We start from the raw sequence: 57,127 nt of genomic DNA, 5'->3' as shown, positions 1-57,127 counted from the left end.
CGCTTGCGGTAGTTCCCGCATCACGCTTGCGTTAGGAACGCCAAAGCGCCAGCACTCAGCGCCCCAGCAACCCCAGCAGGTACTTCCCGTAAGCGTTCCCCTTCATGGGCGCGGCCAGCCGCTCGAGTTGCGCCGCGCTTATCCACCCGCTCTGGAACGCTATCTCCTCCGGGCAGGCGATCTTGAGCCCCTGCCTGGCTTCCAGTGTCTCCACGAAGTTGGACGCCTGCAGGTAGCTCTCGTGCGTGCCCGTGTCGAGCCACGCCATGCCGCGGCCCATCAGCTCGACCCTCAGCAGCCCCTGGTCAAGGTAACGACTGTTGAGGTCCGTGATCTCGAGCTCGCCGCGTTGCGATGGGCGTATCTGGCGTGCCTCGGCGGCCACCCCGGTCGGGTAGAAGTAGAGGCCGGTGACCGCGTAGTGGCTTAGCGGCTTGGCGGGTTTCTCCTCGATGGCCGTCACCCTTCCGGCCTCGTCGAACGTCACCACGCCGTAGCGTTCCGGGTCGCTCACCTGGTAGCCGAACACGGTGGCCTCGGCCCGGCGCGCGTCGGCCGCCTTCAGCAGGCCGCTGAGGCCGTAACCGTGGAACAGGTTGTCGCCCAAGACCAACGCCGCTGGTTGGTCGCCCAGGAACTCCTCGCCGAGGATGAAGGCCTGCGCGATGCCCTCTGGCCGTTCCTGCACGGCGTAATCGAAACGCATGCCCCAGCTCTCGCCGCTGCCGAGGAGCTCGCGGAAGGCCGGTAGGTCGCGTGGCGTGGAGATGACGAGCACCTCGCGCACGCCGGCGAGCATGAGGGTAGACAAGGGGTAATAGACCATGGGCTTGTCGTACACGGGCAACAGTTGCTTGCTCACCGCCAGGGTGGCGGGGTAGAGCCGGGTGCCCGCGCCGCCGGCCAGCACGATGCCGCGCCGGGCGCTGGCCGCACTCCTCGCAGTGTCGACTTCCGAAGTAGCACCCGCACTCACGGCAGAGTCGGTGCCCACGGCACTGCCCGCGCTAGAGGCAGTGTCGGCGGCAGCGCCCGCACTCACGACCGCGCCCCCGAGGCGCCGGCCGCGCCCAGGCCGAGGCGGCCCAGGTCGTAGCGCTCCACCACCGACCTCACCCACGCCTGGTTAGCCACGTACCAGCGCACCGTCTCCAGCAGCCCTTCCTCGAATGGCACCTGCCGGCGCCAACCGAGCTCGCTCTCGGCGCGGCCCGAGTCGACGGCGTAACGCCGGTCGTGCCCCGGCCGGTCGGCCACGCTGGTGATCAAGCGGCGGTAATCGCCCGCTCCCGGCGCCACCTCGTTGAGGCAGCCTAGTAACTGCTCCAACAACTCCCGATTGGGCAGCTCGTGAGCGCCGCCCATGAGGTAGGTGGCGCCGGGCTCGCCCCGCTGCGCCGCCGCTACCAGGCCGCGCGCGTGGTCGTCAACGTGCAGCCAGTCGCGCACCTGCATGCCGTCGCCGTACATGGGCACGCTCTCACCGGCCAACGCCCTGCTCAGCGCCAGCGGCACGAGCTTCTCCGGGAACTGGAACGGCCCGTAGTTGTTGGAGGCGTGGGTGGTGATGACCGGGAGGCCGAAGGTATGGAAGTAGGCGGCCGCGAAGTGGTCGGCGCCGGCCTTGCTGGCGCTGTAAGGCGAGCGCGGGTCGTAGGGGCTGTCCTCGTCGAACATGCCCGTCGGCCCGAGGGCGCCGTAGACCTCGTCTGTGCTCACGTTGACCATGCGGAACTTCTGGTTAGCGGCGAGAGGCAGGTCCAGCCAGTAGTGCCTCACCGCCTCGAGAAGGTTGAACGTGCCCAACGTGTTGGCGACCACGAACTGCCGGGGCCCGTCAATCGAGCGGTCGACGTGCGTTTCGGCCGCTAAGTGGATGACCGCCGTGGGCTGCTCCTCGCGCAGCAGCTCGAGCATGGCGCCCTGGTCGTTCACGTCGAGCTTCACGAAGCGGTGGCGCGGGCCGTCGCCCGCCTCTCGCAGGCGCTCCAGGTCGGCGGCGTAGGTGAGGGCGTCGACGCTCACCACGCGCGCGTCGCCGCCGCCGACCAGCAGGCGCACCAGCGCCGAGCCGATGAACCCGGCGGCGCCGGTGACTAAGTAGGTGATCACGGTCTGGCCCCCGGGAAACGGTCTAGATCGGTGAGGAGCGGCAGCGCGGCGTCGCGCTCCGAGACCAACGGCGTTGCGCCCTCGAGCTGCCAGGCCACCGCGATGGTGGGGTCGTTCCAGCGCACCCCGGCGTCGGCCGCGGTGGTGTACGGGTAGTCGGTCTTGTAGATCACGTCAGCTACCTCCGAAAGAACGGCGAAGCCGTGAGCGAAACCCGCCGGCACCCATAACTGCTGCAACTCCACGTCGCTCAACACGGCGCTCACCCAGCGCCCGAACGTGGGCGAGCCGACGCGTAGGTCGACGGCCACGTCGAGGATGCGGCCCCGGGTCACTCCCACCAACTTGCCTTGCGCATGGGATCCGGCCTGGAAGTGCAGGCCGCGCACCACGCCCCGCATCGAGCGCGAGTGGTTGTCCTGCACGAACGTCACGTCGAGGCCGGCGGCAGCGAACGCGGCGGCGTTCCAGCGTTCGAGGAAGAAGCCGCGGCTGTCCGGGCGCACCACCGGGGTAACCAACTTGACGTCCGGGAGCGCGAGCGGCGTGACCTGCATGGACGCCGTCACTCGCCGCCCGCCCAAGTGGCGCGCAACCGCGCGAAGCGGGAAACGTCCAGCGACACGTCGTCGGGCAGCGAGACCCCGGCCTCGACCTTGCTCGCGCGGCGCACGCGCGGCGCCCGTCTGGCCGCCAGCTCGTACACGCTCTTGCGCTCGGTGGCCACGTGGACAGTGTCGTACGCGACCTCGCCCAGGTGAGTGACCAGTTCGGCAAGCAGGGGCGCTATCACGTCGACGTAGTCCTGCGACGTGTACAGGTCGTCGTACGCGGCTGCGTACTGCCACTCGCGTGGCCTAAAGCTCGTGCGCACGACGAGCGCGCCGGGGGCCGAGCGCGCCGCCTCCTCGGCCACGAGTTTGGTGAGCGCGTAGTAGTTGCGCACCGGCCCCGGGGTGTCTTCTTCCCCGTAGTTCCCGCGGTCGCCGTAGAACACGTAATCCGTCGAGATGTGCACCAGGCGCGCCCCAAGGTCGCGAGCAGCGCGCGCGACGTTGCGCGTACCGCCGACGTTGACGAGCCAGCAACGGTCGCGGTCCGCCTCGGCGCCCTTCACGTCGGTGTAGGCGGCGGCATGTACGACCACGCCGGGGCGAAGCCGTTTCAGCACCGTTCGTGTCATCGAGGGGTCGGTGACGTCGAGCTCGTTGGAGCTCGGCGCCACCGCGTCGGGCAGGAGCGCCAACAGTTCCTGGCCCAACCGCCCGCTGCCGCCCGTCAGGACGAGCCCGGCGCTGGAGGACGCGGTCAAGCCGCCCACCGCCACGCTGTCCACTCAAAGGCGAAGGGTCTGCTCACGACTGGCCGCCAGGGCGCACGGGCGCTTACCGGCGGCTCTCGCCCACGCTCAGAAGGTCCTCGTCGTGGTGGGTGAGCGTGCCGCTCTTCTCGTCGATCTCGGTCGCCCTTCTAGCGAAGCCCTTCGGCGGCGAGGTGTCGGCAACGGCGGCCCGAAGGAACACGAGGATGGTGGCCAGGAGCCCGGCGACCAACGCGGCGGCGACGGTGATGGTCAGCCGGTTCGTGGGCTTGGGGCTAAGGGGGGGTGCGGCCGCGATGATCACGGTGGCCGCGTCCGCCACCATGCTCTGCTGCAGGGCGAGTAACGGCATCACCGAGGCCACGCGGTCGTACGCGACGCGTGCGACGTTCAGCGCCGTCTGTGGCGTGGAGGCGCGCTGGTCGAGGTCGGCCAGGCGGGCTCGGAGAGTCGCGCCCTCGGCCTCCGCCTGGTCGGCGCCGGCGTGCAGTTGGGCGCGTTCGGCCACCTGGCCGGCCAGCTCCGCCGTGACCGTCTCCAGCCGGGCGCGGCTGACGAGGTTGACGAGGTCCTGCCCGCCGGAGGTGGCGCCTGGCGGGAGTTGACTGAGGGCCTCGCGTAGGCCCGTGGCCGCGTCCTCGGGCAGCGCGCCCGCATCGACCAGCGCGCGAACCTGGGTGGCTAGGGACGAGCTGGAAGTGCCGCCTCGGGCCGCAGCGGCCGCCGTGAGCAGCGCCTGTTGAGCGGTGTTGGCGGCGATCTTGCCGTCCAGCTCAGTAATGCGGGCCCTGGTGGCGGCTTGTTGCAGCGCCAGCTGATCCAGCCGGCTCCGCAGCGCCGCGCGGGCGTCTTCCTTCGAGAACTCGGCCCAGTCGGCCTGGGCCCGGTCGAGTTCGGCCTTGCGGACCTCCACCTGCCTGGTACTGCTCGCCACGGCCGCGTCGACGGTCTCGCGCATGGCGCCAACGGCTGCAGCCGCGCTCGCCGATGCCCAGGCGTTGGCGCGGCGGGCGGCCTCCTCGGCCGTATCGGCCGTGGCCTTGTGCTCGAGGGTCAGCTGGCCGCGCGCCTGGTTCGACGTGTCGATGGCCTTGAGTTCGAGGGAGTCGCTCAGGCGCCTCAGCTCGTCGGGGTCGTTGGAGGTCTTCGGGAACGCCGAGAGCAGCACGGAACTGCTGTTAGCGAGGGACGTGTACGCCTGCGCGCCCAAACCCACCTGCGGGATCAGATTGGCGAGGTCGCCGGTGGTACTTGGCTGTGGGGCGACCACCTGCACCGTTGCCGCCGCCTCGTAGCGGGCCGGCTTGGATGACAAGTAAACGAACGCGGCCCCACCGACGATGATCGTGACGATGACGATGGCAGCGAAGCCGCCGCGCAAGATGAGGTAGAGCTCCCTTAGCGAGATCTCGTCACGGGTGTCGTACATGTCGCTCTCCAAGGCCCGACCAGAATACGCCACCGGCCGCCCTCGCGCCGAGGGGCGTCACCCGCTCAGTTCACGCAGCGTGCCGGCCCGCTCGAGGCGTTCGATCCACGGCTTTATCTCGCCCAACTCCAGGTCGAGGGCCTGGGCGGTGCGGCCTATCGTGTTCCCCTCGCCTAGCGCGGCCAACACCCGTTGGCCCAGTTCGCCATGGTCGGTGCGGAAGCTCATGTAGCGGTCGGTCATGGGGTTGAGGGCGTCGCGGCCGCGGAGGGTGAGCGCGAAGCGGCGGTCCTCCCACCCGGGGGGTTCGTCGGGCAGCTCGATCTCGGGGGTGCGCTCGGCCGCGCGTTCGCCCAACGAGTAACGCCTGGTGGGGCCCTCCGTGGCGCCCGGGACTTCGAGGAACGCCTGGCCGTGGCTGTAGAAGCGGTAGCCACCCGCGAAGACCTCCAGCCCGTCGAAATCGGGATCGTCGGCCCGCGCCGGCTGCGCCAAGGCCAACGCGGCTAGCGGCACCACCACGGACGGCTCGAGGGCGTCCAGCTCCAGCAGCCCCGTGGCCCTGGCCTGCCCCGCCTTCTGGAGCGCGCGCATGGCCTCGGCGCGGTCGTGGGTGCCGCCCGCCGCCTCGTGAGCCGCGGCGCGCACGCTCCCGCCCACGAGGAGGGCCACGGAACGCTCACGGTCCGTGGCGTAGCTGAGCGAGCCGTTGAAGCGGGCCTCGTGAAGGCGTTCCAACAGGTCGGCCAGGTCGACGGCGCCCGGGGTAAGGCGGTGCGGTGGCGCCAAGCGCGGCAGCGCCCGCAGGAGCGCCGACTTGCTGCCCGGGAAGCGGGCGGGGAGCTGCGGGGTGAGGGTCGGCTCGTGCGTGTGCAGGTGAAAGCGCTGGCCGGAAGCGTCGAGCCGGGAGTACGGGCCGAGCCGGAAGCTGGCCTCCACCTGTCCGCGTGCGAGCAACAGGAGCGTGGTACCTGCTCCGTCCGTGAGCGCCAGCGTGCCCGAGTGCCGGATGGCTCGCAGGGTCTCGAGCAGCCACTCGGCGCTGTGCTGGCCGGTGTCGCCGAGCATGCCCTGGGCGCCCGTCGGTTCCTGGTCAGGGGCCAGGCCCGCGCCGCGGGCGGCGTCCTCGATCCGCGTTCGGGCGCCGTCCGTCACGAGCCACGCTCGCCGTCGCTCAGGACGCGCCTGAGCAGGTCGCGATCCGTCCGGTGCGTTAGCAGCTCGAGGGCCTCGGCGGGCGGGTAGAAACCACCGCCTATGAAGGAGTCCTCGGTGACGTGGCTTTCGGTGTCGTCCGTGGAGCAACGGTACCAGGTGATGAGGCGCTGCACGCCGTGGGGGTTCCGGTAGAAGGTGGTCCAGGTGCGTTGAGGGTCATCGCAGCGGGCGGTGACGCCCGCCTCCTCGGCGATCTCGCGCAGGGCGGCCTGCAACTGAGTCTCGCCTGCTTCCACGTGCCCCTTCGGGAAGACCCAATGGCCACTCACGTGCTGGAGGAGCAACGTTCGGCCATCGGGGCCGAACACCACGCCTCCGGCCCCCGCGACGGTGGACAGCGTCCCGCTGGGCGTAGCGTGCCTCGGGTCGCCGGACTGAGGGTGCTGAGGGCGGCGTGTCATGCCTGACCATGCTAGCACCGGCCCCCGGGGGCCTCGCGGACGGAAGCTGCTCCGCTGGGTCAGCGGCGCGCAACCATGCCGCCGCCGCGGAGGAACTCCAGCAGCCCGTCGGCCAACGCCTGGGCGAGTTTCTGCTGGTAGGCCGTCGTGCCGAGCTTTCGACCTTCTTCGGGGTTGCTGGTGAAGCCGATCTCGACGAGGATCGCCGGGATGCGCGCGTTGCGGATCACGTAGAAGAGGTTGGCCCGCACGCCGCGGTCGCGGGCCCCGGTCGCGCTGACCAGGTTGCGCTGCACGGTCTCGGCCAGCGTCAGGGAGTAGTTGAGCTGGGCCTCGCGCAGGATGTCCGCGGCCAGGTCACGCGCGCTGCGCAGGGCCTCGTCCGTCAGCGCCTGGCCCTCCGCCCCGCCACCGTTCTCCTCGATGGCGCGGTCGATGTTGGACGGGTCCAGGGGCTCGCCGAACACCCAGGTCTCGATGCCCGACGCCGAGGTCTTGGCGGCCGAGTTCGCGTGGATGGAAACGAAGATGTTGCGCTCCGGAGTGGCGAAGAGGGAGCGCTGCTGCAGTGTGAGGAAGGTGTCGGAATCGCGGGTCAGGATTACCTGCACGCCCTCGGCCTCGAGGATGCGCTTGAGCTCGAGGGCCACCGCCAGCACGACCTGCTTCTCGACGGCCTGGCCGGTGGCGCCAGGGTCGTGGCCGCCATGGCCGGCGTCGATGACGACCACTTGGCGGTGCTCGGGCACGCTGAGTAGGGCCGGAGCGGCCGCCTCGGCCGCCTGCGCCGGCGGCGTCAGCGCGGTCACGGCGTTGCCGGCCAGGTCTGGCGCGAAATCGACGTATAGGGTGCGGCCGGCGTCCTTCTCGATCACTCCGACCCTATAGCCCTTGCCCGCCGGATCGACGGGGTACTTCAGCTGGGCAGCCACCGTCACCTGGGCGCCCGAGCTGGTGACCGACAGGTGACTCAGGTTCGGGTCGTCGAGGTCCTGCTCGAACGCCTCGGCGCGCGCGCCCGGCAGGACGATCAGGAGTGCGCCCTCACCCGCGGCCACCTCGTATTCGGCGCTGCTGGGGATGTCGATCGCCACGCGAGACACTCCCTCGGTTATTCCCGTGCGGGGCCTGGACACCAGGTAACCCAGGCGTTCCGCCGTGTCGATGGTGATCACGTGGCGCTCGGAGTTCCAGGAGCTGACGCCCTCGAAGGCCGTGACGATAGGCGTGATCGCGACGTACGCCACCCCGTCGACCAGGATGGCCTTGGGGCTCGCCAAAGTGGTCCGACCGCTGACGGCGGGGGAGACCGAAACGGTACCCGGGGCCTTGACGAGGCCCGCGGTGATATCGGACGTAGCCTGGAAGCGCGCGGTCCTGAAACCGTCGCTGAACACGAGGACTTTCTCGCTGGGAACGTACTGAACGGTGAGGCTCATGGCCTCGGCGAGGGGTTGCGCCTTGGCGTAGGCGTTGGAGCTGTCGCCTTGCCGGATGAAGTAGTAAGGACCCGCCGGGTCGACTATCGTGCCGTTCACCGCTAGGTAGTTGTGGCGCTCCTGAGCGGCGACGGTGACGCAAGAAGCCAGAAACAGGAGGATGGGCAGTAGCCGCTTCACGTGCCGCGAAGTGTATCACGGGTCCCGGGCCCCTAAACATGAGGAATGTCGCGACTGGAGGGCATCCGCGCGCTTCGCCGAGACGCTCGGGCGAGCGAAAGGTCGGACCACCCAGGGGTGCGCAGGGCGGAGGCCCGCCTCAGTGATCGAGGTCGGCGTCGGCGGAGGGCGGCAACTCCTCGAGTTGCCGCAGGCGAGCCTGGACGGCGTCCTCCGTCGTGAGCTTGGACGCCCCGTCCTCGAGGTGGCGGTAGAGCGACTCGACGTCCGCGCGCAGCCGGGTGATGAGCTCGCCCGACTCCTGGAAGTGCTGCGCGACCTCCCCCTGGAAGCGGTCGAGGACGAGCTGCATCTGCCGCAGCCGCTGCTCGCTGGGGTTCCGGCGCCGCAGGGCGTTGGCCAGGAACCACCCGGCTACCACGCCGACCAGCGCCGCGATCACCACCCAGACCCAGACGTTCACGCCGGTGAGCATAGCAACTGGCAAGCTTCCTTCCTCTACACTGCCGCCAGATGCCGCCACGCCAACCGAACGAACCACCGCCGCCGCCCAACCCCAAGGCCGCCCTCGCGGGCGTGTACCTGCGGCCGCTACCGGGCGAGGTGCTGCCGGCCCGCCACTCGGCGGGCGCGCGGGTCAGGGCCGCGCAGATGCAGGCGTTCCTTCAGCCACTGCACGCCAGCGCACTCAGGGCCCTGGACTCGAACGCCGCGGTTACCCTCCTCGTGCTCGGGCCCGGCGACTGGCGCAAGGTCTGCCGCTACCCCTACGGCCTGCCGTTCACGCGCACCGGGGTGGGCGGTGGCAACGCCGCCGTCATCGCGGCCGCCGACTACCAGCCGCGCCTCCTGCGGCGCTTCGAAGAGGTCATGCTGGCCGCGGCGCGTGCGGGCGTGAGCGCACCCGCTCAACCCGGCGAGTTCATCGACCTCCTCGTCGGTCACGAGTGGGGCCACGCCGTGGCCAACCTGAGCGGCCTGCGAACGCGGCTGAAGTGGCTCGACGAGCTGAACGCCACCTACATCTTCGCGCAGGCGCTCCGCGCCACCGGTCAGGTGGCCCTGATCGAGCGGCTGGAGGCGTGGTCACGCTGGCAAGTGGCCGGCACCGAGCACGAGGCGAGCGACCTCGCCTCGTTCGAGTACCCGCGCACCCGCGCCGGCTGGGTGCGGCTCCTCTGGTACCAGGGTGTTTTTGCCGAGAGGGCGCTCGAGATGTCCAAGGACGGAGGTTGGGGCTACCTGCGCCGCCTGAAGGGGGCGTTGCCGCCGGCGGACCGGGGCGAACTTGCGCGGAAGCTCGTAGAGATAGAGCCGAGCTTCAGGCCGTGGTTCGCGGTGTTCGGCCGGACCCAGCGCCCGGCGGGCGAGCCCGGGTAACCGGACCTCACACCACCATGGCCAGGTCTCGGCGCAGCTGCTGTAACACCAAGCCGAGGTTGGCCCGGGCGTCGGCGGGGCACTCCGACAGCAACTGCTCGGCCCGCGCCAGCGCGGCCTCGGCCCGGGCGTCGTCGCCGAGGCTCATGGCCGCCTGGGCCAGCGCGAGCGCGCCCTCCGCGGCGAGCGCCGGGGGGAGCGAGAGCGCGGCGATCTTCTCGTAGAGGTCGAAGGCGGTGGCTCCGTCGTCTTGCGACGTGGCCAGGTCGGCGGCCGCCAGGTAGTGCGCGTACGCCGCCTCGTGGGCGCCGCCCAACTCGAAGTGCTCGGCGGTCAACGCCGAGAACGCCAGGGGAGCGTGCTGCTCGAGCCAGGTGGCGATGCGCAGGTGGAGCACCGGCCGTTCACCGTAAGGGATCATCCTGAGTACCCCGTTACGTAGCAGCTCGCTCTGGAAGCGGTACTCGATGTCGCCAGGCACGGAGGAGACGGCCTGGGCCACCAGCATGTTCTCGCGCACCAGCGCCAGCACGTCGTTGGCCGCCGACGGACCACCGAGTTCTCGCAGCAGTCCCTCCCATACCGCCTCGCCCGCCAACGCCGCGTTCGCCAAGAGCCGGCGATGGTGGACCTCGATCATGTCGAGGCGGGCCTGCAGCAACGAAGCGAGGGAGCCGGAGAACGACTCCTCCGACGCCACCGACAGCGCCCGGCCGAGCTCTAGAACGTAAGCGGGGACGCCGCCGACCTGCTCGACGAGCCCGGCGGCCGCCACGCGCATGGCCGGGCCGGCGACCTCGGCGAGCAGCCGCAGGCTGTCCTCCAGCTTCAGTGGCGGCAGGTGCAAGGCCGCGGGGTGGGAATCGTCGTTGAACCTGCGCGCCGTGCGCAGGAGGAGCAGCGGCGCCTGCGCCTGCGCCAGCAGGACCAGGAACTCGTGGAGCGCCGGGTCGCGCGGCTCGTTCTCGACGACCAGCACGAGCGGCTCGACTTGGCCGTCGGCCCCGGCGGCAGGCCGCTTGCTAAGCGCCAACAGCAGGTCGCGCCAGGCGAGGCTGGTGCGGTCTACGCTGCGTCGCTCGATCCGCTTCCAGGTGGTGCGCGGCTCGAGGTCGAGGCTGGCCAGGATCAGGCTGTGCCAGCGGCGCTCACCCGGCAGCAGCTCGTCGAGCTGGTGCTGAACCCGCGGGGCAGCGCTGCGCGTGTCCTCACCGACGCGGATGCCGAACACCTGGCTGCCCAGTGCAGCGAACCCGAACTCCTCACCGGGCGACGGCTCGAACCACAAAGAGCGCGGCGCCGGGTTCGAGCTGCCGAGGAACTCCTTGATGAGCCGGGTCTTGCCGTGACCGGCCTCTCCCACCACCCACACTTCACGCGCCGTGCCCGTGGTGCCGACCTCGTCATGTAGGGCCCGGAGCCGCGCCAGCTCGGCTGCCCGCCCGACGAACGCGACGTGAGCGTACGGGTCGGCTTCGTACTCCGTTTGTGCGACCAACACCTTCGCGGACGTCACGTTCGGGAAGCCGTGCAACACGATCGGCCCGCTGGGGCGGTACCTGAGGCGGTTCCGCGTGGAGCGGAACGTCTCGGGGCCGACCCACACCTCGCCAGGCTCGGCGGCCTCCTCGAGCCTCGCGGCCATGTTGACGGCGCTTCCCATGACCGTGTAAGAGCGCACGCGCCCCGACCCGACGGCGCCCGCGATGACGATGCCAGTGTTCACGCCCGCGCGCCCCTTGAGCGGCAGATTGCGTGCCCTACCCACTTCCTCGATGGCCGAGAGGCTGGCCGAGCCCGCCAGAACGGCCCTGAGCGCGTCGTCGGGGTGGGAGTGCGGGGCGCCGAAAAGCGCCAGCAGGCCGTCTCCCTTCAAGGCGTCGACGTACCCGTCGTACGACTCGACCACGCTCGTCACCACGGTCAGCACCTCGTCCGCCAGGTCGCGCATGTCCTCCGGGTCGAGGTCCCTCGTCAGCCCACTGAAGCCCGACATGTCGACGAAGAGCATGCTGACGCGCCGCCGCTCACGCGCCACGCTCTGCCGGCCCAGGCGCACGCCGCACATGCCGCAGTAACGCATGCCACTGGGGTTGGCGGCACCACAGGCTGAACAGATCATGAGCTGGCCTCGCGCTTTCTCGGGCGGCGTGCGGGGTTGACGTAGGTGACCATGAGATTACCAGCCCAGGAGCGGCGCGGGGTCTATGAACGGGTTGCCCGCGCTGGTCTCGCGTTGGGCGTAGAACTGCAGCACGTCGGGCCGTGTGAGGGTGCCCCCACCCAGGTAGCCCAGGACCGTGCCCTGCGCCACCGTGTCGTAGAGGCCCACCAGCGGTTGGCGCAGGTTGACGTACACGCTGACTATGCCGTTGGCGTGCTGCAACGCCACCATGTAGCCGAAGTTCGCCCCGAGGTACGTGACCGCCTTGACGCGGCCCGCCTGAACCGCACGCACGGCGGCGTTGTTCATGGGCGCCTGGATGCCGAGGTAGGAGTTGTTGCCCTCGCCGAAGCGGCTGATCAGCTTGGCGCCGTCGAACGGCCGCACGAACCCCGACGTCAGCGGCGCCAGTGGCGCCGCGAGCGCGTCCGCGCGGCTGCGCGCCAAGTCGGCCTGCCGTTCCAGCTCCAACTGTTTGTCGCGGTCCTGGGCGTACTCGGCGGCGGCGGCACGAGCCCGTTCCTCCTCCGCCCGCAGGCGCGCGATCTCGTTGGCCCGTTGTTGGCCTAGATCACCGAGGCTCTGCTCGAGGCGGTTCTGCTCCTCGAGCAGCGCCTGTTGCTGGACGAGCTGGCCGGCTCGCGTCGCGTTGAGCTCCGCCACCACGCTCTCGAGCCGCTGCCGGGTGGCCTCCAACTCGGCCTCGGCCTTGGCAAGTTCGGCTTCGGCCGCGGTGAGTTCGGTGATCTGGCTCTCCAGTTGGGCCTTGGCCGCGCGCTGCTCGTTCAGGACGGCGTCGAGTTCGTTGATCACGTTGGCGTCCTGCTCCGCCAACAGCCCCAGGTAATGGTTGCGCACCCGCAGGTCGTGAAACGAGTTGCTGGTGGTGAAGGCCGCCGTGAGCCTCTGCCCCCGCTGCTTGAAGTGGCTAAGCAACAGCGCCTGCACGCGCTCGCCGATCTGCGCCAGGCGCGTATCGAGCGCGGCGATCTGCGCCTCGGTGCCGGCCTTCTCCGTTTCGAGGGCAGCGATCCGGCCGAGCAGTTCCTCACGCTCCCGGCGCTTGGCCGCGAGGTCGTTGCTCACCTTGTCCCTCTCCGCCAGGCGCTTCTCGAGCTGCGAGGCTGTCTGGCCGAGGGCCGCCTTGATGGCTTCGAGTTCCTGGTTCCGCTTGGCGAGGAGCGCCTGGTAGCTCTGCAGGTCCTGCTCGATGGCCTCCAGCCCGGGGCTGGTGAGCGCCACCTGAGCGGACGCCCGCGGCGCCAGCGTGAGCGCGGCAGCCACCAGGGCGGTAAGTAACAGCAGGATGACGGGGCGCCGCACGGGCCAAGTGTAACCGTGGTCGGTAAGTGGCCCGTGGTCGCCGGAGTACGTGCGGACCATGGCGGTGTGCGGCCTAGTGCTCCTCGCGCAGGTGTTGGCTCACGGCTATCGCGCTACCCACCAAGCCCACCAGCATCGCCAGGAGGGCGAGTAGCCCGGCGATCCAGCCGAGCAGCGCGGCGTCGCGAACGAACGGCACGAACGCGAACTGTTCGGAGAGCCGCATGACCGCCACCTGGTAGGCGGGAATGGCCAGGCCGAGGGCCAAAACGGCGCTGATGAGCCCCAGCAGGAACCCCTCGAAGAGGAACGGCAGCCGGATGAACCCACGCTTCGCGCCCACGAGTCGCATGACGTCGATCTCTTCCTTGCGCGCCGTTATCGCCGCGCGGATGGAGTTGACGATGGCGAACAGCGCGGCGCTGAGCAGCACCACGATGAGGATGGAGCCGCCGATGCGCAAGACGTCGTTGAGGGCGAGGAACGTGGCGACCGCGCCGCTCGAATCGTCGACTTCCTGGACCCCCGGCAACTGCTCGAGCCGGAGCCTGACGAGCGAGGTCTGCGCCGGGTCGTAGAGGCGCAGGTGCAGGGTGTCGGGGAGGGGGTTCTCGACGAGGCCGGCAGCTCTCTCGAGCGAAGGGAGGTCGGCCACCATCTCCGCCAGGGCCTGGCCCTTGCTCACGAAGTCGAGGCGTTCGACCTCCGGCCAGGCGCGTATCGTCTCCGTCAACTGCTGGACGTTGGCGCCGTCTTGCAAGTAGGCGGCCACTTCGAGCTCGCCCTGCAGGCTTGCTAGGGCGTTGTTGAGGTTCACGGACAGCAGGCTGAACCCCACCAGGATGGTGAGCGACAGCGTCATGGTCGTGATGGTCGAGACGCTGGCCACCCAGTTGCCGCGGATGGCGCGCATGGCCTGCAAGAAGGCGTACATCATGCGCGCGACCTCCCTGCCGCTGAACTGGCCACGCCCTGTCGGGTCACGGGAGCAATATTACCTTCGACGGTGCCGGGTCGGGTCAGAGCGCCGCGATGACGGCATCGGTGAAGCTCGCCGTGGTAGCGGCCCCGCCCAGGTCGGGGGTCAGTTCGCCGCCCTTGAGGACTGCGTCGACCGCGGCATTGACCCTGCGCGCGGCGGCCTGCTCACCCAAGTGGTCCAGCAGCATCGCGGCCGTGAGGAACGTGGCCGTAGGGTTGGCGATGCCGCGTCCGGCGATGTCGGGCGCGCTGCCGTGGACGGGCTCGAAGATGGCGTACTTCTCGCCCACGTTGGCGCTCGGAGCAATGCCCAAGCCGCCGGTGAGGCCCGCCATGAGGTCGGAGAGGATGTCGCCGAAGAGGTTGGTGGAGACGAGCACGTCGAACGTTGTCGGTGCGCGTACTAGCTTCATCGCGGCCGCGTCCACGATGATGTCGTACGTGTCGACCTCCGGGTACTCCTTCGCGACCTCCATGACCGTGTCAAGGAAGAGCCCCGACGTCAGGGGTAGGACGTTGGCCTTGTGCACGACGGCCAGGTTCTTGCGCCGGCGCATGGCCTGGTCGAGCGCCACGCGGGCAATGCGCTCGCTTGCCCGGCGGGTGACGACGGCGTCCGCGATGGCAACGTCGCCGTAGCGCCGCTCCTTCTCCACGTAGAGGCCCTCGGTGTTCTCGCGCACCATGAGCATGTCGATGCCGCGAACGGCGCCCGGCACCGGCCGGGAGCGCGCGGGCCTGAGGTTGGAGAACAGGTCGAGGGTACGGCGCATGTAGCGGATGGCGCCCTGATGCCCCTCCACTCGTTTCGACGGGCTGGTGAAGGCGCCGGCGAGGGTGGCGTCGGCGGCGCGTACGGTCTCCAGGGTGGCGGGGGGTACGCTCGTGCCGCGCGCCTGGAACGTTTCCCAGCCCGCCTCGGCGACGCTGAACTCGAGCGGCAGACCCGTGGCTTCCAGTAAGCGGCGGGCGGCCGGGATTACTTCCTGACCGATGCCGTCACCGGGTATCAAACAGATGCTGTACATGGAGTGTCTCCTCAGGATGCGCCAGCTGGCGGGTGGCGGGCCGGCACCTGAGGTGGCCCTGGGAAGTCACTGCTGAGGTCGGGCCAGGCGCACGTGCCGCCGGTCGTCCGGCGAAGCGGCTACAAGCTAACACGGCGCGCGGCGGGCGCGGCGCGTTGGTAACATGCAAGGCGATCGAGGTGTGGGAGTGACGACCTTGAACGGCCGTTTGGGAGATGGCGTGGTTGCCAACGTGTTGCAGTACTTGCAGCTCAGCCAGGGCACGGGCTGCCTGTCGCTCGTGCACCCGGCGCGCCGCCATGGTCAGATCTACCTCGAGGGCGGCAAGGTCGTCTGCGTCGAGGCGCGCCCCCTCCACGACCTCGCGGCCCTGACCGCGCTCCTCGAGTGGCGCGAGGGCAGCTTCACCTTCCGTGCCGGGGTGACCGCGCCGCGCCGCAGCATGAACCGCAACGTCGACACCGTTCTGCTCGAGGCCACTTACCTGGCCGATGCCGGAACGCTCGAGGGCGCCCCCGGGGCCGGCCCGGACACCGTGCTGCGCGTTGCGCCCCACCGTGATCTCGACGACTCCGTGCTGCTATCGCTAGGCGCGTTGCACTTGTGGCGCTACTTGGACGGCACCAGCAGCTTGCGGCAGCTAGCCGCCGGCTCCGGCAAGTCGGTCGAGTCGCTGGTGAAAGCGGCGGACGAACTCATCGAGCACGAGTTGGTGGAGTACGCATCGCTCACGGTGGCAGATCCGCGCTTCGCGCGCGAGGTGACTCGCGAAGCGGTCGACCTGTTGGGTCCGGTCGGCACTATCGTCGTCGAGGACGCGCTGATCGAGCTCGGCGTCAGCGGCGAAGCGTTGCCCACGGGCCTGGTGGACGAGTTCGTGTCGGAAGTCGTGCGGGCCTTCCCCAGCGGCGAGCGCCGCCTGGAGTTCGCCAGGCGGATGGGGGAGCTTAGGGGTATGTTCGCCCTCGACGCCCAGGAACGCGGGAGGAAACCTTGAACTATGTCGTCTTGGTCTTGGAGCCTTTGCCGAGTGACCTGCCCGAGGTCGCGGAGAAGGTGGCCGCCGGCCTACCCATCCCTCCCGACAAGGTCCTGAAACTGCTCGAGCGGGCCCCGGGGCCCGTGACGCGCCCCGTGCCCGAGCGCGACGCCAGGAAGGTCCAGCGCGTCATGCTGGCCGCCGGACTGGTGGTGGAGGTGCGAGAGGGCAACGCGACGGGCCCGGCCGTGGAGTTCGAGCCGGAAGCGTCCATCACCGACACCTGGGCAGCGCTCGAGGCGGCCGTGAACGAGGCGGCCGCGGAGGCTGCCGCGGCGGAGGCTGCCGCGGCGGAGGAGGCCGGCGGCGGCAAGGCTCCGGGGGACGAGGCTGGCGGGGATGGTGCCTGGGGCGACGAGGTCGCTGGGGACGAGGCCGGGAGCGACGAGGCCGGGAGGGACGAGGGCGCAACGGCGGACGGGAGCGTCGCGGCAGCCGAGGGCCGCGACCCCAGGCGCACCCAGGACCGCGACCCGAGGCGCACCGAGGACCGCGGCCGCGCGGCGCCCGTCGCAGGTCAGACCACCGTCGCTCCGCCACGTGACCCGGCCTTCACCACCCTGGTGCGTGAGCCGCCGGCGCTCGAGCGCACCGGGCTGCGGCGCCGGATCGCGAGCGCCGCGACCATGCCTGCTCTCCTGACGCTTCTGGTCGCCCTGCTCGCGGTAGCCGTGACCGTCCTGCCCATCCTGCGGCAACAGGAGCAGCAGCGCGTGGCGGGCGTGGCCGAGGCCGTGGCGGCCACCGTGGAAGGGCTCTCGGGAGGCCTGCCGCTCTCCGCGCCCATCCTCCGCCTGGAGCTGAACGCGGCCCAGGCCCGCGGCGCGGCCACGCTGCCCGGAAGGGGTGTCGATTACCTCTTGCTGATCGACGGCGACCAGGCCCCCGTCCTGGCCTGGTACCGGGGCCGTGCCGGCATCGATGCGTTCCCCGAGGCGGTCCGCGAGGCCGCCATGGACCGTGCCAAGGCCACGCTGGACGGCTCGGCCACGGCCGAAGACGCCACGGCCGGCGACTGGGTCGGCAACTTGTCCGCCAGTTGGCGCGACCTCACGGCGCTCGTCGGCCTGGGCACCCTCGAACCCACAATGGCAGCCGCGCCGGTTCACCGGCAGGGCGTCGTGAGTGCGGCCCTGGTGGCCGGCGGTGAGCCGACCGGCCTGCGGCAGTTCGGGCGGGCGCTCCTGACGGCCTTGCTCGTCGGCCTGGTGCCCGTGCTGTTCGGGGTTCTGGCGGTGCTTTCGCTTACGCGCGGCCTACGGCAGTCGATCAACTACCTGCTGGTGGCCGCCGACCGCATCAGCCACGGCGACTTCGAGCAGTCCGTCGAACTGGACAGGGACGACGAACTGGGCCAGATCGCCGCCGCCGTGGAGCGGATGCGCATCAGCCTGCGCGAGGTGATGGAGCGGCTACGCCGACGGCGCTGAAGCTCGAAAGGTGATCGCTGCACTCCGGGGGTGGTCCGGCGGGGGCGGCCCGGCGAGCCGGCTGGGCGCGCCGCTGCCAGACAAGCCGGTTAGGCGCGCCGCGACCGCGTCCCTCACGTGATCAAGCGGGCATGGGGTGCCGGCGCGCCATCTCGGTAACCTCGGCGGCGACCGCCGGGACGTCGTCCTCCTGCAGGCCCCGGTCGATGAGTTCGGCCACCTTGGCCATCTCTGCGGTCTCGAAGCCGCGCGTGGTGATGGCCGGCGTGCCGATGCGGATGCCCGACGTTATCCACGGCTTCTCGGGGTCGAACGGCACCATGCTCTTGCTGACCGTGATCCCCGCCCTGCCCAGGCGCTTGCTGGCCGTGTTGCCGTTGATGCCCCGGTTCTGCAGGTCGATGACGAACAGGTGATTATCCGTTCCGCCGGACACGATGCGGTAGCCCCGCTCGGCCATCGCCGCGGCAAGGGCCTTCGCGTTGGCGATGACCTTGGCGGTGTAGTCGTGGAAGCCGGGGGAGAGGGCCTCGAAGAACGCCACCGCCTTCCCGGCTATTACGTGCTCGAGCGGACCACCCTGGATGCCGGGGAAGATGGTGCGGTCGATCTTCTTGCCGATCTCCTCGTCGTTGCCGAAGATCAGGCCGCCGCGCGGACCCCTCAGCGTCTTGTGCGTGGTGCTCGAGACGACGTGCGCGTGAGGGAGGGGGTGAGGGTGCAGGCCCACCGCGATGGGCCCAGCGATGTGGGCCACGTCCGCGAAGAGGATGGCGCCCACCTCGTCGGCCACCGCGCGGAACCGGGCGAAGTCGATGAAGCGGCTGTAGGCGCTGGCGCCGGCGATGATCATCTTGGGACGGTGCTCGAGGGCGAGCCGCCTGAGCCCGTCATAGTCGATGGTCTCGGTCTCGCGGTCCACCGGATAGCCGACCACCTCGTACGAGCGCCCCGAGAAGTTGACGGGCGAGCCGTGCGTGAGGTGGCCGCCGTGCGCCAGGTCCATGCCGAGGACCTTGTCGCCATGCTCCAGCAGCGCGTAGTAGACCGCGAAGTTGGCGCTCGAGCCCGAGTGCGGCTGCACGTTTGCCCAGGCGGCGCCGAAGAGTTCCTTGGCGCGGTCGATGGCGAGCCGTTCCACCTCGTCGACCACCTCGCAGCCGCCGTAGTAGCGCTTGCCCGGGTAGCCCTCGGCGTACTTGTTTGTGAGCACGGAGCCGACGGCCTCCATGACCTGCCGCGAGACGAAGTTCTCCGAGGCGATCAGTTCCAGCCCGGTCGTTTGCCGCTCCAGCTCCTTGTCGATGAGTTCGAAGATCCGCTCGTCGCGGGCGGGGTGGTGCGCACTTCGCGTCATGGCCGCAATCATAGCCCCCCTGGGCCGAGTGTCCCGGCGCGAGCAGGAACCTTCGTGACACGCTGTTAGGCGTGGCGGCGGCACGCGTTCCGCCAGGGAGGTTCGAGATGAGCATGACGAGACTACTCGAGGGCAAGGTTGCGATTGTCACGGGGGCCGGATCCGGCATCGGCCGAGCGGTTGCCGAGGCCTACGCAAGAGAGGGCGCCAAGGTCGTCGTCTCGGACGTGAACGACGAAGCGGGCTCGGAGGTCGTGGCGGCGATCGAGGCAGCGGGCGGCACCGCCAGCTACTTCCACCTCGACGTGGCCGACCCCGCGGCCAACGAGGCGCTGGTCAAGGCCGCGGTCGAGCGTTACGGCGGACTGCACGTCGCCTGCAACAACGCGGGCATCTCGGGCGAGTCGAACCCCGTCGCCGATTACTCGGTCGAGGGCTGGCGGCGCGTCATCGACGTGAACCTGAACTCCGTCTTCTACGGCATGCGGGCCGAGATCCCGGCCATGTTGGCGGCGGGCGGCGGGGTGATCGTGAACATGGCGTCGATCCTGGCCAAGGTGGGGTTCGCGGGCGCCTCGGCCTACGTGGCCGCCAAGCATGGCGTGGTGGGCCTCACCGAGAACGCGGCCATCGAGTACGCGGAGCAGGGCATCCGCGTGAACGCGATCGGCCCCGGCTTCATCAACACGCCGCTCCTTCAGGTCCTGCCGAAGGAGGCCCTGGAGGTCATCACCGCGATGCACCCGGTCGGCCGGCTTGGGGAGGCCAACGAGGTCGCCGACATGGCGGTCTTCCTGTCATCCAGCAAGTCGTCGTTCGTCACGGGCACGTACTTCGCGGTGGACGGCGGCTACCTATCCAGGTAGCGGACCCCCTACCGCGACTTCATTGGAATGGCGCCAGCAGGCTGGCGGCGCGCTCGAGCTTGCTGGCGCTGCCCAACACGAGGGGCGTCAGCGACTCGAGCGCCTCGCCGATGGCCCGCAGATCCGCCTCCGAGGTCCCCGGCGCCGCCTCCACCTCGACCTCCGAGAACTCTGCCGACCGGATGAGGGAGGCGTCACCACGCTCGTGGGGAGGCCGGCACGAGACCTCGTCGAAGCTCAGCTCGGCGAGCGGCCGGCCGCCACGTTCCAGTAGGAACAGTTCGCGGGTCGTGGCTATCTCGAGCCGCGGCCCCAGCTTTCCCAAGTCGACCATCCCCTCGAGGCGTTGCGCTACGGCCGGCGGCCAGGGCACCGGTCCGAGGTCACGGCCGCCGGCCGGCGTCGGCGGCAGCGGCGCCTCCAGCTCCTCGCGCTCGAACACGCCTGCCACGGCGTCGCCGCGGCTCTTGACGGTGGCGACGCGTGCCCCCGCGGCGGTGCGGACGCGCAGGGCCAGGCCGCTGCGCTCGAGGGAAAGGGCGCCGTCGTCGAAGTAGACGTCGACCTGGTGGTGCGTCCCGCCGGGGCGCACCTGCACGCCCAGTGCGCTCAGCGCGGCGGAAAGCTGCTCCAGGTCGGGCACCCGGCCCTCCAGCGAGGAGTACTTGAGTTCCAGCTCGCGCGGCACGACCGAGTGTAACCGCCTTGGCGGCCGGTGCTAAACTCGGTCAAACGGGCGCAGCATGAGCGGGTGACTTCGCGGCCACGGCCGCTGTAACAAGGAAGGTGCGAGATGTCTCAGATCCGCAACGTGGCCGTCTTGTCGCATAGCGGCGCCGGGAAGACGTCGCTGGTGGAGGCCATGCTCTACCGCGCGGGCGCCATCACCACCCTGGGCAAGGTCGAGGACGGCACTACCGCCTCCGACGTGACCCCGGAGGAGAAGCGCCGCAAGATCTCCATCTACTCGAGCGTGCACCCCCTCACCTGGAAGGGTGAGGAGTTCAACGTCATAGACACGCCGGGCTACGCCGATTTCGTGAGCGAGATCCGCGGAGCGCAGGCGGCCGCGGACGCGGCCCTCATAGTCGTGTCGGCGGTCTCCGGCGTCGCGGTCGGGACCGAGCGCGTCTGGACTTCGAGCTTCGAGCGCGAGCTCTCGACCATGTTCGTCATCAACAAGATGGACCGCGAGAACGCCGACTTCTTCCGCACCATGGCCGACATCGAGGCCAGCCTGCCGGGCAACATCGCCGCCATCCAGCTACCGATAGGGCAGGCGGAGGATTTCCGGGGAATCGTCGACCTGCTCACCATGCGCGCCTACGAGTGGTCGAACGGCGAGCCTGCCGAGATACCCATTCCCGAGGAGGTCGAGGGCCTGGCGCAGGAGTACCGCGACCGCCTGGTAGAGGCCGTGGTGGAGACGGACGACGAGCTGATGATGCAGTACCTGGAGGAGGCGAGCATCGACCAGGAGGCCATACTCGCCGCCTTCTACGCGGCGGTAAGGCGCAACCAGCTTGCACCCGTGCTCCTTACGTCGGCCACCAAGGCCATGGGCATCAGCCTGCTGCTCGACTTCCTCACCCGGGGGGTACGCCACGTGGAGGACCACGGGGCGCTGCCGGTCGAATCGGGCGAGGCGCCCACCCTCGGCGAGGGCCAGCCGTTCAGTGCCCGCGTGTTCAAGACGGTCGTCGACCCCTACCTCGGCAAGGTCTCCATGATGCGGGTGCTGTCGGGCCGACTCAAGGCGGGCGAGCCGCTCAAGGACGCCTCCAACGGGGCCGACCTGCGCACGGCGCACCTCTACGCGCCCCAGGGCAAGGACCTCACCGAGGTCAAGGAGTTGACGGCCGGCATGATCGGCGCGCTTACGAAGGCCGACGAGGTGCGCACGGGCGACACGCTCACGGCGCCGGGCGCCGAGTTCGTGCTCTCGCCGATAAGGTTGCCGTCGCCGGTGATGGCCGTGGCTCTCTTCCCGAAGTCGCGTCCGGACGAGGACAAGATGGGCGAGGCGCTGGCCAAGGTCACGAGCGCCGATCCCACCCTCGTCCTCGAACGCAACCCGGACACGAAGGAGACGGTGCTGTGGGGCATGGGGCACGTCCACCTCGAGATCGCCGTGGCGGCGCTCAAGGACCGCTTCGGCGTCGAGGTGGAGACCCGCCCGCCCGCCATCGCCTACCGCGAGACCATCCAAAGCAAGGCCGACGCCCGCTACCGGCACAAGAAGCAGTCGGGCGGAGCCGGCCAGTTCGCGGAGGTGGCCCTCTCGGTGGAGCCGCTACCGCGCGGGTCGGGCTTCGAGTTCGACTGGAAGGTCGTGGGCGGCACCATCCCGACCCAGTTCCAGACGAGCTGCGAGAAAGGCGCCCGGGCGGGAATGGAGGCCGGGGTGCTGGGCGGCTTCCCGCTGCAAGACGTGAAGGTCTGCGTTTACGACGGCAAGGACCACCCGGTCGACTCGAAGGACATCGCGTTCCAGTTCGCCGCCACGCAGGCCATGCGCGAGGCGCTGTTGCAGGCCAAGCCGATCCTCCTGGAGCCGCTGGCGCTCATCAAGGTGCGCGTGCCCGACCGGTTCACGGGGGACGTCATCTCGGACCTCAACACGCGCCGCGGGCGCATATTGGGCATGGACAGCGAAGGCTCGGTCAGCGTGGTCAGCGCGCACGTGCCCCTCGCCGAGATCCAGGCGTACTCGGCCGACCTGCGGAGCATGACCGGTGGCCGCGGCGCCTATTCCCTCAAGGTGGACCGCTACGAGACCGTCCCGCAGCAGACGGCCGACAAGGTGCTGGCCGACATCAAGCAGGCCGCTACCTGAGGCCCGCCAGCTGCTCGACGACGTCTTTCGCGAGTTCGCGCGCGAGGTCCTCGGCCTCGCGCGCCTCGCCCGACACGGTCGCCTGGAGGATGGTGGAGCCCTCCGCAACCGCCCCGAGCAACGTCAGTTCGAACTCGTCGTTGACGGTAGCGCTGGCGCCCACGTTCCGCCCCGGCAGCTCGGAGGCGAAAGCCAGCTCGGCCCGAACGCGGTCGAAGCTCGGTCGGTGCTGCAGCGAGTAGGCCGTCTCGTACGCGAGGTCGTCGTCCTCGCGCACCAGCAGCCCGATGGCGCCCTGGCCGGGCGCGGGCGTGAATACCGTCTCGTCGATCAGCGTGTCGATCGCGCTTCTCAGGCCCAAGGTGACGAGCGTGGCGGCGGGCAAGATGACCGCGTCCGCACCCACTCCAAGGCGAGCCAGAAGGGCTTCGGGGGCCGACCGATCGATCTCGACCTCCATGGCCGCCTGCGTCGCGGCCAGGAAGGAGGCGTCACGCTCGGTGGAAACCAGCAGCCTCGCGCCCTCGGGCAGGGCGTCCAACTGCGCCCGGCCCTTCGCCGCGAACGCGGAACGCGGCTCGCCCCGTTTGAGGACGGCGGCCAGCCGGATTCCCTCGGGCAGCGAGGGAGGGAGGGCGTCTAGCTGCGCCACGGCGATGCCGATGTCGTTGGCTTCGAGGGCGGCCAGTAGCGGGCCCGACTCCTGGCCCGCGGTTTTGGGGATCGTGCGGAGGGTGAGATGAAGGTCGGGCCACTCTTCGGCCAGGTGCTCCAGCACACCTCGACCTTGGCGAATGGCGAGCAGGCCTTCGCGGTTACCCAAAACTATCCTGGCCATGATCCTGAATGTAACACATGCTGCTCGCGACAATTGACCGAGAAATCGCGTGCTGGTGGGCCTTAGTCCCGCCCCGCCAAGTCCTTGAGTTCGTCGACTCGCGAGAGGCTCTCCCAGGGGAAGCCCTCGCGCCCGAAGTGGCCGTACGCGCTGGTAGCGGCATAGATGGGGCGCCGCAGCCCAAGTTGCTCGATTATCGCCGCCGGGCGCGCGTCGAAGGCGCGCTGCACCAGCTCGGCCAGTCGTTCGTCGGGCATGACGCCGGTACCGAACGTGTCGACGTACAAGCCCACCGGGTGGGCCACCCCGATGGCGTACGCGAGCTGAACCTGGCAGCGTTCGGCCAGCCCGGCCGCCACGACGTTCTTGGCGATGAAGCGGGCGTAGTAGCTCGCGGAGCGGTCGACCTTCGTGGGGTCCTTGCCGCTGAACGCCCCGCCGCCGTGAGGTGCGGCGCCGCCATAGGTGTCGACTATGATCTTGCGCCCCGTGAGGCCGGCGTCGGCGGTCGGGCCGCCCTCGACGAAGCGGCCCGTCGGGTTGATGAGCAGGTTCGAGCGCTCGTCGAGCAGGTCCGCCGGCACTACGGCCTCGAGCACGTGCGTCAGGAGGTCGGCTCGCATCTGCTCCAGCGTGACGTCGGGGTCGTGCTGTGCGGAGAGCACGATGGTGCGAAGGTGTACCGCCACGCCGCCTGCGTAAGCCAGCGTCACCTGCGCTTTGCCGTCGGGACGCAGGTACGAGAGCGTGCGGTCGCGCCTGACCTGTGCCAGTCGCTGGGCGATGCGGTGCGCCAGCTGGATCGGCAGCGGCATGAGTTCCGGGGTCTCGAGCGTGGCGTAGCCGAACATGAGGCCCTGGTCGCCGGCCCCGATGAGGTCGAAGTCGTCGCCGCTGCCTGCCTCCCGCGCCCTGTCGACGCCTTGTTTGATGTCGGGCGACTGCTCGCTGAGCGCGATCAGCACCGCGCTGTGGTCGGCGTCGAAGCCGTAGGCGGCGTCGGTGTAACCCACGTCCCTCGCGGCCTCGCGCACGATGGCCTGAACGTCCACGTCGGCGTTGGTGGTGACCTCGCCCGCCACCAGCGCAAGCCCGCGCGTCAGCAACGTCTCGACTGCCACCCGCGCGTGCGGATCCTGCTGCAGTATGGCGTCGAGCACGCTGTCGCTGATGCGGTCGGCGAGCTTGTCGGGGTGCCCTTCGGTGACGGATTCAGCGCTAACGAGGCGCAACACGGTGAGAACCTCCACGTTCGCCACGCGCCGGGGTGGCCGGTGGCGCCGCCAAGGATATCAGGGCTGCTCCTATAATCGGATGGTGAACGTAAGAACCGCGACACCGGACGACGCCGAGGCCGTGCGGAGCCTCTTGGCGGGCATCTACCGCGAGGGCGGGTCGTTCGTGGGTGACGGCGCCGAGAGCGCAGGTTCGCTGGCTGCACGCATCGGCGCGCGCACGACCCGCAGCTACTACGCCGTAGCAGTGGAGGGCGGCGCGCTGATGGGTTGGCTCGAGCTTCACCGCCCAGTGGCCCGGCGCCTGGAGCACGTGGCGATCCTCACGCTGGCGGTGGCGCCGCCGGCCAGGCGGCGGGGGGCCGCCAGGGCGCTGCTGGGCGCTGGTTACGAGTGGTGCCGGCGCGTGGGCGTCCTGAAGATGTCGTTGAACGTGAGGGCCGGCAACGCTGCCGCGGTGAGGCTGTACGAGAGCGAGGGCTTCACACTCGAGGGTCGAGAGAGGCGCCAGGTGAAGCGCCTGGCCGGCGAGGGCGAGGGGTTCGAGGACAACCTCGTGATGGGCAAGTGGCTGGGTTGACGCGCAGGGTGCACAGCTTTGGTGCTAGCGGGTAGCGGGGTAAACTGACCGCCGTGGAGTCCAAGAACTCGCCTGCTACGCGGGCCGACTCGGCCGGCGTGTCCACCGACCCAGCGGATAGGGTAAGTGCTTCAGCGGGTGCGCCCACCGCCTCAGGTGGCGTGTCCATCACCTCAGCGGGCGTGCCCACCGCTCTTGGCGAGGAACCGGGGCAGCGCGTGGCGCTGTTCGTCGATACCCAGAACCTCTACTACGCCGCGCGTGACAACCACAACGCCAGCGTCGACTACGAGCGGCTCCTCGAGGCCGCCGTGAGGGGGCGGCGACTGGCGCACGCCGACGCCTACGTGGTGGAGCGCGACGGCGATTCCTCCGCCTACGGCTTCTTCGGCAAGCTGTCGGCTCTCGGCTACCGCGTGAAGCGCCGCAAGGTGCGCGTGCACCGGGTAGACGACGATGGCGCCGTGAAGCTCGAGGGCGACTGGGACATGGGCATCGCCGCCGGCATCGTCCGGACCTTCGACCACGCAGACGTCATCGTGCTCGCCAGCGGCGACGGCGACTTCGCCCCCATCCTCGAGCTGGCGCAAGAACGGGGCAAGCGGGTCGAGGTCATGGCTTTCCGCGAGGTGGCCGGCCAGTCCTTGCAGGACCTCGCCGACAGGTTCGTCGGCCTCGGTGAGGTAGACGGGATCTTCCTCCCGAAGTAGACATTCAACGTGACGGCCAGGCAACTTCGATGGTGCCAAGGTACGCCGCGTAGGCCCTGAAGTACGCCTGCAGACCCCGTTCGCGGGCATCCAGCGCCCTCGCGACGGCTTGTGTGTTCCGGGGCAAGTAGCGCGCCTCGGCGGGGTCGTCGCGCTTGAGGACCGCCAGTTGCAGCGTCTCGTCCAAGACCTCGACCTCGGCCCAGGCGCGCGTTAGGGCCTGCCGAGCGACACCATCAGCGGCGGCGCCTGCTTCGTCGAACGCCGCCAGTTCCTGCCGCGCCCTGTGGACGGCGGCCTCCGCGTCGGCGATGGCCGCCCCCATGCTCTCGTCCAGTCTCAGGTTGGCGCTCAGCCGGACGCGCCAGGCGTCCTTGCCCGTCGGGCTCAAGCGGAACGCAACGCCGGCGTTGGGCTTGCCGCCGGCGATGCCGGCGCTGGCCGCCGCCCTGGCCCCGCCCTCCTGGTATTGCGCCTCGAGGTTCAGCTCGCGCACTGGCGCCCACGCGGCCCGGCCTAGCTGGGCCTCCGCGAGCTGCAGCGCAACCAGCAGAGCCTGGCGGGCGAGGGTCTCGCCGGGGCCGGCGCTAGGCACGTCGAGGGGGCCGAGCGGGCACGCGCCGTCCACCGGCGCCGGCGGTGTAACCCCGAGGGCCGCCAGCGCCGCCAACTGCGTGGCGACGCTGGTATGCGCGTCCTCCAGATCGAGCTCGGCCCGCCGCGCCTGTAGGCGCGCTTCGCGAAGGAACGGGGGCTCGGCGGGAGGCCGCGCTCCCAGGTCTTGGGCCTCCTTACTCCCGGGCAGGGGCGCGTAGTCAGGGTCCGCCGCGTGCTCCGCGGCGGTGGCCTCCGCCCGGCTCAGGCCGCCGAGGGCGAGAGCGAGCTCGGCATGTGCCGCGGCTTCGGCCCGTTCCGCCACCCGCAAGCGGCTGAGGGCGACGAGCGCGTTCAAGACGTCGGTCCTGCGCTGCGCCTCTAGCCTGCTCAGGGCTCCGACCAGTGCCGCTTGGCTCCGAGCTATGCGCACCTCGTCGTAGCTGTAGCCCAGTGCGGCATCGAACTGGTAGCCAACCAGGTCGAGCGCCTCGACGCCTTCTTCGAAGTCGAGCCCGTGCCCCACGCCGATGCTCGGCCGCAGGCCGATGCTGGCCGTGACGCCGAGGCGGGCCAGTTCGAAATCGGCCCTGCGCCGCGCGACATCGTCCTCGCGCGTCCACCTGGCGGACGACTCGGCCTGCAGGGCCGCCTCGAGATCCGCCTGCAAGGCGTCCGTGCAGGTGGGGGCGGCGAGCGCGGAGGCGAGTAGCGCCAGCGTGAGCGCGGCTAACGTGGGTGCGTATCCGCCCGCGGCGAAACGGCGGGTGTTGACGTGCGGCGTTCTCTCCACCGACGGCCCCTTCGGCGCGCCGGCCCAGACGGTGATCGCACCTGCCCCCAGCGTTGCGCCTTGTCGAGTTGGAGCACAAGATAGCCCGGAAACCTGGCTTAACTGTAACGGCCTATTACAAAGGCGTGGCGGACTTTCTTCCCGGCGGCCAGGAGGGTCCGCCACGTAGGATGGGCCCATGAGAGTAACCATCATAGGAACCGGCTACGTCGGCCTGACGACCGGTGCGGCCCTGGCCTACCTGGGTCATGAAGTGACCTTCGTCGACAAGAAGGCGAGCATCATCGAGAAGCTGGCCTCCGGTGTCCCGACGATCCACGAAGGCGGGCTGCTGGAGTTGATGGCGGCGGGCAAGCAGCGCTCCGCCTTCCGCACGAGCATCCCCGAGCTGTCTGGCGAGGGGGTGGTGCTCATCGCCGTGGGTACCCCTTCGAAGGAGAACGGCGACGCCGACCTCTCCTACGTAGACGCCGCGGCCAACGACGTAGCCGACCGCATAACCGAGGGCGCGCGGCTGGTGGTCGTCAACAAGTCGACCGTTCCCGTGGGCAGCGCGCGTCACGTGCAAGGGATCATCGCGCGCCGGCTCGAGGCGAGGGGCGTAAGTGCCGACGTCCACATCGCCTCCAACCCCGAGTTCCTCGCGGAGGGACGCGCGGTCCACGACAGCCTCTACCCGGACCGGATCGTGGTGGGCAGCGACACGCCCTACCCGTGGGCCGTCATGCGCGAACTCTATTCGCCCATCCTCGAGCAGACCTTCGAGGCTCCCCCCGGCACCCCCCGTCCGGAACGCTTCGAGTTGCCCCCGCTCATCACGACCACGACCACCAGCGCCGAGCTGACGAAGTACGCCGCCAACGCCTTCCTCGCCACCAAGATCAGTTTCATCAACGAGTTCAGCGTGCTCGCGGAGAAGGTCGGCGCCGACATCGTCGAGGTGGCGCGGGCCATCGGTCTCGACAACCGCATCGGTAGCAAGTTCCTAAACGCGGGGATCGGTTGGGGCGGCAGCTGCTTCGGGAAGGACACGGCGGCCGTGTTGGCCCTGGGCGGCTCGTACGACTACCAGATGCCCATCGTGCGCGCGGCCGTCGACGTCAACCGCCGTCAGCGTCTCTACGTCGTCGAGAAGCTGCAGCAGCACCTCAAGGTCCTGCGCGGCACCACCATCGGCCTCCTGGGCCTCGCCTTCAAGGGCAACACCGACGACCTGCGCGACGCGCCCGCCCTCACCCTCATCCGCGAGTTGACCGAGCGCGGCGCGGTCTTGAAGGTTCACGACCCCGTGGCCATGCCCAACGCCAGGGCGTTCTACCCGGACCTGCCCGTGCAGTACGCGGAGTCCGAGACCGAACTGGCCCTGGGTTGCGACGCCCTGGTGGTCGTTACCGACTGGCCCCAGTACAGGCAGCTGGACTTCTCCACCCTCGCAGGCGAGATGCGCGGCGATCTCGTGCTCGACGCGCGCAACATGCTTCAGGCGAGCGCCGTGACGGAGGCGGGCCTGAAGTACGTGGGCATCGGGCGCTAGGGCCTACCAGCCGCTGAAGGAACCGCCGGCGGGCACCAGCGCCAGGCGCAGGCGCAACGTCATGGGGTAGTAGGGCGTGAGGTCGATCGGGGTTCCGTCCGGCGTGCGGGTATAGCGCTCGTCGAGGGGGCGCGAAGCGTCGTCGCGCAGGACGAGCAGGAGCCTGCTGAGGCCCTTGGACCAGTCGACGCCCTCGCGGCTGGAGAGCGAGGCCATCTGGAACGTGGCGCTAACGGCACCCGTGCCAGTGACGACCATCTTGGTCGAGTCGGTGCAGGGTGGGCTGGTGACGCTGAGGTCGCCCGGCACCAGGCAGAGCTGCAGCTGAACCGGCTTGGAACTCGGCTTGGAACTCACGTCCACGCGAACGTGCAGGCTGCCGTCGGCTATGCCCCCGGCTCTGGCCACCGCCTCGCCGGCTGCGGCGGTCGGGTCGAGGAAAACGAATGCCCCTTGGCCGCCACCTAAGACGCTGTTGGCGGTAACCGTCCCGTCGAAGAGCTTGATCTGCCCCGTCGTCGCTCTGGGCGCTTGGCTGGGCGCCGGGGTAGGCGTGGGTGCGGGCCTCGGTGTTGGTGCGGGTGTCGGCGCTGGCGTGGGTGCGGGCGGCTTGGGCTCCGGCGTCGGAGTTGGGGCCGGGGTGGGCGTGGGCTCCGGCGTAGGTGTCGGCTCGGGTGTAGGCGCCGGCGAAGGCGTGGGTGTGGGTGTGGGCTCGGGCGCCGGTGATGGCGCAGGTGCGGGCGTCGGCTCGGGGGCGGGCGTCGCGGGCGCCTGTGGTGGAGCGGCCGGCGTAGGAGTGGGTGGCTTGGGGGCCTCGGCTGCGGCTGCTGCCGCCGCCGCGGCTGCCAGGGTGGCCTGGAAGCGCTCGACGGCCTCGTTGGCCTCCCGGTCATCCGGGGCGAGGGCAACCACGCGCTTCCAAGCGTCGAGGGCGCCTTCGAAGTCCCCCAGCGCCCCCAGGGAGGCGGCCACGCCTCTGATCGCGTCGACGAAGTTGGGCGCCAGGTTGGCCGCGCGGTCGAAGCTCCTGCGCGCGGCCCCGTAGTCGCCCGCCGCGTAGGCGCGCCGGCCCGCCAGGTACGCATCGGCGCTCTCGAGCCCGTAGTTGGCGCCGAGTTGCGCCCGTTCGAGCAGTGGCTGGAGCTGCGGCTGTGCCGGCAGGGCGCGGGCCAGGTGCGGTGCCGCGGCCGCGGCATCGCCTAGGGAGAGGTAGGCCTGACCAAGCCACGACTCGACCTCGAGGTTGTCGGGAACGTACTCGTTGGCCGCCGACAGGAGCTCGATGGCGCGGTCCAGGTTTCCCGCGCGGAAGGCGTCGTAGCCGAGTTTCGCCGCCGCCGCTCCCGCCTCGTTGCGGGCGCTCGCGTCCATGGCGCCGCCTGCGGCGACGTATGCCTGCCACGCCGTCCAGGCGCGCGCCGTCCAGCCGGTCAGGCCGTAGGCCTGAGCCAGGAACCGCAGCGGTTCGGGCCGCCCGGGGGCAAGGTCGTGGGCGCGCTCGCCCGCGGCGAAAGCCTCGCGCCACAACGGTTGGTCGGGGAAGTACGTGGAATAGGCAGCCATGGCTTGCGCCGCCGCCGCTTGAGCCTCGCTGAGCGCTGCAGCCGCGTCAGCGGGCAAGGGCGATTGCGCAAGGGCCACCATGCTCAACGTGGACAGCAGTGCCGCCAACAGGAGAAATCTCACCATTACAAGCCCGATGATAGCGGCTCACGGTACCCACCGGGCTCACATGGAAGTCTGATGAAGCCCGATTAGTGACGAGGACAACCCGGGCGCGCCGTCTGTGGTGGATGATGACACCACAAGTAACATGGTTCACCGCTCGGCAGTCGAGTAGGTGCTCACGAGAAAGCGGGAGTGTGATGAAACGAATACCGATAGCCATAGCAGCGTTGCTGCTGGTCGCAGTGGGCCTCACGCAGTCGGGCTCCGACTGGGGCCGCGTCGCCGTGAGCGACCTGAGCGCGGAGGGAGTGGACACCGGGTTCCCCGACGGTTCGTTCCTGGGCGAGGGACCCATCACGGGTTACCAGGCTGCGGTACTGGTCGACCGGCTGTTGACACGCGTCGATGAAGCGACGGGCTGCACCGACGCCATGGCGGGCGCGCCGGACCCGAACTTCCACTTCTCTGACGTGAGCCCCGACCACTGGGCCGCCGGCGCCGCTCAGCGCGTTGCCGCCCTGGGCGTGTCTCAGGCCTTCCCAGACGGCGAGTTGCACGGCGAAGACTTCTTGAACGGTTACCAGGTCGCTCTGCTCATCGGCCAGGCCGTGAGCCTGGTGGACGCCAAGGTCGCGTGCGGTAGCGAGTCGGTCCAGGCGCGCCTGGGTGAGATGAGCGCGGAGATCGCCTCGATGCGCGCAGACGTAGCCGCCGGCAAGCTGACCGGCCCGCAAGGTCCGGCCGGCCCGGTCGGACCTGCCGGACCCCAGGGCGAGCGCGGCGAGCCCGGCCCGCAGGGTCCGACCGGCGAGGTCGGCGCTACGGGTCCTGTTGGGCCCGCCGGCCCTGCGGGCGCTGCGGGTCCCGCCGGACCCATCGGGCCGTCCGGCCCAGCCGGACCGCAGGGCGAGCGCGGCCAACTGGGCCCCGCGGGCCCTGCCGGTACGCAGGGTGAGGCGGGCGAGCCCGGCTTGGCGTGCTGGGACCTGAACGGCAACGGCATCTTCGACATCGAAGAAGACATCAACCTAGACGGCGTGGCCGACGCCCGCGACTGTGCCGGCCCTCAAGGCCTTGCCGGCCCGGCCGGACCAGAGGGTCCGCAGGGTGAGCGGGGGCCCGCTGGGTTCACGGGGTTGACCGGGCCCGTTGGGCCGGTGGGGCCCATGGGGCCGCAGGGTGAGCAAGGGCCCCAGGGTGAGCGGGGGCCGCAGGGTCCGGTAGGTCCGGTGGGGCCCATTGGGCCTCAGGGACCTCAGGGCATACAGGGGCCACAGGGCCTCCCGGGACAGGATGGTGCTCCGGGCGAAAAAGGTGACAAGGGCGACCCGGGTGACAAGGGTGACAAGGGTGACAAGGGTGACACGGGTGACAAGGGTGACACGGGTGACACGGGTGACACGGGTGACACGGGCCCCGCGGGCCCCCCGGGTGCGGATGGAAAGGATGGCGTGTGTCTGTGCGCCCCGACACCCTAAGGTGACATGCAGGCCTCTCTACACCAAGGCACGAACCCTACCCCAACCGCTCCCCCAACAACCTCCGCGCCAGGTCGGGGTTGGCCTTGCCCTTACTCGCGGCCATGACCTTGCCAAGCAGGGCGTTGATGGCCTTGGGGTTGGCCGTCACGCGCTCGACCAGATCGGGGTTGGCGGCTAGTACCTCGTCAACGATGGCCTGGAGTGCGCCAGAGTCGCTCACCTGACCCAGGCCGCGGCTGGCAACGAGCTCTGCCGGTTGGGCGCCGTCCAGGAGATCCGGCACGAGTTCCTTGGCGGCGGTGATCGAAAGGGTGCCGGCGTCTACCAGGTCGAGGAGCGCCACCAGCGCGGCCGGCGTCAGCCGCGTTGCGGCCACGCTCTGGCCGCGGTCGTTCGCGCGGCCGGCGACCTCACCCGTCACCCAGTTGGCCACGGTCTGCGGCGCGCCGCCGTAGGCCTGGGCCGCGGCGTCGAAGAACGCCGCCAGCTCGTGGTCGTAGCCGATCTGTTTGGCCTCGGCCTCGCGGACGCCCGCCGCAAGGTAGCGGGCCACAAGTTGGCGCGGGAGTTCAGGTAGCGCTGCGATCATGCGGCGTTTGCGGTCGGCGCCCAAGGCCACCGCCGGGATGTCGGGGTCGCGCAAGTAGCGGTAGTCGGCCGCGGTCTCCTTCGAGCGCAGCGAGTAGGTCCGCTGGCCGCCCTCGTTCCAGCCGCGGGTCTCCTGGGTGACAGGTCGGTCGGCCTCGAGGAGCCCCGACTGTCGCTTGGTCTCGAAGGCCAGGGCCGCCGCCACGCTCTTGAAGGAGTTGAGGTTCTTGACCTCGACTTTGGTACCGAATGGCTCCCCGGCCAGCCTCACCGAGACGTTCACGTCGGCACGCATCTTGCCCTCCTCGGGCGCCGCGTCCGACACGCCGAGGGCCTGAGCTATCGCCCTGACCTCCGTGAGGAACTCGCGTGCCTCGTCGGCCGAGCGGAGGTCGGGTTCCGTCACCATCTCGATGAGCGGGGCGCCGGCCCGGTTCAGGTCTACGAGGGAGTGATCCGCGTACGGCGGGTGTACGAGCCGGCCGGCGTCCTCCTCCAGGTGGCAGCGGGTGATGCCCACGCGCTTGCCGCTTGGAAGGTCGATGTGGCCGTGTTGGCCAACCGGAACGTCCCCCTGGCTCGTCTGGTAGTTCTTGGGTGCGTCGGGGTAGAAGTAGTGCTTGCGGTGGAAGTAGGTCTGGGGCGGAACCTCGCAGCCCAGCGCGAGGGCGAAGCGCAATGCAAGCTCGACCGCCTCCTCGTTCAGGGCGGGAAGAGTCCCGGGTAGCCCGAGGCAAACGGGGCAGACGTGCTCGTTTGGGCCCGCACCGAAGCCTTGAGCCGAGCAGCCGCAGAAGAGCTTGCTGGCCGTGCGCAGCGCGAAGTGGACCTCAAGGCCGATGACCGGCTCGAACATGCGGGAAAGTCTAGCAGGGCCATGCGGGCTATGATTGAGGCGTGGTGCAGGTAGAGCTCGAAGGAATTGCCGTTTCCGGCGACGAGAACCAGTTCCTGGCGCTGTTGCGGGCGCCAACCGGGGAGCTGCTGCCCATCCGCATCGATTCCATGCAGGCCATCAGCATCGCTTCCGGGCGGGGCACGGAGCGGCCCGAGCGGCCGCTCACACACGACTTGATGGCCTCGATACTCGAACTGCTGGACGCGACCATCGACCGCGTCGAGATCACCGACCTGCAGGACGGCGTCTTCTACGCCATGCTCATCCTGAAGCGGTCGGGCGTGAGTTTCGAGGTAGACGCGCGGCCATCCGACGCCATGGCGTTGGCCGTGCGCACGAAGGCGCCGCTGTTCGTGGCCGAGAAGGTCATCGAAGAGGCGGCCATGCGTGACGACGACTTCGGCAGCTCGGGCGGCGCCGAAGCCTGAACCGGCTCACGGCGCCGCCCGGACGCCACCTGGAAGTCAACGAAGTCGACGTTCAGTGCAGATGGGATTCCAAGAAGTAGAGCTGCTTGTCGATCCCGCGGGAGATCTCGGTGAGGAGGTCCTCCGTGGTGGGTTCGCCGAGCTTGTTGGCCTCGTTCAGGGCCTTGCGGTTGCTCTTGGCGTAAGCGGCCACGCGGTCACGCACGGCCTCGACATATGCGAGGACGTCGTTCGTCTTGGGCTCGAACTCCTTGAGCGTCGAGGCCTTGGCGGCCATCCGGATCGTGCCCATGGCCATGCCGCCCAAGAGCGTCACGCGCTCGGCGATCATGTCGATGTACTCCTCGAACACCTCGGCCTGGTCGTCGAACAGCAGGTGGACCTGCTGGAAGCCGGGCCCCTTGACGTTCCAGTGGGCCTGCTTGACCTGGCTGTAGAGGTCGGCGGTGTCGGCGAGTTGCTGGTTGAGGACCTCCACGAGGCGCTCGCGGGTCTCTAACGGAATGTCGATCTTGACGTCTATCAGGCGGGGCTTGACTGCAGTGGGCATGACACCCTCCAAACTAGGTGGTCCGAGGACCACCTCGACAACAGCCTAACGGGCACTGTCGCGGATTTCCCAGACAAAAGTCACCTGACGTGCGTTCAGCCCCCACGAAGCCCGTTGGCGACGGCCTCGAGCACTTCGCGGACTCGTCCCGGGTCGGCCTCCGCCGCGCCCTGCGCCCTGTCGGCCCGGCCGCCCCCGCGTCCGCCGAGCGCCGTCAGGGCGTCGGCGAGGAGCGGCCGCACGTCGACGCCGGCGCCCGGCCCGGCGATGAACGCCAGTTGGGCGTGCCCGCCGTTGGCGGCTCCCAACAGGGCCACGCAGCCCGCCTGCTTCTGGCAGGCGTCCATGAGCTCGGTCAGCAGATCCGCATCGGCACCCTCGAGCACGGCAACGAGCGGGTTGCTTCCTGTCGACGCCAGCCCTTCGGCCAGGCCAGTGGCGACGCGTTCCCGCCAGTCCGCCGCCTCCCGCTTGGCAGCGGCCAGGTCGGCCAACAAGCGCTCGGCGCGCCCCCGAAGCTCGCCGGCGGGCACGCTGAAGAGCCGGCCGAGGTGCGTGACCCAAGCGTGCTTGGCGCCGTAATCGTCCAGGGCCTCGACGCCGGCCCTGAAAGTGATGCGGGTGTTGCCACCCCGCACACGCTCGTAGCCGAGGAGCTTTATGGGTAGGGCCTCCGCAGTCGAGCGAAGGTGCGTTCCGCCACAAGCGACGATGTCGTACTGGCCGATCGCCACGAGGCGCACGATGCCACCCACCTTCGAGGGGCGCCTGAGGTCGTAGTCGCCCAGCCGGCTCTCGTCGACCTCGAACGCGTCGATGGGCAGGTTGCGCCGCGCGACCAGGTTCGCCTCGGCCTCCACTGCAGCGAGGTGGGCCTCGCCGAACTCGCCGGCTATCTCTATGGTGCAGTCCGGCCCCCGCATGCTCACGGCCAGCGTGCCGAACGCCGCGTTCACCCTGATGAGCGCGGCCGACAACAGGTGCTGCGCGCTGTGCCTTTGCATGTGACGCCAGCGCCGGGGCCAGTCGATGGCTCCGACGACGGGAGTGCCGGGGCGCAGGCCCGTGGCGTTTGCGGTGGCGCCGTCCAGGTCCAGGAGGTGCCAGACCTCGTCGTCCGCAGGCGCCCTCACGTCGATCACGCGAAGGCGCGCACCGGCGGCCTCCAACTCGCCGACGTCGTGCGGTTGCCCGCCCGCGTGGGGGTAGAAGGCGCTGCGGTCCAGGCGCACCCACGTGCCATTCGCGTCGGTGCGGACCTCGGCGACGTGGGCGTGGAAGTTGGTCAGGTAACTGTCGTAGCGGTCGAGTCGCACTCGCTGAGTGTAGCGCCGACCGTTCGCGCGAGGAGGAGTCAGTTACTATTCCAGGCATGGCCGACGCTCACGCTAGAGTCCCTCTACATCTCGAGTTCGACGAGGTTGGCGATGCCTCCTTGGCCACCCTGGTTTCCGACATCATCGAGCGGTTGGGTGAGGACATCGAGCGCGAGGGCCTCGTGAAGACCCCAGAGCGGGTGTCCCGCTCGTTGCATTACCTCACGTCGGGTTACGCCATGAGCGTCCACGATGTGGTCAACGGCGCGCTCTTCGACGCCGAAGGCTCGGAGATGGTCGTAGTGAAGGGCATCGAGTTCTACTCGATGTGCGAACACCACATCCTGCCGTTCTTCGGCCGGGCTCATATCGGCTACATCCCGAACAAGCACGTGCTGGGCTTGTCGAAGTTCGCGCGCGTCGTGGACGTCTTCGCCCGCCGCCTGCAACTGCAGGAACGGCTTACCTCTCAAGTGGCCGACGCGCTGGTGGAAGTACTTCAACCCCGCGGCCTGGCGGTCGTCACTGAGGCCAGTCACCTCTGCATGATGATGCGCGGCGTGGAGAAACAGGGGTCGACGACGCGCACGAACGCCATGCGCGGCGTGTTCCGCGATGACGCCCGCACGCGCCAGGAGTTCCTCGAGGCCTTGAGGCCCTAGGACAGGCGCCGTGCCGAGGTGAGCTCCACCGGGTTCAGCACCTCGAGGCGCTGCGACCCTAGGACAGCCGGCTCAGACGGCGTGCCGCTCCAGCCAAGCCGCGACTCCGCCGACCTCGGGAGCGTCGACGTGCTCGTCCGCCGCCGCCAAGGCCTCGGGGTGGGCCTCCGGCCCCACGCTCACGCTGTGACCCGCCCACTCGAGCATGGACACGTCGTTCAGACCGTCGCCGAACGCCACCACGTTGCGCCGCTCCACGCCGAGCACACCGGCGATGAAGGCCAGGGCGCTGCCCTTGTCGCCCTCGGGCGGCACTATCTCGAGGAAGCCGTCGCCCCACAAGTAGCGCAACAGTTCGGGGTGGCGCTGGGCAACGGCGCGGTCGATCTCCGCGCTCTGACCGTTCCCGTGGAAGACGACCTTGTCGGCGTCCAGGCCCATGCCCATCTTGAAGGTCGTGATGGCGCGGCTCTCCGTGTGCGCCCAGGTCCAGCGCTCGCTGCCGGGGTCGCGCACGTAGAGCACGTCGTCGATGATGCAGCTGAACTCGACCTCGGTGTCGTGCAGGTGGTCTTCGATGAGGTCGTCCACCTGAACGGTGGGCAGGCGCCTGTGCCGCAACGCCGCCCCGGCGGGGTCACGCACCAATGAGCCGTGGTTGACGGCGTGAGGGACGGTGAGCTCCAGCTGTTCGAGGAACGGCCTGGCCGACCTCAGCGGGCGGCCCGTAAGCACGGTCACGATGTGGCCGCGCTCACGGGCGGCCCTGACGGCGCCCAGCGTTGCCGGGGGGAGCTCGTAGGAGTTGGTTACCAGTGTCTTGTCTAGATCGAATGCTAACAACACGATGGCTCGACCATACCGCTCGCGCGCCGCTTCTCGCGTCTCGCCGCGCCTGCGACGCCACTTGTAAAGAAGCGCCGGGGGCCGGGAGTGGTTCGTGTGAGGCCGGTGATAGAATCTAGTCCTGACCCAGATTCCCGGGCTGCAACGCGGCTCTTGGAGGTTGAGGCATGTATCGAGGTCGAGAAGGGCAGTGGGCGTACTTCCTGCACCGGATTTCCGGCGTAGCCATCGCCCTCTACCTGCTGCTACACGTGTTCGATATCACGCTCGTGATGTACGGACCTGACGGGCCGTTCAATGCGTTCTTGCTCTTCTATCACCAGTGGCCGTTTCGCATCGGGCTCGTCCTGGTGATCGCCGCGGTCGTGTACCACGCCCTCAACGGGCTCCGGATCATCCTCCTCGACTTCACCACCTGGGCCATCACCTACCAGCGTTCCATGTGGTACGGCGTGCTCGGGCTCACCACCATCATCGGGATCCCCGTCCTCATCAAGATCATCCCTGAGATCTTCGGAGGCGCGTGATGGCATCTCGCCCGAAGAACCTGCGCGACGCGCGCGACCACTACAAGTCCAACGGCGAGTTGGCGTGGTGGGTGTTCATGCGCATATCCGGGCTGTTCCTCGTGTTCCTGGTGTTCGCCCACCTTTTCATCAACAACATCGCCATCAACGTGGCGACGGTGGACTACGACTACGTGGCCAGCCGCTTCGCGCGGCCGTCCGTCAAGGTCTTCGACTCGTTCCTCCTCGGCTTCGCCATGCTCCACGGGATGAACGGCCTGAAGATGGTCATCGAGGACAACTTCAGGCGGCCCGGCCCCCGGTTCTGGATGAAAGTGACACTCTTCGTCGTTACGGCCGTGATCTTCATCTTCGGCGTCATGACGCTCTGGGCCTTCTCCTACCAGGAGATGGGCGACGCCGTTCGTAATCTCGCCAGCGGCCAATAGGAGTCGATTGCATTCATGATCAGGGCACACAAGTTCGACGTACTGGTGGTCGGGGCCGGCGGAGCCGGGATGATGGCCGCACGCTACGCGGCGCACAACCCCAAGGTCTCCGTCGCGGTCGTCACGAAGCTCTACCCGACCCGCTCCCACACTGGTGCGGCCCAGGGTGGGGTGGGCGCTGCGCTCGGCAACGTCAGTGAGGACCACCCTGAATGGCACGCCTACGACACGGTCAAGGGCGGCGATTACCTGACCGACCAGGACGTCGCGGAAGTGTTCTCGCACGAGGTCATCGACGCCGTCTACGAGCTCGAGCACATGGGCCTGCCGTTCAGCCGCACGCCCGAGGGCCGCATCGCCCAGCGCAAGTTCGGCGGGCACACCCGCGAGCACGGCAAGTCCCCCGTCGAGCGCGCATGCTACGCGGCCGACCGCACGGGCCACATGATCCTGCAGACGCTCTACCAACAGTCGATCAAGGACAACGTGCACTTCTTCAACGAGTTCCACGTCCTGGACATCATCTTGGACGGTGGCGAGTGTCGAGGGGTGGTCGCGTACGAACTGGCCACCGGTGACCTGCACGTCATCCAGGCGAAGTCCACGGTCCTCGCCACCGGGGGCAGCGGTCGCATGTTCAAGGTCACCTCCAACGCGCACGCCCTCACCGGTGACCTCACCAGCATCGTGTGGCGGCGCGGCATCCCGGTGGAGGACCCCGAGTTCTTCCAGTTCCACCCGACCGGCCTCTACCGGCTCGGCGTGCTCCTAACCGAAGGGGCGCGCGGCGAGGGCGGCATCTTGCGCAACTCCGAGGGCGAGCGTTTCATGGAGCGCTACGCCCCGACCATCAAGGACCTGGCGCCCAGGGACATGGTCAGCCGCGCCATGTACCTCGAGGTCCGCGAGGGCCGGGGTTGTGGCCCCAACAAGGACTACCTCCACCTCGACCTCACCCACATCGACGCCAAGATCATCGAGGAGCGCCTCCCCGACATCACCGAGTTCGCCCGCATCTACCTGGGCGTGGACCCCATCACGGAGATGGTGCCCGTGCAGCCGACCGCGCACTACATGATGGGCGGCATCCCCGTCACCATCGACACGAACGTCATCAGCGACGGCCAGAACACGGTCGTGCCCGGCCTCTACGCGGCCGGTGAGGTGGCCTGCGCCTCCTTGCACGGCGCCAACCGCCTGGGCACCAACTCGCTGGGCGACCTCCTGGTCTTCGGCCGGCGTGCCGGGCGCAACGCCAGCGCCTACGCGGAACGCGGCGAGTTCCCGGACCTGCCCGCAGGCGTCCTCGATCACACCCGCGCCCTGCTCGACGCGGCCATGAACGGCCCGCACGAGGTGCGGGTGTCCGACGTCCGCGCCGAGCTGCAGACAACCATGATGGACAACGCCTCGGTCTTCCGCACGGCCGAGACGCTTGCCCAGCAGGTCGAGGAGGTCAAGAAGCTGCGCGAGCGCTACAAGCTCATCGGCGTGGAGGACAAGGGCAAGCGCTACAACATGGAGCTCATGGAGGCCCTCGAGTTGGGCTTCCTGCTCGACAACGCGCAGCAGTTGGTGACCGCCGCCCTGAACCGCACCGAGTCTCGCGGCGCGCATTCCCGGGAGGACTTCCGCGAGCGCGACGACGCGAACTGGCTCAAGCACTCGCTCGTCTACAAAGACGGTGACGGTGTACGCATCGACTACAAGCCCGTTGCTCTCGGCCGCTACGAGCCGAAGCCGCGGGTCTACTGAGGCCGCTCATGCAGATAACCATGAAGATCCGCCGCTACGATCCCGAGAAGGACCCCCGCCCGCACTGGCAGGAGTTCAAGCTCGACGTCTCCCCAACCGAGCGCGTGCTCGACGTGCTGAACGACATCAAGTGGAAGCAGGACGGCTCGCTGACGTTCCGGCGCAGTTGCGCGCACGGCATCTGCGGCTCAGACGCCATGCGGATCAACGGCGTCAACCGCCTCGCCTGCAAGGTCCTGGTGAAGGACCTGGGCTCCGAGATCACGGTGCAGCCGTTGGGCGGCCTGCCGGTCCTCAAGGACCTCATCGTCGACATGGAGCCGTTCTTCGACTCCTACCGCGCCATCCTGCCCTACTTCATCAACGACGATCCGCCCCCGCCCACGGAGCGCTTGCAGAGCGTAGAGGACCGGGCCATCTTCGACGACACCACCAAGTGCATCTTGTGTGCGGCCTGCACGAGTTCGTGCCCTGTCTTCTGGACCAACGGCCGTTACCTGGGCCCCGCCGCCATCGTGAACGCGCACCGCTTCATCTTCGACTCGCGCGATCAGGGCTCGGCGGAACGGCTAAGGGTGCTCAACGGCGTGAACGGCCTGTGGCGCTGCCGCACCGCCTACAACTGCACCGAGGCGTGCCCGCGCGGCATCCCCATAACGAAGGTGATCGAGGAGACCAAGCGGGAACTCCTCTGGCAGCGCGCGTAGCGCATACGCAGCGCGCTTTGGAGTCCGTTGACCCGCTTGGGTGAGTAGCCAGCGCACTTGGACTCAGCCAACGCGCGTAGCCGTCAGGGAACGCGCGCGACTACCTCGACCTCGACCAGGCCGTCCTTGGGCAGGCGCGCGACCTGCACCGTGCTGCGCGCCGGCAGGTTGCCGCCCAGGTAACTGCCGTACACCTCGTTGAACGCGGCGAAGTCGGCCATGTCGGCGAGGAAGCAAGTGCTCTTGACGACGTGCTCCATGCCGCTGCCGGCGGCGGTCAGCACGGCGGACAGGTTCTGCATGACTTGATGAGTCTGCTGGGTGATGTCGCCTCCTAGCCAGGTGCCGTCCGGCTTGAGGGCGATCTGGCCGGCCGTGTAAACGAGCCCGCCGACCTTGACGGCCTGGGAGTAGGGGCCTATGGCCTTGGGAGCCTTGTCCGTGGCAATGGTTTGGTTCATGCCGCAGCCTATCAACCACGCCACAAGACGAACAGCACCAGGAGCACCAACAAGTAGGCGGATCCCACGATCCAGTAGCGGTGAGGGAAGAGGGGGTGCTGCCGCAGCTTCTGCAAGGGGCCGTTCCCCGGGAACCCCTCCTCGACGCGCCGGATGCCCGACAGCGTCTCGCCGATGTCCACGGAGGAGGCCACCAGCGGCGCCTCCGGCAGGTCGTAGCGCTTCGGCCTGAACGCCACGTCGTCGACGCAGAGCACCACGGCAGTGACGTTGTCCGGGCTGCCGCGCTCGTTCGCGGCGCTCACCAACCGTGCCGCCGCCTCCTCGGCCGTCCGCCCGACCACGTTCTTCACGATGGCGTCTTCGTCCAACAGCATGCTCACGCCGTCGCTCACCAACACCACGATGTCACCCGGCAGGACGTCGAAATAGAGCACATCGAGGCGAAAGGTGGCGGTGGCCCCGATGGCGTTCGTGATGACGTTGCGCCACCTGTGGCGCCGCGCCTCCTCCTCGCTCAAGAGACCCTGGCGCACGCGGTCCGCGACCCAGCTATGGTCGACGGTGAGCCGCAGCGCCTGGCCGCCACGCACCAGGTACGCCCGCGAGTCGCCCACGTGACCCACCAGCCCGACCTGGTCGTCGATCAGCACCGCGGTCAACGTGGTGCCCATGCCCGTCAGCTCCGGACGCTCGATCGCGAGGTTGTAGACCTCCACGTTCGCGGCCTGCGCGGCGCGAGCGAGTGCCACGGGGGGTTGGGTGCGGCTCTGGCGCAATGCCGACACCAGCGTCTCGATGGCCGTGCGGCTCGCCACCTCACCCGCGGTATGACCGCCCATGCCGTCGGCCACCACTCCGAGGTGTCCGCTGCGGCCCACGGCGCCCGCGAAGTACCAGTCCTGGTTCACCTTCCGGACGTGGCCCGCCTCGCTGATCCCGGCGCTCCTGATGCGGGTTGCTGGGGAACCATGCGGAGGATGCGGTTCGGCGACGGCAGGGGCCGGGCGCTGTGAGCGACCGGTGCGGGCGTCGATATGCGGCGTGACCGGTTCGGTCATGTAGCTGCATGATACTGCCACCGACATGATGGTCGGATGTCGCGACGGTGAGGCCCGCGGCGTAGGGGCCCGTCGCGCTCCCTTGTTATGCTTCGCCGCATGACGGACGGGCCCGCTAGCGTCAGCACCACCGCACGCCGCGTGAGGAACGGGTCGGTCTCGGCGCGCGAGGCCGTCGAGGCCGCCCTCGCCCGGGCCGAGAGCGCTCAGGCGAGCCTGAACGCGTTCATCACCATCGACCAGGCGGGCGCCCTCGCGGCAGCCGACGCCCTCGATGAACGCCTAGCGCGGGGGGAACAGCCCGGTCCGCTCGCCGGCGTGCCCGTCGCCGTCAAGGACAACATCGCCACCGCCGGAGTGCCGAACACGGCGGCCTCGGAGATCTTGCAGGGGTACGTTCCGCCGTTCGACGCCACCGTCGTGGCGCGCCTCAAGGCGGCAGGGGCCATCGTGATCGGCAAGACCAACCTCGACGAGTTCGGGATGGGCTCCACGGGCGAACGCTCGGCGCTGGGCCCGACCCGCAACCCGCACGACACCTCGCGCGTGGCCGGCGGCTCGTCGAGCGGTTCGGCGGCCGCCGTCGGCGCAGGGGTCGTGCCACTGGCGCTTGGCACCGACACGGGTGGCTCTGGCCGCTTGCCCGCCGCCTTCTGCGGCGTCGTGGGGTTCAAGCCCACTTACGGCGCTGCGTCGCGCTACGGCCTGCTGGCCTACGCCAGCTCCCTCGACCAGGTTGGGCTGTTGGGCGCCTCCGTCGAGGATGTGGGCCTCGCCCTCGGCGTGATCGCCGGCGCCGACCCCAAGGACGCCACGAGCGTTGGTCTCCAGCTCGACGAAGTGGGAACCCTGGACCTGGTCGGGAGACGCTTCGCGGTGGTGACCGGGCTGGGCGGCGAGGGGTTCGGCGCGGACGCTCTCGGCAGCCTCGAACTCGCCCGGACCGCGTTGGCGGCTCGCGGCGCCGACGTCGTCGAGGTCACCCTTCCCAGCCTTGGGCTGGCGGTGGCTTGCTACTACGTGATAGCCGCCGCGGAGGCGTCGAGCAACCTGGCGCGCTACGCGGGGATGCTCTACGGACGCCGCTTAGGCGAGGAACGCGACGGGCAAGAGGCGGTCATGCGCAAGACGCGCGGCGAGCTGTTCGGAAGCGAAGTCAAGCGGCGCGTGCTGCTCGGCTCGTTCGCCCTCTCGGCCGGCTACTACGACGCGTACTACGGCCGGGCGCTGAGGGTGAGGCACAGGCTGGCGCAGGAGATGGCCACCGCATTGAGCGGCGTGGACGCGCTCATCACCCCCACCGCACCGGGCGTGGCGTACCTGCTGGGCGAGAAGCTGGCCGACCCGCTCGAGATGTACCTGGGCGACCTGGCCACGTGCCTGGCCAACCTGGCGGGCTTCCCGGCCATCAGCGTTCCGTCAGGCACCGGCGAAGGGGGACTTCCGCTTGGAGTCCAGTTGATCGCCGGGCCCGGTCACGACGCGAAACTGCTGGGCCTGGCGTCCGCGCTAGAGGCCGCGCTGGCGGGAGCGCCGGAAGCGGCCTAGCCCATGGCAACTCGGAAGTGGTCCGTACCCGGGGGTGGCCATCCGGACCTGGCGGCGGTGTGGTACTATTCTCCGGCTTGACTGTCCTGTCTGGACGGTAGCTCGCCACGGCCGCTCCGCGAACCGCCAGGAACGCGTGGTGGTGGGGCTGGAAGCTTGGTCCGGGCATTCCCACCCGACGGTAAGAGACTGGAAGGAGTCATCATGAAGCGGACGTATCAGCCGAACCGCCGCAAGCGTGCCAAGACGCACGGCTTTCGCGTGCGCATGGCTACGCCCGGAGGGCGCAACGTCATCAAGCGCCGCCGCGCCAAGGGACGTAAGCGCCTGTCGGTAGCGGATCGCTGAACTCGGCGGCCGTAGTACGCTCCCTGAGCGGAGACCGTGCGTTCCAGCGGCTGCGCAAGGGCAACACCGGAAACGGCAAGCACGTCACCGTCCGGTGGCGTCCGACAAGGCAAGGGGAGGTCAGAGTGGGCATCGTGGTTAGCCGGAAGGTCGGCAAGGCTGTGGTGCGTAACCGCGTCAGAAGGCGACTGCGCGAGGCGGTCCGCGAGCTCACGCGGCAGCCGTTGCGAGACGCCGTGTACGAGTCGTCGCTCCCCTCCTTCGACCTCCTGGTGATAGCCAGGCCATCAGCGGCCAGCGCCACCTACGCCGAGCTCAAGCGTTCCCTTTCTACCGCCTTCGAGCGCGCGAAACTACTGTGACAAGCAGTCCTTCGAAGCATGGTGGCGGGTTTCGGCGGACGCTGAAAGACGCGGCCATCTGGCCGCTCAAGGCCTATCAGCGCTACCTCTCACCCCTCAAGGGTGCCCCTTCGTGCCGCTTCCACCCCACCTGCAGCTCCTACGCCATCGAGGCGATCGAGGTGCACGGCGTCCTGCGTGGCACTTGGATGGGCTTCCTGCGCGTGCTCAGGTGTCACCCGTTCCACCCGGGCGGCTACGATCCCGTTCCGCCCAGCCGGCGCGGCGAGTCGCGCCGCGCGGCGGACCGCAAGGCGCTGGAGCAGCAAGACGTTCACACGGAGGCCCCTTGAAACGCAACCGCCTGCGACCAACCATGGCAGTTCTGGCGGTGCTTGCCCTCAGTGCTTTCGGGCAGGCGCGCGTGGAATTCAACCCAGTCCCATTCCAGGTCTCCGACTTCAAGGCCTCCGAGAAGATAGATGCCACCTGCGCCGGCGCCACGCCGTCGTTCTTCTGCGACCCGAGCGAGCAGAACCTCACCCTCATCAAGAGCAAGGGCGTCGACTACTTCTTCGACGAGGCGGGCCAGCTCGTCGCGGCTTTCGGGAAACAGCAGCGCGGCCAGAAGCTGGGCGACTACTCGGTGGACGGCCGGACCAACCTCATCCCCTTCGACGCCGTCATCCCCGGGCTAGCGCTGCTCGTCGACGGCAACTACGAAGCGCCGAAGGTCATCTCGTCGGACTGGCAACCCGGCGAGGACGGCGAACTCGTCGGGACCTTCGAGGCCGAAGTCGGCGGCATGCAGGTCTCGCGCCGCCTCACGCTGAAGAGCGGCGTCGACACCATCGGGGTGGAGGTCACCGTCACCCGCGCCGAGGAGGCCGACGAGGCCAGCACGGTGCAGCTGGCGGCGCCGGGCATCGGCCGCACCGAGTCGCCCGTCGTGAAGATCGGCCATGGGGACTCGTTCACCCTCAACCCTGGCGAACAGCTCTTCCCGAACCCAACGTACCTGTCGCTGCAGATGAACAACAACAACCGCGACTTCGCCATCGTCATGCGGCCCGCGGTGGGAAGCCAGGGCATCTCGGGCACCTTCTTGCGGCCCAACCGCATTGCCCTGCAGGCGGAGCTGGGTGCGGCTGCTAACTCCAGCGTCACCTTCGATACCGGCCTCTACCCCGGGCACAACGAACTGGTGCGCTACGTCCAGGAGCATTACCTGGAGCTGCCGGGGCTCTTCAACCCGAACATCCTCGGGCGCCTGTCGCTGATCGTCGTCAACATCCTCGTGTTCGTGCACTCCTACGTCCCCAGCTGGGGACTCTCGATCATCGTGCTCACGCTCCTCTTCCGGGCCCTCATCTGGCCACTGATCAGCACGCAAACGAAGTCCATGTTCGGCATGCAGCGCCTGCAGCCCAAGCTCCAGGAGCTGCAGCGCAAGTACAAGGACGACCGGGAGAAGCTCACGCAAGAGACCATGGGGCTCTACCGCGAGGCCGGCGTGAACCCCGCGGGCGGCTGCCTGCCGATACTCGTGCAGATGCCGCTGTTCATCATCCTCTGGCGCGTGTTCGTCAACTTCGAGTTCAACGAGGGCTTCTTGTGGCTGCCCGACCTCGGCCAGGCGGACCCGTATTACATCCTCCCCATCCTGTACGTGGGCGTCATGGTGGCAACCTCGTACTTCTCGGCGCGCGGGAACCCTCAGATGCTGCGCCAGTCGCTCATCATCAACGTCGTCTTCGTGTTCATCATCATCGGCTTCCCGGCCGGGGTGCTCGTCTACTATGTGGTATCCATGTTGGTGCAGGTCATCCAGTACTGGTTGCTGAGCCGTGGCCAGCCACCGAGGCCCCCAGTGGCGGTGGCGGCCAAGCGCTCCAAGTGAGGGCTTCAAGATGAGTGACTCGGATCTCGACAAGTACCTAGAGGGCATAGGCATCGACGTTGGCGACGAGGACCAGGGCGAGAGCCAGGTCGTCAGGCTGACGGAAGAGGAAGAGTACGTGCAGCAGGTCGAGGTCGGGCCCATCGTCCAGGGCGACCCGCTCGAGCGCGCCGAATCGTTCCTCGTGAACCTGCTGCTCAACATCGACCCCGGCTACGCGGTGGAAGTCGAACAGGTGGCGGAAGACGAGATCCGAGCGGAAGTTTACGGGGGCGACCCCGGCAAGGTCATCGGCCGGAACGGCCGGACCCTGGCCGCGCTCGAGTACCTGACGAACGCCGTCGTGAACCGCGACGAGAGCGGTCGGGTGCGGGTCAACGTCGACGTGGGCGGCTACAAGCGCCGCCGCGACGAGCGGCTGCGCAAGGAGGCCCTCCAGGCGGCCGCGCGGGTGCGCAAGAGCGGCCTGCCGGTCGAGCTCGAGCCCATGTCGGCGGCGGAGCGGCGGGTGGTGCACATGAGCCTGGCCGACGAGGTCGGCGTCCATACCGAGTCCAGCGGCGAGGGCAGCGACAGGCGCGTGGTGGTGAAGCCCGACTGAAGGGCGGCGTCGATGTGACCGTCCAAGAGGCACGTGTCGCCACCCACCAGCGGCTGGCGGCGGCCGGCACCGCGAGCCCTGCGGCAGAGACGTTGCTGCTTCTGGAGGAGGCCGTGAGCCTCGAACGCACCGAACTGCTATTGAGCGGCGACAGGGAACTGACCGCGGCCGAGCGCCGACGGCTGGAGGCGTTGGTGGCACGGCGTGAAGCGCGGGAACCCCTCCAACACGTCCTCGGCCGCGCGCCCTTCTACGGGCTCGAGCTGGCGGTAGATTCACGCGTGCTGGTACCGCGGCCCGAGACGGAGCGCCTGGTGGAACTCGTCCTCGAGCGGCTGCGTGCCGATGCCGTGCCCGACCCGCTGGTGCTGGACGTGGGCACGGGCAGCGGGGCCGTGGCACTGGCGATCAAGAACGAGTTTCCGGGCGCCACGGTGATTGGGACCGACGTCTCGCAAGACGCCCTCGACGTGGCGGCGGCGAACGCCGCGCGGCTGGATCTGGCGGTCACCTTCGCGAGGTCCGACCTGCTGGGGGCGGCCGAGGCCAAGGCGGCCGCGAGGGCCTGCGCCGTGCTCGTGGCGAACCCGCCATACCTTCCGGCAGCGGACGCCGGCTGGATAGGGCCCGAGGTGATGGCTGACCCGCCGCTGGCGCTCTTCGGGGGTCCCAGCGGCCTGGAGACGGTGGAGCGGCTGGTGGAGGAGGCATGGCACCTCATGCCGGCCGGCTCGTCGTTGGCCCTTGAACTGGACCCGCGGAACGTCCAGCGGCTACGGGCGCGCTTAGGGGCGTGGCAAGACGTCGAAGTAGAGCGCGACCTCGTCGGCCGCGAGCGCTTCGTAGTGGCGCGCAGGTGAGCGGCGTTGCGGGGCCCCCCGAGGGCCGGCGGAAACAACGCGTGACGTTGCTGGGAGGCAGCGGCACCATGGGGTTCCAGGCGTTCCAGGAGCTGAGGAAGCGCTCAGATCGCTACGACGTCACGTTGCTGCTACTGCCCGGAGACCGCCGGGCCAAGAAGCTGATGGCGCACCTGAAGGCGGCCGGCGTGCCCCTGGACAGTAACGAGGGAGTCCGCGAGGGTGAGGGCGTCCGCGTGGTCTGGGGCGACGCCACCCGGCCGGAGGACGCCGCGCGGGCCGTCCAGGGCGCCGACTGGGTGCTGAACGCCATGGCCTACATCTCGCCGCAGGCCGACTACCGCCCTGCGCTAGCGTGGGCCGTCAACGATGGCGCCGTCGGTAACGTATTGGACGCGATCCTCGCCGAGCCGGGCGGCGCGGAGCGCATCCGCTACGTGCATACGGGGACGGTGGCCCAGACCGGCAATCGCCCCGCCTTTGGCCGCGGGGGCTCGCCGGGAAACTACGTCGGCCGCGTCGGCGACCCCATGAACCCGTCCGTCTACGACGCGTACGCGCTCTCCAAGATCGCCGGGGAGCGGCGCGTGATGGAGTCGGCCCTCGAACACTGGGTCTCCTTGCGCATGACGTTCATCATGCCCACCGACCATGCCGACCTCATGAACCTGTTCGACCCGATCGCCTTTCACATGCCCCTGGACACGCGCATGGAGAACATCACCGACCGCAACGCGGGGCTGGCGATGGTCAACTGTCTGGACGTCGCCGACGATGGCGGCTTCTGGCGGCGCGCCTACAACGTAGGCGGCGGCCAGGGCATGAGGACGACGGCCCGCGCCTACCTGCGGGCGGCGTACGGCCTGCTCGGCCTCGACCTCACGCGCTGCATGGAGTCCAACTGGTTCGCGCTGCGCAACTTCCACCTGCAGTACTTCGAAGATTCGGACCTGACCGACTCGTACCTCCACTACCAACTCGACGATGGCGCGGCCCACGACGCGGCGCTCGAAACCAGCATGTCGCCGTTACTCAAGGGCGTCAGGTGGTTGGCGCTTCGGGTGCCCCCCTTCCGGCGTGTGGTCGAGTGGGGCGTGCACGCGAGCTTCAAGCGCCTGGCGCAACGCCACCCCAACAGCCCCCGCTACTGGTACCTCCACCGCAACGACGCCCGCGTGAGGGCTTTCTTCGGCGGCTACGAGGAGTACGAGGCCATCGCCGCCGGCGGGGTCGAGGAGGAGGGCCTACCGGACGGGCCGTGGAGCCGGTTGGAGCACGGTTACGACGAGCAGGCTTCGGCGCTTAGCCTGGCAGACCTGCAAGGAGCCGCCGAGTTCCGCGGTGGCGAGTGCCGGGCCGCCGACTGGGACGGCGACAGGCGCGCTCGCCTGCCGTGGCGGTGCGCCGCGGGCCACGAGTTCGAGGCGCGGGTGGACACGGTCTTGCGTGGCGGGCACTGGTGCGACCGCTGCCTGGGGGAGTGGGACGGTGGCCGGCGGGCGCTGCTCGAGCCGTTCTTCGCACAGGCGTGGCACGCCGATCACGATCCGGACGAGCTGGAGCCGTACCCGGCCGCGGGGGTCGAGGACGTGGCGAACGCGGACGAGGTCTGGAAGCGGCGCGGCCGCCCGAAGCCGGCGGCGTAGGGGCCGCCGGAAGGAACGCCCGAGCTAGCCCGGTCCTTCCGGTACCTGCGGCGGCCTAGGCGCCGTCGGAAGGGGGCCTGCCGCCTAGCGGTGGCAGGTCAGGCACATCGTCCAGCACGTGATTGCGGGGTAGCGGTGAGCGCTTCACGGGTGCCCCCTCCGCGTGGTCGCTGCCCATCAGGCTGCCGAGGATGAGCAGGCCGGCGCCTATCACGACGCAGGCGTCGGCGACGTTGAAGACCGGGAAGTCGAAGCTCCCTACCTTGAAGTGGATCAGGTCGACCACGTAACCCAACCGTAGACGGTCGATCATGTTGCCGGCCGCCCCGGCCAGCACCAGCGCCGCGGCGGTCGCCTGGATGGCGGACAGGCGCCTGGCGTTGCGCAACAGGTAGACGATGAGGCCGAGCGACACGGCGGCCGACAGTAGGCCCAGCAGCACGGTGCCGTCGATGGTCAGGCCGGCGATCCTCAACTCGAGGTCGCGCAGGATGCCGAACGCCGCGCCGCCGTTTCGGGTATGGGTGATCCCGAAGCCTAGAGCGAGGGCTATCTCCGTGCCGTCACGTGGCAGGTTGGCGACCACCCAAGCCTTGGTCAGTTGATCGAGCGCCACGAGCGCGGCGGCCAGGAAGAGCATCACTGGCGCAGTATAAGCCTGGTTCGGAAAGGCGCCCCGTCGCGCACGCGGCGCGATAGCGAGCGCCCTGTGGGTTGTTCACCCGAGGCGCGCACGCGGCGGGAACCGCGCGCTGGTGAGCGGTATCTTGGGCCGAGATAGGTGACGACATCGGGCGCGGCCAGGCCGCGACGCCCGCGGAAGGCAGAGTAAGCATGTCTCAGACACTGAACGCATACCTCGAGACGCTGAGCGCCGAGGACCCCAGGCTGGCGCGCTTCGCGGAGGTGCTCTTCGAGAAGGCCGGCGAGGCGCTGCTGGCGGCGCGCTCGCCCGAGTGGTTGACCGCCATGGCCGGCAGCGGCCTGCGCTTCCTCGAGGAGCTTGGCAACGACGAACTCAAGGTGGCGGCGTTCGAACCCACCGAGGCCGTCAACGGTTGGGACTCGCCCTACGGGGTGCTCATGTTGGCGCTCAAGGATCGGCCCTTCATCGTCGATTCGGTCGAGGCTGAGCTGCGCCGCCAGGGCTTCGCCGTGGTCGAACACCTCCACCCCACCCTGCTGGTTACGCGCGACCTTGCCGGCAACATCGAAGCGTTGGGCGCGGCGGGGTCGGCCAGGGAGGCGTTCGAGGTCGTCTTCCTGAGCCGCGCCGGTGAAGAGGCCTCGTTGGCCGCGGCCGCCGAGGGCGTCAGGCGCGTGTTGGGCGACGTCATCCTCGCGACGGACGACTACGGGGCCATGCTGGCGCAGAGCCGCGACGTGGTCGATTACTTAGGCGGCCTGGAAGGGCCCAGACTGGCGGCGGCGCGGGCGCTCGGCGGAACGGACTTGACGGAGTACGCCGACTTCATGCTGTGGCTGGAGGACGACAACTTCGTGTTCCTCGGTTACCGGGAGTACGACATCGTGACCGAGGCCACGGGCAAGCCGGCGCTGGTGCTGTCGGCGGGAAGCGGCCTGGGCGTGCTGCGCAAGGTGTCGGACAGCGGTTACCGCGAGCCGGTGGCATTGGACGAGCTGCCCACCGAGCTCAGGGAGCGCGTCACGGGCGGGCGCTTCTTCCTCGTCACGAAGGCCAACGCCGAGGCCACCGTTCACCGCGCGCGGCGCATGGATTACGTGGGCGTTAAGAAGATAGACGCACAGGGTAGTACGGTGGGTGAGCGGCGGTTCGTGGGCCTGTTCACGACGAAGGGCCTCAACACACCGGTGGAAGACGTTCCCATCTTGCGCAGCAAACTGAGGCAGGTCTTGGAGCGCGAACAGGCGATTCCCGGCTCCCACGACTACAAGGCCATCGTGGCTTCTTTCAACCGCATGCCCCGGGAAGAGCTGTTCTGGATGGACGTCGATCAGATCGCTACGGACCTGCGCACGCTTCTGCGTCCGGGACCCGACCCCGTAGCCCGCCTCACGGTCCACGAGGACCCTCTCAGGCGCGGCGTGGCCGTCATGGTCGTCCTGCCCCAGGCAAGCTTCTCCGACGACGTGCGCCGCAGCGTGCAGGCCTACCTGATGGCGGCGCTGGAAGCCAAGCATGTGGACTCGCGCCTGGTGTTCGGCGAGGATGAGGCAGACGCCCGCTTCCACTTCTTCTTCTCGACGGAGAAGCGGCTGGCCGACATCGACGTTCCCGCCCTCGAGCGCCAGGTGAGGCTGCTGTCGCGCTCGTGGCAGGACGCGCTGCGCGAGCGGCTGGTGGAGGAGTGGGGGGAGCAAGCCGGTGCGAGGCTGGCCGGCCGTTACCTGCCGGTCTTCGACGAACGCTTCCGCGCCAACGTGTCGCCCGAGCAAGCGGGGAGCGACATCGGGCACCTCGAGTTGCTCACCGAGCGCCCGCTCCTGGTCGACATGAGCCCCGCGCGGGCGGCAACCGAGGGCGGCCCGCAGGCGCTGCTACGCGTTTACTACCGAGGCACCGACCTGGCCCTGTCGGACGTGCTCCCTGTGCTCGAGAACGTGGGCCTGCACGTCATCGAACAGAACCCCTACTCCCTGGTCATCGAGGGCGAGCAGCGCGGGGTGGACGTGTACACCGTGCGGAACGCCACTGGCGGCGGCCTCGACGTGGGGGCCGACAAGGGCCGCATGGTGGAGGCGCTCGAGCAGCTCTTCGGCAACGAGGTCGCCAACGACCGCCTCAACCGCCTCGTGTTGCACGCCGGCCTGACGATCCGGCAGGTGGCGCTCCTGCGCGCGTACCAGATGTACTACGCGCAAGTGAACCCGACGACCAGCCGTTCCTACATCGTCGACGCGCTGCTGGCTCATCCGCGCGTGGCCGCGCTGCTCTTGCGCTTCTTCGAGGCGCGTTTCGACCCCGCCGGTGGCCTGGACCCGCACGCGGCGGAGCGTACCGGGGCCGTGAGCGCGGCGCATCAGCAGGTCATCGACTCGCTGGCCGAGGTCTCGTCGTTGGCGGAGGACGGCGTGCTGCGCGGGCTCCTCGACCTCATGGCGGCCTCCGTTCGCACGAACTACTTCCTCGATCTGGGGCGCATCAGCTTCAAGCTCGACTCGGCCAAGGTGGCGAGCATGCCGGAGCCCAGGCCGCTGTTCGAGATCGCCGTGTCGGCCCCCGGCGTCGAGGGAACCCACCTCCGCGGCGGCAAGGTGGCGCGTGGCGGCATCCGCTGGTCCGACCGGCCCGACGACTTCCGCACCGAGGTGCTGGGTCTCCTCAAGACGCAGACCACCAAGAACGCCGTGATAGTGCCCGTGGGCTCGAAGGGCGGCTTCGTTCTCGAGGACGCGCCGGCCGACCGTGAGGCGCTGCGCGGTCACGTGCGCGAGCAGTACCAGACCTACATCCGCGGCCTGCTCGACCTGACCGACAACCTCGTCGACGGGCACGTGGTGTCACCGGCCGGCATGGTCATCTACGACGATGCCGACACCTACCTGGTGGTGGCCGCCGACAAGGGAACGGCTACCTTCTCGGACCTTGCCAACGCGACCGCGGCCGAGTACGGCTACTGGCTGGGCGACGCGTTCGCGTCGGGCGGTAGTGCCGGCTACGACCACAAGGGCATGGGCATCACCGCCCGCGGTGCCTGGGAGGCCGTCAAGCGGCACTTCACCGAGCTCGGCGTGGACGTGTTCCGCGATACCTTCACGGTTGCGGGAATCGGCGACATGTCTGGCGACGTGTTCGGTAACGGCATGATCTACACCGACCGCATCCGGTTGCAGGCGGCGTTCAACCACATGCACGTCTTCCTGGACCCCGACCCGGACCCCGTCTCCAGCTTCGCCGAACGCCGGCGGCTGTTCGACCTCCCGCGTTCCAGCTGGGCCGATTACGACACCTCGAAGATCAGCCGCGGGGGCGGCGTCTTCGAACGGTCGGCCAAGTCCATCCCGCTCTCGCCCGAGGTGAAGGCCATGCTCGGGGTCGAGGACGACGCCTTGAGCGGCCAGGCCCTCATAAGGGCGGTGCTGCGCATGCAGGTCGACCTCTTGTGGAACGGCGGCATCGGCACCTACGTCAAGGCCTCCACCGAGCGCAACGCCGAGGTCGGCGACTCCGCCAACAACGGCGTGCGTGTCGACGGCTCCGAACTGCAGGCCACCGTCGTCGGAGAGGGCGGCAACCTCGGCTTCACGCAGCTGGGCCGGATCGAGTACGCCCTGGCGGGCGGGAGGATCGACACCGACGCCATCGACAACAGCGCGGGCGTCGACACGTCCGACCACGAAGTCAACATCAAGATCCTGTTCCAGCCGTTGGTGGCGAGCGACGCCGTCTCGCTCCCGGAGCGGGATGACCTCCTCAAGGAGATGACCTCCGAGGTCGCCGACCTCGTGTTGCGCCACAACCACGCCCAGGCCCTGGCGTTGAGCGTGGCGCAGCGCGCCAGCCGCGACGACCTCGACCTGTACGCGTCGTTGCTCGAGTACCTGGTCGACGCCGCCGGCCTCAACCCTCGCGTGGAGAACCTACCGACCTCGCGGCAGATCGACGAACGGCGCCGCGCCGGCCTCGGGCTCACGCGCCCCGAGCTCGCCATCATGCTCGCCTACGTGAAGATGGGCCTCTACAGGCGCCTTCTCGAGACTGACCTGCCGGCCGAGCCGCACTTGCAGCACTACCTGCACGAGTACTTCCCGATGGCGCTTCGGGAACGCTTCCCCGAGGCCATAGCCAACCACCGGCTGCACCGCGAGATCGTGGCGACCGTGGTCACCAACACCCTCGTCGACCAGCTCGGCGTCGCCTTCGTCCACAAGGCCATGCGCCAGAACGGCGCCACGCCCATCGAGGTCGTGCGCGCGACCCTGATCGCGCTCGAGCTGCTCGATGCCAAGCGCGTTCGTGACCATCTGGACCTACGCGCGGACCACGTTCCAGCCGAGGCCTACTACGGGGCGCTCGAGGAGCTGGTGGGCGCCGTCGAGGGCGTGGTTGCGTGGATGCTCTTCAACGACGTCGGCCATGGCGACTTCGAGGCGGTGGTGAGCGCGTACCGCGGCCCACTCCAGGAGCTGCGTGATTCGCTGGAGAAGTACCTGCCGGCGCACGAGCGCGTGCGCTTCGAGGCCGCCGCCGCCGACCTCACCGAGCAGGGCTTCGAGCGCGACGACGCCGTGATGATCACGAGCTTCGCCTACCTGCCCGACAGCGTCGGCATAGTCGACGTGGCCAGGCAGGCGGGCGTGCCCCTGGCCCACGCCGCGGAACGCTTCTACTACGTGGGCGAACGCCTCCAGCTGGGTTGGCTGCGTGACGTCATCGAATCGCTGCCGAGCTCCGGTGAGTGGGAGCAGGTGGCGCTCGTGGGACTGGTGATGGACCTCCGCTCCGTGCAGCGTGGCCTGACCGCCACCTACCTGGCCTCGGCGCCCGACGAGGGCGAGGGCATAGCCGAGGCGCTGGAGGAGTTCCTCAAGAGCGCCGGGAGCTTCAAGCGCTACGACCTGGCACTCGGCCAACTACAAGACCCGGGCGCGCTCGACCTCGCCTCGGGTTCGGTGCTCGTGCGCATTCTGGAGCAGGCGCGCACCACGGCCCACGGGGCGGCGAGGGGCGCCTGATCGACGCCTGATCGACGCCGTTCCCGCTCGGCCGGCAGACGGGGTGAGGGGCGTCGATCGACGCCGGTCCCCCTCAGCCGGTCAACGCATCGAGTGACGCCCTGTCACGCACGAAAGCGCGCAGCAGGGCGTCGAGGCGTTCCAGACCGGTGGGCGTGGCGCGCAGCCGCCCCTCGGCGACCCTCAGGAGTCCGTGCCGCGTCACGTCGCGCCACCAGGCGGGCGCCACCGCTTCGAGGCGCGCTCCCAGGCGGTCCTCCAACTCGAGCAGGGGGAGGCCCTCCCGCGTGCGCAGGCCCGTCATCAAGCGCTCGAGCAGGTAGTCGTCGGGCCCGAGCGTGTCCAGCTCCGGGCGTGCCCCCAGCAGCCAGGTCTTGATGGGCGGGTTCTTGGTCCGCACGCCGAACGCGCCGCCGGGCAGGTACGCCGAGGCGGAAGGGCCGAGCCCGAGGTAGTAGCGCCCGCGCCAGTAGCCGAGGTTGTGCCGCGACTCCTCGCCGGGCACCGCGAAGTTGCTCACCTCGTAGCGCTCCAGCCCGTACTCCGCCAGCACGCTGCCGGCCAACTCGAACGCGTCGGCGTCGGCCTCGGGGTCCACCGTCACGCCGCGGCGGGCGAAAGGCGTGTTCGGCTCGATGGTCAGGCTGTAGACGCTCACGTGCCGGGCGCCTAAATCCATGACGCGCCGCAGGTCGGCGCCCAGGTCCTGCCCGGGTACGGCCATGATCACGTCGACGTTCACGCGGAACCCCGCTTGCAGGGCCTGGCTCACCGCCCTCCGCCCCTCCTCGCCGTCGTGAACCCGGCCCAGGAAGCGCAGCGTGGCGTCGTCGGTCGATTGGAGGCCTATCGAAAGGCGCGTGACGCCGAGGCCGTGGAAGCGGTCGAGGCGGGCCTCGTCGAACGTTAGGGGGTCGGCCTCGAGAGTGGTCTCGTCGCTCCCCGCGGCTCTACCCCAGCCGGAGCGCAAGGCGGTGAACACCTGCCCAAGCTCGTCGTCCGTCAGGTGCGAGGGGGTGCCGCCCCCCAGGTACAGGGTCTCGAGCGGCCCGGGAAAGCGCGCCGAGAGTTCGGCGGCCTCGCCCCCTAGGCGGTCCAGGTAGCGCGCCACCAGCGACTCGTTCCTGAGCATCTTGTGGAAGTCGCAGTACGGGCAGATGCTCGGGCAGAACGGCACGTGCAAGTAGAGCGCGGAGACGGTCACCCGGCTAGGCTACGTCACTGCCCACCGGCCACGGGTAGCTCGAAGGGGAGTCGTCGGCCATCTTCGGGACGAGGGTCGGTGGCCCCGGCCACGGGTGCCGCTTCCGCTGCCCGCTCGAGGTGCACCGGCGGCGCCGGGCCGGACCACAAAGGCGCGGGCGGCGCACCTCGGCGCCGCCCGCGCGAAGCGATGGCTCTGCTCAGTTCGACGGCAGCTGCGACAGCTGGTCGTCGAGGATGAGGTTGGCCTGTTGGTTGAGGGCGTGTAGCGTCTCCGCCACGTCCTCGCCGTCGGCGATCGCGACCATCTCGGAGGCGATGTTGTCGCGCACGGGGTCGTAGCCCGGCACGTTCGGCTCGGAGATGCCGTAGGGGAGGAGGTCGAACGCGGTCTTGTAAGCCGGGTGCGCGTCGAAGAAGTCGGCGAGGCCTTCCGCCACGCTCTTGCGTACCGGGAAGTACTCGCTGGCGATGGCCCACTCGGTCTGGGCCTTGGTGCCCGTGTAGTACTTGAGGAACAGCCAGGCGGCAAGGGTCTGCTCGGGGCTGTGGCCGGCGGGCATGCTGACGCTCGCGCCGTAGATGTTCATGACGGGCTCGGGCGTGGTGTGCGGGATGGCGGCGACGCTCCAGTCGAAGGCGGCGGCGGCGTCGACGGCGTCGCGGTAGAACGGCAGGCCGGAGCTCGAGGAGACGGCGAAGAGCAGGCGGCCGTTACCGAAGTCGGTCTGATCGCCGTAGGCCTCGGTCTGCAACTGGGCGCAGCCCTTGGTGAACATGTCCTGGAGCCAGTTCATGGCGTCCATGGCAGCCGGAGAGTCGAGGGTGTAGCGGTTGGTCGTCGAGTCGTACACGTTG

Annotated in this window: 52 protein-coding genes (1 of these 52 running past the window's edge); 24 read left to right on the top strand and 28 right to left on the bottom strand. The window is 69.3% G+C overall.

Translation table 11 applies throughout. From position 1 onward, the window contains the following. Positions 1 to 55 precede the first annotated feature (55 nt). The 9 genes from rfbA to ROY82_10455 form a co-directional block, all read right to left on the bottom strand. Entirely contained in the window at positions 56 to 976 is a 921-nt protein-coding gene (rfbA, locus tag ROY82_10495) for a glucose-1-phosphate thymidylyltransferase RfbA (GenBank protein MDT3682886.1), read from the bottom strand. Between the two features lie 62 nt (positions 977 to 1,038). Next, positions 1,039 to 2,112 carry a dTDP-glucose 4,6-dehydratase gene (rfbB, locus tag ROY82_10490; protein ID MDT3682885.1) on the bottom strand — a complete coding sequence of 358 codons (1,074 nt, stop codon included), beginning with the start codon at positions 2,110 to 2,112 and terminating at the stop codon, positions 1,039 to 1,041. Further along, complete coding sequence (rfbC, locus tag ROY82_10485; protein MDT3682884.1) at positions 2,109 to 2,681, bottom strand: dTDP-4-dehydrorhamnose 3,5-epimerase; 573 nt, start codon at positions 2,679 to 2,681, stop codon at positions 2,109 to 2,111. Before rfbC ends, rfbB begins: the two co-directional genes overlap by 4 nt. Then, complete coding sequence (locus ROY82_10480) at positions 2,678 to 3,448, bottom strand: NAD(P)-dependent oxidoreductase (GenBank protein ID MDT3682883.1); 771 nt, start codon at positions 3,446 to 3,448, stop codon at positions 2,678 to 2,680. The genes rfbC and ROY82_10480 overlap by 4 nt, the downstream gene beginning before the upstream one ends. 49 nt (positions 3,449 to 3,497) lie before the next feature. Beyond that, a complete protein-coding gene (locus ROY82_10475) occupies positions 3,498 to 4,862 on the bottom strand; it encodes a Wzz/FepE/Etk N-terminal domain-containing protein (GenBank protein ID MDT3682882.1) in 1,365 nt (454 codons plus the stop codon). Positions 4,863 to 4,919: 57 nt separating this feature from the next. After that, positions 4,920 to 6,017 carry a hypothetical protein gene (locus tag ROY82_10470; protein MDT3682881.1) on the bottom strand — a complete coding sequence of 366 codons (1,098 nt, stop codon included), beginning with the start codon at positions 6,015 to 6,017 and terminating at the stop codon, positions 4,920 to 4,922. Further along, a complete protein-coding gene (locus tag ROY82_10465) occupies positions 6,014 to 6,481 on the bottom strand; it encodes an NUDIX domain-containing protein (GenBank protein ID MDT3682880.1) in 468 nt (155 codons plus the stop codon). Before ROY82_10465 ends, ROY82_10470 begins: the two co-directional genes overlap by 4 nt. A gap of 59 nt (positions 6,482 to 6,540) precedes the next feature. After that, on the bottom strand, positions 6,541 to 8,100 hold the full coding sequence (locus ROY82_10460; protein ID MDT3682879.1) for an N-acetylmuramoyl-L-alanine amidase: 1,560 nt from the start codon (positions 8,098 to 8,100) through the stop codon (positions 6,541 to 6,543). Positions 8,101 to 8,239: 139 nt separating this feature from the next. Then, entirely contained in the window at positions 8,240 to 8,563 is a 324-nt protein-coding gene (locus tag ROY82_10455) for a DUF1043 family protein (GenBank protein ID MDT3682878.1), read from the bottom strand. Positions 8,564 to 8,613: 50 nt separating this feature from the next. Here ROY82_10455 and ROY82_10450 point away from each other — a divergent pair, with 50 nt between their 5' ends. Next, positions 8,614 to 9,480 carry a hypothetical protein gene (locus ROY82_10450; protein ID MDT3682877.1) on the top strand — a complete coding sequence of 289 codons (867 nt, stop codon included), beginning with the start codon at positions 8,614 to 8,616 and terminating at the stop codon, positions 9,478 to 9,480. 7 nt (positions 9,481 to 9,487) lie between these two features. Here the strand turns inward: ROY82_10450 and ROY82_10445 are convergent, their stop codons facing one another. The 4 genes from ROY82_10445 to ROY82_10430 all read right to left on the bottom strand — a co-directional run bounded on the left by ROY82_10445 (position 9,488) and on the right by ROY82_10430 (position 14,976). Then, positions 9,488 to 11,602, bottom strand: coding sequence for an adenylate/guanylate cyclase domain-containing protein (locus ROY82_10445; GenBank protein MDT3682876.1), 2,115 nt, complete (start codon positions 11,600 to 11,602; stop codon positions 9,488 to 9,490). 57 nt (positions 11,603 to 11,659) lie between these two features. After that, entirely contained in the window at positions 11,660 to 12,967 is a 1,308-nt protein-coding gene (locus tag ROY82_10440) for a peptidoglycan DD-metalloendopeptidase family protein (protein MDT3682875.1), read from the bottom strand. Between the two features lie 73 nt (positions 12,968 to 13,040). Next, on the bottom strand, positions 13,041 to 13,904 hold the full coding sequence (locus ROY82_10435; GenBank protein ID MDT3682874.1) for a permease-like cell division protein FtsX: 864 nt from the start codon (positions 13,902 to 13,904) through the stop codon (positions 13,041 to 13,043). Between the two features lie 82 nt (positions 13,905 to 13,986). After that, the gene (locus ROY82_10430; protein ID MDT3682873.1) at positions 13,987 to 14,976 is read right to left on the bottom strand and encodes an isocitrate/isopropylmalate dehydrogenase family protein; all 990 of its coding nucleotides are present in this window, start codon (positions 14,974 to 14,976) and stop codon (positions 13,987 to 13,989) included. A 187-nt stretch (positions 14,977 to 15,163) separates the two neighbouring features. On the opposite strand from ROY82_10430, the gene ROY82_10425 reads away from it, so the two are divergent. Together ROY82_10425 and ROY82_10420 are read left to right on the top strand one after the other, a co-directional pair. Beyond that, positions 15,164 to 15,973, top strand: coding sequence for a DUF4388 domain-containing protein (locus tag ROY82_10425; GenBank protein ID MDT3682872.1), 810 nt, complete (start codon positions 15,164 to 15,166; stop codon positions 15,971 to 15,973). Next, a complete protein-coding gene (locus ROY82_10420) occupies positions 15,970 to 17,445 on the top strand; it encodes a HAMP domain-containing protein (protein ID MDT3682871.1) in 1,476 nt (491 codons plus the stop codon). Before ROY82_10425 ends, ROY82_10420 begins: the two co-directional genes overlap by 4 nt. A gap of 121 nt (positions 17,446 to 17,566) precedes the next feature. Here the strand turns inward: ROY82_10420 and glyA are convergent, their stop codons facing one another. Further along, positions 17,567 to 18,802, bottom strand: coding sequence for a serine hydroxymethyltransferase (glyA, locus tag ROY82_10415; protein MDT3682870.1), 1,236 nt, complete (start codon positions 18,800 to 18,802; stop codon positions 17,567 to 17,569). A 107-nt stretch (positions 18,803 to 18,909) separates the two neighbouring features. On the opposite strand from glyA, the gene ROY82_10410 reads away from it, so the two are divergent. After that, the gene (locus ROY82_10410; GenBank protein ID MDT3682869.1) at positions 18,910 to 19,668 is read left to right on the top strand and encodes an SDR family NAD(P)-dependent oxidoreductase; all 759 of its coding nucleotides are present in this window, start codon (positions 18,910 to 18,912) and stop codon (positions 19,666 to 19,668) included. A 19-nt stretch (positions 19,669 to 19,687) separates the two neighbouring features. Here ROY82_10410 and ROY82_10405 read toward each other — a convergent pair whose 3' ends face one another. Further along, complete coding sequence (locus ROY82_10405; GenBank protein MDT3682868.1) at positions 19,688 to 20,356, bottom strand: CYTH domain-containing protein; 669 nt, start codon at positions 20,354 to 20,356, stop codon at positions 19,688 to 19,690. 105 nt (positions 20,357 to 20,461) lie between these two features. Here ROY82_10405 and fusA point away from each other — a divergent pair, with 105 nt between their 5' ends. Beyond that, on the top strand, positions 20,462 to 22,504 hold the full coding sequence (fusA, locus tag ROY82_10400; protein ID MDT3682867.1) for an elongation factor G: 2,043 nt from the start codon (positions 20,462 to 20,464) through the stop codon (positions 22,502 to 22,504). Here the strand turns inward: fusA and ROY82_10395 are convergent. Continuing rightward, the gene (locus ROY82_10395; GenBank protein MDT3682866.1) at positions 22,497 to 23,342 is read right to left on the bottom strand and encodes a hypothetical protein; all 846 of its coding nucleotides are present in this window, start codon (positions 23,340 to 23,342) and stop codon (positions 22,497 to 22,499) included. The two genes, fusA and ROY82_10395, sit on opposite strands and share 8 nt — an antisense overlap. A 62-nt stretch (positions 23,343 to 23,404) precedes the next feature. Continuing rightward, complete coding sequence (metK, locus tag ROY82_10390) at positions 23,405 to 24,577, bottom strand: methionine adenosyltransferase (protein MDT3682865.1); 1,173 nt, start codon at positions 24,575 to 24,577, stop codon at positions 23,405 to 23,407. An 82-nt stretch (positions 24,578 to 24,659) separates the two neighbouring features. Here metK and ROY82_10385 point away from each other — a divergent pair, with 82 nt between their 5' ends. Both ROY82_10385 and ROY82_10380 read left to right on the top strand, forming a co-directional pair. Further along, positions 24,660 to 25,157, top strand: a complete 498-nt coding sequence (locus tag ROY82_10385) for a GNAT family N-acetyltransferase (protein ID MDT3682864.1) — start codon at positions 24,660 to 24,662, stop codon at positions 25,155 to 25,157. Between the two features lie 161 nt (positions 25,158 to 25,318). Continuing rightward, positions 25,319 to 25,867, top strand: coding sequence for an NYN domain-containing protein (locus ROY82_10380; protein MDT3682863.1), 549 nt, complete (start codon positions 25,319 to 25,321; stop codon positions 25,865 to 25,867). Between the two features lie 4 nt (positions 25,868 to 25,871). On the opposite strand, the gene ROY82_10375 is transcribed toward ROY82_10380, so the two are convergent. Beyond that, a complete protein-coding gene (locus ROY82_10375) occupies positions 25,872 to 27,254 on the bottom strand; it encodes a hypothetical protein (GenBank protein MDT3682862.1) in 1,383 nt (460 codons plus the stop codon). 178 nt (positions 27,255 to 27,432) lie between these two features. Here ROY82_10375 and ROY82_10370 point away from each other — a divergent pair, with 178 nt between their 5' ends. Next, positions 27,433 to 28,788, top strand: a complete 1,356-nt coding sequence (locus ROY82_10370) for a UDP-glucose/GDP-mannose dehydrogenase family protein (GenBank protein ID MDT3682861.1) — start codon at positions 27,433 to 27,435, stop codon at positions 28,786 to 28,788. Positions 28,789 to 28,791: 3 nt separating this feature from the next. Here the strand turns inward: ROY82_10370 and ROY82_10365 are convergent, their stop codons facing one another. Continuing rightward, a complete protein-coding gene (locus ROY82_10365; protein MDT3682860.1) occupies positions 28,792 to 30,477 on the bottom strand; it encodes a tetratricopeptide repeat protein in 1,686 nt (561 codons plus the stop codon). 176 nt (positions 30,478 to 30,653) lie between these two features. Here ROY82_10365 and ROY82_10360 point away from each other — a divergent pair, with 176 nt between their 5' ends. Continuing rightward, positions 30,654 to 31,934, top strand: a complete 1,281-nt coding sequence (locus ROY82_10360; GenBank protein MDT3682859.1) for an S-layer homology domain-containing protein — start codon at positions 30,654 to 30,656, stop codon at positions 31,932 to 31,934. 37 nt (positions 31,935 to 31,971) lie between these two features. Here the strand turns inward: ROY82_10360 and gatB are convergent, their stop codons facing one another. Next, a complete protein-coding gene (gene gatB, locus ROY82_10355; protein ID MDT3682858.1) occupies positions 31,972 to 33,381 on the bottom strand; it encodes an Asp-tRNA(Asn)/Glu-tRNA(Gln) amidotransferase subunit GatB in 1,410 nt (469 codons plus the stop codon). Positions 33,382 to 33,422: 41 nt separating this feature from the next. Here gatB and ROY82_10350 point away from each other — a divergent pair, with 41 nt between their 5' ends. Continuing rightward, positions 33,423 to 33,851 carry a bifunctional nuclease family protein gene (locus ROY82_10350; protein ID MDT3682857.1) on the top strand — a complete coding sequence of 143 codons (429 nt, stop codon included), beginning with the start codon at positions 33,423 to 33,425 and terminating at the stop codon, positions 33,849 to 33,851. 52 nt (positions 33,852 to 33,903) lie between these two features. Here the strand turns inward: ROY82_10350 and dps are convergent, their stop codons facing one another. Further along, positions 33,904 to 34,401: a DNA starvation/stationary phase protection protein Dps gene (dps, locus tag ROY82_10345; protein ID MDT3682856.1), complete on the bottom strand. Its 498-nt coding sequence runs from the start codon at positions 34,399 to 34,401 to the stop codon at positions 33,904 to 33,906. Between the two features lie 95 nt (positions 34,402 to 34,496). After that, entirely contained in the window at positions 34,497 to 35,717 is a 1,221-nt protein-coding gene (locus tag ROY82_10340; GenBank protein ID MDT3682855.1) for an alanyl-tRNA editing protein, read from the bottom strand. Between the two features lie 56 nt (positions 35,718 to 35,773). On the opposite strand from ROY82_10340, the gene folE reads away from it, so the two are divergent. Further along, positions 35,774 to 36,379, top strand: a complete 606-nt coding sequence (gene folE, locus ROY82_10335) for a GTP cyclohydrolase I FolE (GenBank protein ID MDT3682854.1) — start codon at positions 35,774 to 35,776, stop codon at positions 36,377 to 36,379. Positions 36,380 to 36,451: 72 nt separating this feature from the next. Here the strand turns inward: folE and ROY82_10330 are convergent, their stop codons facing one another. Further along, positions 36,452 to 37,225 (bottom strand): HAD family hydrolase, encoded by a 774-nt coding sequence (locus ROY82_10330; GenBank protein MDT3682853.1) that lies wholly within the window; start codon positions 37,223 to 37,225, stop codon positions 36,452 to 36,454. Positions 37,226 to 37,392: 167 nt separating this feature from the next. Between ROY82_10330 and sdhC the strand changes: the two genes are divergently transcribed. Genes sdhC through ROY82_10310 form a run of 4 tightly spaced genes read left to right on the top strand, consistent with a single transcriptional unit; the run spans position 37,393 to position 40,642 of the window. Further along, positions 37,393 to 37,752, top strand: a complete 360-nt coding sequence (sdhC, locus tag ROY82_10325; GenBank protein MDT3682852.1) for a succinate dehydrogenase, cytochrome b556 subunit — start codon at positions 37,393 to 37,395, stop codon at positions 37,750 to 37,752. Beyond that, positions 37,752 to 38,180: a succinate dehydrogenase hydrophobic membrane anchor subunit gene (locus ROY82_10320; GenBank protein ID MDT3682851.1), complete on the top strand. Its 429-nt coding sequence runs from the start codon at positions 37,752 to 37,754 to the stop codon at positions 38,178 to 38,180. The genes sdhC and ROY82_10320 overlap by 1 nt, the downstream gene beginning before the upstream one ends. A 15-nt stretch (positions 38,181 to 38,195) precedes the next feature. Continuing rightward, positions 38,196 to 39,935 (top strand): succinate dehydrogenase flavoprotein subunit, encoded by a 1,740-nt coding sequence (gene sdhA, locus ROY82_10315; GenBank protein ID MDT3682850.1) that lies wholly within the window; start codon positions 38,196 to 38,198, stop codon positions 39,933 to 39,935. Between the two features lie 8 nt (positions 39,936 to 39,943). Next, positions 39,944 to 40,642: a succinate dehydrogenase iron-sulfur subunit gene (locus ROY82_10310; GenBank protein ID MDT3682849.1), complete on the top strand. Its 699-nt coding sequence runs from the start codon at positions 39,944 to 39,946 to the stop codon at positions 40,640 to 40,642. An 83-nt stretch (positions 40,643 to 40,725) separates the two neighbouring features. Here ROY82_10310 and ROY82_10305 read toward each other — a convergent pair whose 3' ends face one another. Together ROY82_10305 and ROY82_10300 are read right to left on the bottom strand one after the other, a co-directional pair. Further along, entirely contained in the window at positions 40,726 to 41,103 is a 378-nt protein-coding gene (locus ROY82_10305) for a RidA family protein (protein MDT3682848.1), read from the bottom strand. Positions 41,104 to 41,114: 11 nt separating this feature from the next. Then, positions 41,115 to 42,164, bottom strand: coding sequence for a protein phosphatase 2C domain-containing protein (locus tag ROY82_10300; protein MDT3682847.1), 1,050 nt, complete (start codon positions 42,162 to 42,164; stop codon positions 41,115 to 41,117). Between the two features lie 99 nt (positions 42,165 to 42,263). Between ROY82_10300 and gatA the strand changes: the two genes are divergently transcribed. The 8 genes from gatA (at position 42,264) to ROY82_10260 (ending at position 49,408) form a co-directional block, all read left to right on the top strand. After that, positions 42,264 to 43,712: an Asp-tRNA(Asn)/Glu-tRNA(Gln) amidotransferase subunit GatA gene (gene gatA / locus ROY82_10295; GenBank protein MDT3682846.1), complete on the top strand. Its 1,449-nt coding sequence runs from the start codon at positions 42,264 to 42,266 to the stop codon at positions 43,710 to 43,712. Positions 43,713 to 43,916: 204 nt separating this feature from the next. Continuing rightward, positions 43,917 to 44,060 (top strand): 50S ribosomal protein L34, encoded by a 144-nt coding sequence (gene rpmH / locus ROY82_10290; GenBank protein MDT3682845.1) that lies wholly within the window; start codon positions 43,917 to 43,919, stop codon positions 44,058 to 44,060. Continuing rightward, on the top strand, positions 44,057 to 44,422 hold the full coding sequence (rnpA, locus tag ROY82_10285) for a ribonuclease P protein component (GenBank protein ID MDT3682844.1): 366 nt from the start codon (positions 44,057 to 44,059) through the stop codon (positions 44,420 to 44,422). The genes rpmH and rnpA overlap by 4 nt, the downstream gene beginning before the upstream one ends. Positions 44,423 to 44,463: 41 nt before the next feature. Then, complete coding sequence (gene yidD / locus ROY82_10280; protein ID MDT3682843.1) at positions 44,464 to 44,754, top strand: membrane protein insertion efficiency factor YidD; 291 nt, start codon at positions 44,464 to 44,466, stop codon at positions 44,752 to 44,754. Positions 44,755 to 44,825: 71 nt separating this feature from the next. Next, complete coding sequence (locus ROY82_10275; GenBank protein MDT3682842.1) at positions 44,826 to 46,301, top strand: YidC/Oxa1 family membrane protein insertase; 1,476 nt, start codon at positions 44,826 to 44,828, stop codon at positions 46,299 to 46,301. A gap of 10 nt (positions 46,302 to 46,311) precedes the next feature. Next, complete coding sequence (locus ROY82_10270; GenBank protein MDT3682841.1) at positions 46,312 to 46,902, top strand: KH domain-containing protein; 591 nt, start codon at positions 46,312 to 46,314, stop codon at positions 46,900 to 46,902. Positions 46,903 to 46,916: 14 nt separating this feature from the next. Continuing rightward, positions 46,917 to 47,762: a peptide chain release factor N(5)-glutamine methyltransferase gene (prmC, locus tag ROY82_10265; GenBank protein MDT3682840.1), complete on the top strand. Its 846-nt coding sequence runs from the start codon at positions 46,917 to 46,919 to the stop codon at positions 47,760 to 47,762. A 41-nt stretch (positions 47,763 to 47,803) separates the two neighbouring features. Next, entirely contained in the window at positions 47,804 to 49,408 is a 1,605-nt protein-coding gene (locus ROY82_10260; GenBank protein ID MDT3682839.1) for an NAD-dependent epimerase/dehydratase family protein, read from the top strand. A 55-nt stretch (positions 49,409 to 49,463) separates the two neighbouring features. On the opposite strand, the gene lspA is transcribed toward ROY82_10260, so the two are convergent. Continuing rightward, positions 49,464 to 50,048, bottom strand: a complete 585-nt coding sequence (gene lspA, locus ROY82_10255) for a signal peptidase II (protein ID MDT3682838.1) — start codon at positions 50,046 to 50,048, stop codon at positions 49,464 to 49,466. 194 nt (positions 50,049 to 50,242) lie between these two features. Here lspA and ROY82_10250 point away from each other — a divergent pair, with 194 nt between their 5' ends. After that, the gene (locus tag ROY82_10250) at positions 50,243 to 55,066 is read left to right on the top strand and encodes an NAD-glutamate dehydrogenase (GenBank protein ID MDT3682837.1); all 4,824 of its coding nucleotides are present in this window, start codon (positions 50,243 to 50,245) and stop codon (positions 55,064 to 55,066) included. 73 nt (positions 55,067 to 55,139) lie between these two features. On the opposite strand, the gene hemW is transcribed toward ROY82_10250, so the two are convergent. Beyond that, positions 55,140 to 56,270, bottom strand: coding sequence for a radical SAM family heme chaperone HemW (gene hemW, locus ROY82_10245; GenBank protein MDT3682836.1), 1,131 nt, complete (start codon positions 56,268 to 56,270; stop codon positions 55,140 to 55,142). A 199-nt stretch (positions 56,271 to 56,469) separates the two neighbouring features. Then, on the bottom strand, positions 56,470 to 57,127 hold the final stretch of the coding sequence (locus ROY82_10240; protein ID MDT3682835.1) for an extracellular solute-binding protein. 692 nt of this gene lie beyond the right edge of the window; 658 of the gene's 1,350 nt are visible here — the last part of the coding sequence; its start codon lies beyond the right edge, outside the window; its stop codon occupies positions 56,470 to 56,472.

It is taken from the genome of Truepera sp., from assembly GCA_032027045.1.
Taxonomy (GTDB): Bacteria; Deinococcota; Deinococci; order Deinococcales; family Trueperaceae; genus JAAYYF01.
This window is presented reverse-complemented; position numbering and strand designations above follow the sequence as displayed.

What these genes read in the sequence shown, in the direction of transcription:
- ROY82_10475 (MDT3682882.1), bottom strand. Translation starts at nt 4,862, where the DNA reads ATGTACGACACCCGTGACGAGATCTCGCTAAGGGAGCTCTACCTCATC.
- ROY82_10465 (MDT3682880.1), bottom strand. Translation starts at nt 6,481, where the DNA reads ATGACACGCCGCCCTCAGCACCCTCAGTCCGGCGACCCGAGGCACGCT.
- ROY82_10450 (MDT3682877.1), top strand. Translation starts at nt 8,614, where the DNA reads ATGCCGCCACGCCAACCGAACGAACCACCGCCGCCGCCCAACCCCAAG.
- ROY82_10445 (MDT3682876.1), bottom strand. Translation starts at nt 11,602, where the DNA reads ATGATCTGTTCAGCCTGTGGTGCCGCCAACCCCAGTGGCATGCGTTAC.
- ROY82_10435 (MDT3682874.1), bottom strand. Translation starts at nt 13,904, where the DNA reads ATGATGTACGCCTTCTTGCAGGCCATGCGCGCCATCCGCGGCAACTGG.
- ROY82_10430 (MDT3682873.1), bottom strand. Translation starts at nt 14,976, where the DNA reads ATGTACAGCATCTGTTTGATACCCGGTGACGGCATCGGTCAGGAAGTA.
- glyA (MDT3682870.1), bottom strand. Translation starts at nt 18,802, where the DNA reads ATGACGCGAAGTGCGCACCACCCCGCCCGCGACGAGCGGATCTTCGAA.
- ROY82_10410 (MDT3682869.1), top strand. Translation starts at nt 18,910, where the DNA reads ATGAGCATGACGAGACTACTCGAGGGCAAGGTTGCGATTGTCACGGGG.
- fusA (MDT3682867.1), top strand. Translation starts at nt 20,462, where the DNA reads ATGTCTCAGATCCGCAACGTGGCCGTCTTGTCGCATAGCGGCGCCGGG.
- ROY82_10395 (MDT3682866.1), bottom strand. Translation starts at nt 23,342, where the DNA reads ATGGCCAGGATAGTTTTGGGTAACCGCGAAGGCCTGCTCGCCATTCGC.
- ROY82_10370 (MDT3682861.1), top strand. Translation starts at nt 27,433, where the DNA reads ATGAGAGTAACCATCATAGGAACCGGCTACGTCGGCCTGACGACCGGT.
- ROY82_10365 (MDT3682860.1), bottom strand. Translation starts at nt 30,477, where the DNA reads ATGGTGAGATTTCTCCTGTTGGCGGCACTGCTGTCCACGTTGAGCATG.
- ROY82_10360 (MDT3682859.1), top strand. Translation starts at nt 30,654, where the DNA reads ATGAAACGAATACCGATAGCCATAGCAGCGTTGCTGCTGGTCGCAGTG.
- gatB (MDT3682858.1), bottom strand. Translation starts at nt 33,381, where the DNA reads ATGTTCGAGCCGGTCATCGGCCTTGAGGTCCACTTCGCGCTGCGCACG.
- dps (MDT3682856.1), bottom strand. Translation starts at nt 34,401, where the DNA reads ATGCCCACTGCAGTCAAGCCCCGCCTGATAGACGTCAAGATCGACATT.
- folE (MDT3682854.1), top strand. Translation starts at nt 35,774, where the DNA reads ATGGCCGACGCTCACGCTAGAGTCCCTCTACATCTCGAGTTCGACGAG.
- sdhC (MDT3682852.1), top strand. Translation starts at nt 37,393, where the DNA reads ATGTATCGAGGTCGAGAAGGGCAGTGGGCGTACTTCCTGCACCGGATT.
- ROY82_10320 (MDT3682851.1), top strand. Translation starts at nt 37,752, where the DNA reads ATGGCATCTCGCCCGAAGAACCTGCGCGACGCGCGCGACCACTACAAG.
- sdhA (MDT3682850.1), top strand. Translation starts at nt 38,196, where the DNA reads ATGATCAGGGCACACAAGTTCGACGTACTGGTGGTCGGGGCCGGCGGA.
- ROY82_10310 (MDT3682849.1), top strand. Translation starts at nt 39,944, where the DNA reads ATGCAGATAACCATGAAGATCCGCCGCTACGATCCCGAGAAGGACCCC.
- ROY82_10305 (MDT3682848.1), bottom strand. Translation starts at nt 41,103, where the DNA reads ATGAACCAAACCATTGCCACGGACAAGGCTCCCAAGGCCATAGGCCCC.
- ROY82_10300 (MDT3682847.1), bottom strand. Translation starts at nt 42,164, where the DNA reads ATGACCGAACCGGTCACGCCGCATATCGACGCCCGCACCGGTCGCTCA.
- gatA (MDT3682846.1), top strand. Translation starts at nt 42,264, where the DNA reads ATGACGGACGGGCCCGCTAGCGTCAGCACCACCGCACGCCGCGTGAGG.
- rpmH (MDT3682845.1), top strand. Translation starts at nt 43,917, where the DNA reads ATGAAGCGGACGTATCAGCCGAACCGCCGCAAGCGTGCCAAGACGCAC.
- ROY82_10270 (MDT3682841.1), top strand. Translation starts at nt 46,312, where the DNA reads ATGAGTGACTCGGATCTCGACAAGTACCTAGAGGGCATAGGCATCGAC.
- lspA (MDT3682838.1), bottom strand. Translation starts at nt 50,048, where the DNA reads ATGCTCTTCCTGGCCGCCGCGCTCGTGGCGCTCGATCAACTGACCAAG.
- ROY82_10250 (MDT3682837.1), top strand. Translation starts at nt 50,243, where the DNA reads ATGTCTCAGACACTGAACGCATACCTCGAGACGCTGAGCGCCGAGGAC.